Here is a 56,568-nt window from a genome sequence, read left to right as displayed (position 1 = left end):
AATGTAAGTAATATGGATATAATAAAATCAACACGATAAACCAACAAGGGAGGCTGAGATTCATGGCTCAATGTGCATGCGGAAACACTCAAAACAGCGAAGGCAACTGCGACGGTTCACACGCAAAAAAAGATAAGTAAGTTTTCATACATATACGATAAGATCAAGAAGGACTCTGCGAATGCTTCATTCGTTAAGAGTCCTTTTTTTGCATCTAAGAATTGGGGGCGGGGCGAGCGAATCTTGTTCCTGATTCATGCGTCACGGGTGGTTTCAAGGTAGCACGGGCAGGAAGGGGAACTACAGGGAGCTATTTTACCCGAAATAGCCATTTGAGCAAGGGAGAGGGACCTATGGTCCGCTATTTCGCTTTTCTGGATGCATAGAGGGAGGATGGAGGTGAAATAAGACCCTGTAGTTACCCTTAACTCTCAGTATTTCGCTTTTTTCCATAAATAAGGGAATGAAGTTCCCCTAATTTGGAATGGGGCTTCAATAAATACGATCGGAGAAAAGTATACACGGTGAAAACGGTAATGGTACGGCTGAAATCAGCGCTTTCAGCAGATTAATGGGCAGATAAACCTGCATGTTTGCTGTTCCGGCATCAGTCATGTCACAATAGACTTAGAGTAGGAAGAAATCAATCGAAGAATGAATGGATGGAGTGGTAAAAAAGATGGATGTAAAAGAAGCGATTCGTAGTCGGCGCAGCATTGGAAAGGTCAAGCAGGAGCCTGTTGATCGAGCGCTGATTGAAGAGATTTTGGAAGCGGGTACGTGGGCGCCAAACCATTGTCATACCGAACCGTGGCGGTTTTGGGTTATGACGGGCGAGGGCCGCGCGCTGCTGGGGAAAGGCTACGCCGAAGTGGCGGCGGCGGGCGCCGATCCGCTGCTGTCCGAGGAAGAGCTGGCTAAGCTGAAAAGCGCCCAGGAGAAAAAAGCGTTCCGCGCGCCGGTGGTCATCGCCGTGGCGGTCACTCCGTCGGCACAGGAAGTCGTGCCGGAGGTAGAGGAGTACGCGGCTGCGCACACCGCGGTACAGAATATGATGCTGACCGCGCACGCGCTCGGTCTGGCTACGATCTGGCGGACGGGTGCGCCGACCTATCATCCGAAGATGCGCGAAGCTTTCAGCCTCGGCGCGAAGGAGGAGCTGGTCGGCTTCGTCTACATCGGCTACGCGGACATGGCTCCTCCGAAAGCGGAGCGCACCCCGTTCGCGCAGAAAACACTATGGGTCAGCGAGTAAGTCGCTGCACGATTAGCCCCAAAAAAGAAACCCTCCACGTCCACAGTGTTTGTGGACATGGAGGGTTGTTTTGGTTATCGTCCGCTTTGTATAGGCGGCCAGACGTTTAGTTCTTAAGAGCTACCGCAATTTTTGCAGCGGTTTCCGCATTGTGGTACACCAGCGCGATGTTAGTCTCCAAGCTGCGGCCTTCGGTTAGCTGTTTGATGCGCGCTAGCAGGAAAGGCGTGACCTTTTTGCCGGTCACGTTCTGATCTTTGGCTTCAGCAAGCGCCTGCTGAATGAAGCCTTCGATCTCCGCACGTTCCATGGCGGATTCCGCAGGGACCGGGTTGGCGATGACGGCACCGCCGTTAAGGCCCAACTCCCACTTCGTGCGGAGCATAGCCGCAACTTCAGCAGCCTCATCGAGGCGGAAGTCTACGCCGTAGCCGCTCTCGCGGGCATAGAAAGACGGGAACTCGCTCGTTTTGTACCCGACCACAGGTACACCGTGCGTCTCTAAATATTCGAGCGTACGGCCGATATCGAGAATCGATTTCACGCCTGCGCAGATAACGGCAACGTTCGTTTGCGCCAGCTCGGTCAAATCAGCGGAGACGTCCATGGACACTTCGCCTTCGCGGTGAACGCCGCCGATGCCGCCGGTAGCGAAAACTTCGATACCCGCCAGTGCTGCGCCGATCATTGTGGCAGCGACCGTCGTCGCGCCGATTTGGCCGGACGAGAGGATGTAAGGGAAGTCGCGGCGGCTAACTTTTTCCACATTGGGATTCGTCGCGAATGCTTCAAGCTCTTGTTCGTTCAAACCGATCTTGATTTTGCCGTCCATGATGCCGATCGTAGCTGGAACCGCACCGTTGTCGCGGATGATTTGTTCGACTTTTCTAGCCATTTCTATGTTTTGCGGGTAAGGCATCCCGTGAGAGATGATCGTCGTTTCCAGAGCAACGACAGGTTTATTGTTCGCCAAAGCCTCTTTAACTTCATCGGTAAACGTTAGGTAAGTTGTATTCATGATAGGGTTTCGTCTCCTTTTTTTAAGTGAAGTAGGGTTTGTTCCAGTCGTTCTTCCGTCAGCTCGCTAGCGACAGATTGAGCGGTTTGCAGTGTAATATGGGAAGCCGCGAGTCCGTATACGCAGGATTCCATATAGGAATATTCCTTCATAACGCCATAAGTAATACCGGCGACAAATGCATCGCCTGCTCCCGTGACGTCCACGACTTTGGTAGGAATCGGCGGGAAATGATGCTCGCCTTCTTCACCGGCATACATCACGCCTTGACTGCCAAGCGTAATGAAGACGTGGCGAACGCCTCGTGCGCGTATCGCTCCCGCAATCAGGCTGTAATCGCTGCTGCTGCCGGGGGTAATTCCAGCAAGCTGGCAAGCTTCCTCGAGATTGGGGAAAATTGCGGTTACGCCGCGAAGGTCTTGCGGAAGTTTTTTGGCTTTTTCCGATGAGACGGGATCGATAAATAATGGGAGATTTTCTTCCCTGCACCGATCAATTAATTCGCCAAGCGTCTCCGCGGGTAAGTTCGTATCGGCAATGGCGATTTTGGCAGAGGCGACATGCGGCCACTTGTCCCGAAGCAGGGCAGGTGTGCATTTATCGTAAATGTCCATATTCGCAAAAGCGAGGAACATCTCGCCCGTCGCATCGAGCAGAGCCGTGTACGTCCCCGTATTCTCGCCCTGGAGAACGATAGCTTGACTGACGTCAACTCCGCGTTTCCGTGTCTCCTCCAGCACCCACTGTCCGGCCTTATCGTCGCCCACAACGGTGAGCAATGCGGTCTGGCAAGCCAGTCCCGCCAGTGTCTCTGCGATATTGCGGGCAACGCCGCCACAGGATTCCGTCACGGTGACCGGATTCGAGGAGGCCAGTCGAATGGCCTGCTTACTGGTCGCTTTGCTGTCCAGGTTTGCACCGCCGATGCACATGACCGTATTCTCATCTGAGGTCACGTAAGCGCGTCCGCGGATCGTCCCTTTTTTGGTCAGCGCAGCGATGTAACCGGCGACAGCGGATCGGGAAATGCCGATGATGCTGGCTATTTCATGCTGAGAAATGAATGGATTTTGACGAATGAGCGCTAAAATTTGCTGTTCACGATCCATGAAGTGGCTCCTTTCGATCGTTGACTATCTCTAGTGTAACGCAATCTTAAACAAATGTCCATACTTTAAACTTTTGTCCAAGAAGTGGCATGAATGAAAAAGAGCCTGCTCCCCGAAACAGGGGAACATGCTCCTGGTAGCAGCTTATTCCGAGTAAGAAGACTCCGAACGGCCTCTGATTCCAAACAGCCCCAGCAGTCCCAGCAGCCCGATGTAACTCCAGCCGGTCCAGCCCTTGTCTGCTTTTTCCTGCGTATGAACCGTTAAAGATTTCATTGATGTTGGCGGTGTAAGTCCGTATGCCGCGGCATGTTGATTCATATCCGTCATCTTTTGCAGCCTTGCGTCTGCACCCGGCATGCCGAAAGGATTCGTGTGAAAAAACGTTGGGGAGCCTTGCTTGGCCGCTTCCCGGCTTTCAGCTGTCGAGATCGTCTGCTGGTTATGCGGGTGCATACGATAATGGTGAGCCCCGAGCAGGGCGGTAATGCACAAGAAAGAAATCAAAGCCAGCTTCATAAATCGGGGGAACATATTCCATACCTCCAAGCACTTATTCAAAAACAGCCTGTAAATGCAGGTATGGTTATATTCCCCTATGAACGAAAACTTATGTATGCGGAGGAGAAGGACCACCACAGACCGAGACGACGTCGACACAATAAAAAAAGGGCTATTCCTCAAGTAAATGATCCTTCTTGAGGAATAGCCCTTTGTATTATTTGGTCACCGTTACTTGCACGGTTGTTCTCATGTTGGAATACGTAACCGTTATTCTCGCAGTTCCTTTGCCAGTTGCTTTGATGACGCCGTCCTTCACATCCGCGATCATAATATTAGATGATGTCCACAAGGCTGGCTTGGTGACATCTTCTTCCGATCCGTCCGTATAAGTGGCGAGAGCTGCAACTTTGGCCGTGCTGCCTTCTTTAAGCTCGATTTTGACGACATCAGTCTTCAAATATTTCAGTGAATCGATTTCCACAGGAATGGCAACCATTTTGCCGCCGAAAGATCCTGTAATCGTTGTTTTCCCTGAGCCTGTAGCTGTGAAAAGTCCATTTGTAACGGTACCCAGCTTATAGGCGCTTACTTTCCATGTGGCATCACCAGTGACATCTTTAGTTGTTCCGTTAGATAGTGTCGCGGTTAATTTCACTTGGACTTGGTCGCCGCTTTTTGTCACGATGAATGATTTATCCGCCACGAGTCCGGCTACGACGCCGATTTCAACCGGGATAGATACACTTTTGCCGCCATAGGTAGCTGTGATGGTAGCTTTCCCTCGGGCAACTGGGGTAGCGACCCCTTTTGACACTAACACAATGGCGCTGTTGCTCGTTTTCCACTCCGCCTCGCCTGTAACATTGCGCGTTGCGCCTGAGGAATCGGTAGCGGTAAGAACGATAGAGCGTGTTTCATTCAGATCAAAAACCAGATTAGCTACACTCGCTGAAAGATCGCTTGCCATATCGACCTGGACAGGAACGGTTACTGTTTTGTTATCCAGCTGAGCGGTCAGCGTCGTTTCTCCGGAGGCGAGCGCCTTCACTTTTCCGCTGTCAACCGTGGCCGTTTTTGCATTGCTACTGGTCCAAATCACGTCGGAGGTAACATCTTTCTTCGTATCATCCGTATAAAGAGCTTCCGCTTTCAACGTAACCGTGTCGCCTTTTTTCATGATCAGTTTCTCTTCGCTGACTGTCAAGCTCTTTAGAACGCCTACTGATACTTGAACGACCGCGGAGCGCGTACCATACTTGGCTGTAATAGTCGCTGCGCCGGTCGCAAGACCCGAGATGTCACCGCCGCGTGCCTCGGCAATATCTTTGGAGCTGGTTGTCCACTCTGCTTTGTTCGTGACATCAACCTCTCTTCCGTCCTTGAAAGAGGCTGTTAACGTAATTTTTTCGGACCCGCCGATTTGTAAATTTACGATTTTCTTGCTTGGTTTGATAATGGAAGGGATATCGACTTCGACGATAGTTGTCGTCGTTTTGCCGCCGTATTTCGCCGTTACTGTGGCGATCCCTGCTTTGTATGTCGTGATTTTCCCTTTAGTGACAAAAGCAACATTCTCATCGTCTACGCTCCAATCGGCGCTATCCGTAACGACTGCGCTTGTGCCGTCGGCATAAGTAGCGCGGAGGACCAGAAGTTGATCCTGACCTGTTTGCAAGGAAACCAGATCGGTATCTACAACCAAGCGGCGGGGAACTTCCACGTCCACGTTGGCCATCACTGCTTTTTCACCGTACTTCGCGTAAATCTTTGCCTCGCCAATAGCTAAAGCAGAGAGCTTTCCTTTTGAAACTTGGACGATATTCTCGTCACTGGATGCCCACTCTGCGCGATCTGTGATATCTTCTGTCTTTCCATCGGCATATGTCGCGGTTAATTTCAGTTCGCCGGTAGCATTTTTCTTCATAAGCAGGTTCTGCTTATCTAATTCAAGTTTAAGGGCGCTGTCTACATCGACAGTAATCGTTGTGGATTTCGTGCCGTAGGTAGCTGTCAAGCTTGCCGTACCTACTCCGTAACCCGTAATCGTTCCCTTGATGGCGTCGGCTACTTTCGCTTTGTCTGTCGTCCAGACGGCCTTGTCCGAAACGTCGGCTACGGCGCCGTCCGGGTAAGTCGCCATAATTTTAATTTTCTCAGTTCCGTTCAAAAGCAGCGATACATTCGATTTCTCGGCATCAATGCGTCTGACAACCTCAACATCGACGTCAAGAGTAAGGGATTGATTCATATATTTGATCGTGATCGTTGCGCTGCCGGGATTTTGTCCCTTCACGAGTCCGTTGGTTACAGTCACGATGGAGCTTGTATCCACGCTGTAATCCGCTTTGTTCGTGACATCCTCAGAGGTGCCGTCATCATAGTAGGCGGTGACCGCAACCTGCTCGGTGGCATTAAGGCGCAGATCGAGGGAACGTTTATCTTTGGTTAAGGATTTAACCTTTTTGCTTACATTGACATTTACAATTTCGGTCTTGCCCATATAAGTAGCGGTAATGACGGCTTTCCCTTCTTTTTTGGCCGTGACTACACCTGCATAGACGGAAGCTACATCTGTCGTACCGGAATTCCAATCCGTCTTGACCGTTGCATTCTCGGTAGATCCGCTTACGAAAATGGCGGTTGCCGTCAGATTCGCGGTATCCCCAACTTGCAGAGCAAGCTCATTTTTGTTCAGGACGAGTTTGGAAATCTCCTCGGCGGCAAAGGCGCTTCCAGCGACTAAAGATTGACTGGCTAAAATGAATACGATTACCAAGGATAACCATTTGCTGTGTCTTAACTTCACGATCTAATCCCTCCGATATCGTTCCGTAATAAGTTATGAATGAAAAAACAGGGAACTTAGTTAATATCGGCATGGAGAGAGGTGAAATGAATAGCTGTCACAATATGTACCCATAATTTAACCTCCGGATGATAAATGACAGTGTATTTTGTAAAATGCAACTAAAAACAATTAATAAAAATAAAACATATGAAATTATTTTGTATTCATTGTTAACTTTCTCGCTGACCTGTATATTTAAAGCAGATTACTTATGGGGAGATGAGAAAAGTGGAGAGGTTTAAGATGAATCACATCGTTGGAAATTTGAAAATTAGCATGAAAATATTGGCGTTGAATGTGTTGGCTGTTCTTTTCCTCATCATCCTGACGGTGACGAGCTTCTTTTTTCTCAGAGATATCAACAAAAAAGCGGAAATTATGTACGAAACCGATTATTTGCCTACAACTTGGATCAACTAAGTAGAGAGCAACGTTCATATCATGAACGATCGGCTCCTGGAACATATTTTAACACCGGACAACCACTATAAAGACGTTCTGGATAATGAGATGAACAAAACCCGCGTTAGAACCGATCAATTACTGAAAGATTACGAGGTATCCCTCGCGGGTGAACCCGTTGGGGAATTATGGATGTCCAAGCTAAGAGAGGCGCTGATGGCTTATGAGGAAGATCAACAAAAAGTAAAAGCTTGGTCTTCGTCCGGCCAGACGAAAGAGGCTTATCTGTACTATAAAACACACGTGAAAAGCCTGATGGAAGACATTAGCGGTTATGTAGACAGCTTGCAGCAAGACCGGTTGGAAACCTCAGAGGCGTTAAACAAAGAACGCATTCAGCAGTATCGGCATTTGATCTGGTTATTGATTACATCTTCGCTTGTTGCTATCGGCATTTTTTATGTGATCGGCAGATGGATCTCATCGCTCATTGTCAGACCGCTCAAAACGATGCAACGGCTTATGGCTGAAGCGGAAGCCGGGAATCTTTCCGTGGAGGTGGACGGTGCTGCCTGGAAGGATGAAGTCGGCATGCTGCAGCGTTCGTTCCAATCCATGCTGGTTAGCTTGCGGGCATTCATCGGGGATGTCCAGCAGGGAGCGCATGTCCTCACCCGGCAGGCTGAGCATTTTGCAAGCCATGCCGAGCAAAGCAAAATGGCCGCTGAAACGATTGCCGTTTCGACAGACGCTTTGTCGCAAGGCGTCCAAGAGCAAGTAGCGATTGTCACGGAGACTTTAGGCACCATACAGGTTGTGAAAGATGAGATGGCTGCTATTCGCGGAGATAGCCGGGCGATGGCGCAGCTGGCAGAGTCTGCGGCAGACGCTTCCTTAGCGGGAATGGACGCCGTTGCGACGATGAGGGAGCGAATTGGACTCGTTTCCGATAAAGTGTTGGCGGCACGGACGATTGCGGATGAGCTGGGGCACAGCTGTGGTCAAATCAGCTCCATCATTCACGTTATCACCGAGATTGCGAAACAAACGAATCTGCTGGCGCTGAATGCTGCCATTGAAGCTGCCAGAGCAGGTGAGGCCGGCAAAGGATTCAGCATTGTGGCGGGTGAGGTTCAGAAACTGTCCGGGCAAACGAATGAGGCAGCGAAACAAATCGCACGGCTGCTGCATGAGATTGAGCACAAAGCAGGAAATGTGGATATGGCAATGAAGCAGAGCATGAAATTGACGGAAGACAGCGTAACCGCTTCGCAGCAAGTGAACGTTTCGCTCCTGTCGATGAAAGAGGCATTCGGCGGAGTTTTAATGAAAGTGGAGGATGTGAGCGAAGCGATCGCTCAAGTAACGGTGCGCAGCGATGAAGTCGTTTCGCATATGGAGCGCGTGACGGAGTCGGCGAACATTGGTGCGTCAGCGAGCCAGGAATCAGCAGCTGCCAATGAAGAGCAGCTGGCCATGATGGAGGAGATTTCAATCTCCTCCAGAACGCTGTCCGATATGGCAGGGCAGCTTCAACAGGCAGCTAACCGTTTCCGGGTGTAGCGAACTTCATCTCACGAACGTTTGACGACTTTGAAATTTTCTTCAAGCAGCAGCCAGTTTTGCGGGAATTTAAGTCCCAGCTTCCAGTAGCTAATGCCCCGTAAGCCAAGTTCCTTCAACAAACGAAACTTCGCTTGAATGGAGCGGGCATCCTCGAACCAAACGGTATGCTCTTTGCCGGCATCGTCCCAATAATTGAAGTGCGGAGCTTGAGCCGTGTAATCGTACAGGATTTGTGCGTTGTACTTGCGCGCCAAATCAATCGCAGCTTGCGGAGAGATGGCTTTGGCGAAGGGGCCGCCTTTGACGTATGGAAGCGTCCAATCGTAGCCGTACAGATTTTGACCCATCATCACTTTGGAGGCTGGCATTTCGGTAATGGCATACTCCAGCACTTTGCGTACCGGACCGATGGGAGATACCGCCATAGGGGGACCGCCGCTGTAGCCCCACTCGTACGTCATAATGATGACGAAGTCAGCGATTTGGCCATGCGCTTTGTAATCGTGCGCGGAGTACCACTCACCGGCTTGGGCTGCGCTTGTTTTGGGCGCGAGCGCCGTGGACATCAGGTAGCCTTGCTGATGGATTTGGTCCGCTGCTTTCCGCAGAAAGCGATTGTACGCATCGCGGTCATCCGGGAAAAGATGCTCGATGTCGAAATGGATATCCTTGAAGCCAAGCTCCTTAGCCGTCGCTAGAATCGTCTGCAGCAGGCGGTTTTGGACCGTTTCATCCGTGAGGATAATATGGCCGAGCTCAGCGCTGAACTGATCGCGCTCGAGATTGGTGACAACCATCATCAAGGTGGTCCCTTGCTGCGAGGCAATGCTTCGGAGACTGTCGAGCGGCGGGTGCTGTAAGGTGCCGTCCCGCTTAATGCGGAAGGAGAATGGCGCTAAGTAGGTGAGATGCGGCGCCGCTTCCCTAGAAGCTTGAATCAAGGCTGGCGACACATCGTTCCCCCGTGGTTCCACGTAGGCATTTACTTCTGCCTGCTTACGGGGAGTAGGCGGGATGTATAGGCGAAAACCGGCGGTCAGCGGTTGATACTGGGTCAGTCCGTTAATCGATGCAAGCTCGTGGAGGTCAAGACCGAGCTTATGGGCAATCGAATAGAGATTCTCGCCAGGCTGTACCCAATAGTACGAGCCTGCGATTGGAATGACCAATGCCTGTCCGATAACCAGTGATTGGCTGGGCGTCATCTCATTGGCTGCTGCAATCGTATCCACGGATACACCATAAGTTTGCGAAATTCGATATAACGTCTGTCCTTTCTGGACAACGTGAATCTGCATGGGGAGATTCCTCACTTTCATTCGTAAGCAAGGTATCGGATCCGAGCCTACTTTTTTCTTTACCATATTCCAAATAAGCCAGATGGGTGTATGTCTATGCGCAAACAATTGTCTCAAAGAAATGCATATCTTACACACCAGCGAAGATAATAGAATAACTGGAAACTTATTCTTCATAAGGATGCTGCACATGCCACAGAAACCCCGCCGTCAAATTGCCTTCGTCAGCTTAATGGGCATTACCCAGCTGCATTTGCGGAATCCCTATATCATAGCTTGGTGGTCTGCAGCTTTCCCCGGTTTTGGCCATTTGCTGCTATCCAAATACTTTCGCGGCTTTATGCTCATTGGTTGGGAGATGCTGATTAACAGTCAGATGCATTTGAATGAAGCTATCGTGTATACCTTTACCGGGCAGTTCGACAAAGCCAATGATGTGCTGAATATCCGCTGGATGTCTCTCTATGCTCCTGTTTATTTATTTTCCATCTACGATAGCTATCGCACCTGTGTGGATTTGAACCATCAATTTGTACTTGCGAGGCGGGAAAACGCACCGATCGATTCGTTCAAAATGTCCGGTATGGAAATTAACTACCTGGATAAACGCTCCCCTTGGCTGGCGGTTGTCTGGTCCCTGCTGATGCCGGGGATGGGGCAGTTGTATACGCATCGTATCATCAACGCCTTTTTCGTCTTGGTGAACTGGATTGTTGTTTCTTATTGGTCTCATTTACTCGAAGGAATCCATTATCTCCTGTATTGGGACTTATCCAAAGCTAACAGCGTGCTGGACATGCATTGGGTCCTTTTTCTGCCTTCCATTTATGGATTTGCCGTTTACGATGCTTATGCCAATACGGTCGAGTATAACAAGTTATTTGATCATGAACAGGCTGCGATGTTGAAAAATAGTTATCAGCCCTCACAATTTCCGTTTCCTAAATCATTGCTTCGAAAATGAGGAGGCTACCATGCATGTCATAGCGTCATTTGAACACTCCATCTATTTGGAGCTGGCGATTACCGCTATTGAAGAAGCGGGTGTACACAAGGAAAATATATATGCGGTTCCGTTGCTAGAGCGGCCAGGAAAACCTAGAATGTTCGACAGTATCCACGGCTCGGATGGCATTAGTTTGTTTGATGCCGGCACCGCCTTGGCCACAGCGTTCACGGTCATTGGCTCGACATACGGCTTTGTGTTAAAAGGCGGGGCCATCCTTTGGGGGCTGATTGGCGCAGCTGTGGGGTTCTCGCTCGGGGTCCTTATTGATATCTGGCATAAAAAGAAAAAAGGCGAGAAACCGGCAGCCCCAGGCAAAAAAACGGAAGTGGTCGTGCTCGTCAATTGCACCAAGGAGGAGGCTAAGCACATTCAGACGACCTTTTGGGAACATATGGCGTTAGGTGTGGCTGTTTGCGATTGAGTCATAGGCAGATCGAAGGGTACTATTGGTAAATAGTACTATTTGGAATGATTCCATTCTCCTATAATAAGTATCAAGAGCTAGATACTACACGGTTGCAGCAGCAGCCAAGGGGGATTTCAAAGATGATACTCAATAATCGGAGACGGAATACAGCGGCTTTTACTTTTATGGCATGGGCATCCTTTATCGGCGCTTTCCTAGCCATGTTCATAGGCATTTACACATTAGAAGAATCGCTGAGCGTAAAAGGTTATTTCGCCGTATGCGCCTTATTCCTGACAATGTCGGCGTTTGTGCTGCAAAAAGTCATTCGCGATAATTTAGAGGACGGCTACGATTCCCGCAAACGAAACACATCGGCCTTTACTTTTCTGGCATGGAGTTCTTTCGCGCTTGCGCTGCTGGGCATGTTCATCGGCATTATTAATCTCGAACAGCTGCTTTCCGTAAAAGGGTATTACGCCGTTACAGCTTTATTTCTCACCATGTCCTCCTTCGTGCTTCAAAAAACCGTGCGTGACAACAACGATGATGCACCGCTGCAACCTGCAGAAAAAAATGTCGAAGAGCTGTAAGTCGGAGCTCAGAAAGGCTGATAACCATGACAGTGGAACGAGTGATTTTGATCATGATCTGGGTGCTTTGTATCATTCTCATTCCGGTCATGATACCGAAGCATCGGGCTCGGGAAGCTGTGCTGTTATTCCTATCGACTCAGATGATAACCTGGAGCATGAGCTTGCTGTTAGTCGAGTGGCAGGCTATTGAGAATCCAATCCGTGAATTTCCTGCGGCCTCCGGAAGCAACTTCACTAATAATTATATTTTTTTTCCACTGGTCTCGACGCTGTTTGCGCTGCACTATCCAAGCCAGAAATCGGTTGCGGGAAAGTTTTTTTATCACGTTCGCACCGTCTTGTTGATAGGCATCTACTTGAAGCTGATTTCCAGCTACACGGAACTTTTGGATTATATTCATTTTGATATATACCTTCACATGCTGCTCTTATGGATTGTCTTAAATGCGGTAAGGAAATATGCGGCATGGTTTTTTCAACGGGAGATACGGAAGGAAGATATAGAAGGAAGGGCAGAACGACGGTTATGAATGTTAAGGCAGACCATATGATTATTTTAGCCGTGTGGGCAATTTCCGTCATCGGAATGCTCCTCGTGCCAAAACGAGACCGTCGTAAAGCGCAGGTTGCTTTTTTGTTTCAACAGTTTTTGAGCTGGATCCTGGGGCTTATCGTTGTGCAGAACGACTGGCTGGATTATCCGGTAAGAGAGCTGCAGCGCAACTACTCCAGCTTGACGTTTGAATTTATGGGGTACCCGATCATTGCCGTTTATTTGAATATTTATTATCCGAAGGTAAAAAAGGGCTGGACACGCTTCCTCTTCGTACTGGCATTTCCCGCAGCCATCACGCTGATTGAAGTTTTGCTCGAGAGGCATACCGAACTGATTGAATACCGCGCTTGGAGCTGGTATTGGACGTTTGTCAGCACATGGGCGACTTTACAGCTTTCTCTTGTGTTTAATCGGTGGTTTTTTCGGAGTGATGGTGGGGTCTCTCAGCCGGAAGACGAAAAAGACTGTCCATCAGGTCATTTCTGACCTTTTGAGACAGTCTCATGTTGCGTCCCGCTAGCGGGAGTATGAAGGCAATTAAGAGTTAATCAGGTACTGATTCACTGTAGCCTTAATCAATTCCAAACGGCCGGATTGGTTCACGATGTTGTGGCTGTTTTCCAGCGCGTAAGCTTCAAGTGTTCTGAAGTTTGCTTTGCCGGACACGATATCCGCGCCGATGCCGGATTTGAAGGAAGCGTAGCGCGTATCGAGAATGTTGTCGAATACGCGGTCTTCGATCATTTTGGCAGCGACTTGCAAGCCGCGCGCAAAGGAGTCCATCCCAGCGATGTGGGCGTACACCACGTCAATCGGCTCGAAGGACGTACGGCGAACTTTGGCGTCGAAGTTCACGCCGCCGCTGCCGATTCCGCCTTCATTAAGCAGAATTTCGTACATCGCAAGTGTCGTCGCGTACAGGTCCGTAGGGAACTCGTCGGTATCCCAACCGAGCAGCAGATCACCTTGGTTCGCATCGATGGAACCAAGAACGCCGTTGATGCGGGCAACGCGAAGCTCGTGCTCGAACGTGTGGCCAGCAAGCGTAGCATGGTTAGCTTCCAGGTTTAATTTGAAATACGGAAGCAGATCATATTTTTGCAAGAAAGAAAGCGTCGTTGCCGCATCGAAATCGTATTGGTGTTTGGATGGCTCTTTCGGCTTAGGCTCGATCAGGAATTGACCGGTGTAGCCGATTTCTTTGGCATAATCAACCGCCATGTGCAGGAAGCGGGCAAGGTTGTCGAGCTCCAGGCCAAGGTCGGTGTTCAACAGCGTCTCATAGCCCTCGCGGCCGCCCCAGAAAACGTAGTTTTCAGAGCCGAGTTCTTTCGCATGATCCAACGCTTTTTTCACTTGCGCAGCTGCATAAGCAAAAACGTCGGCGTTATTCGTCGTAGCAGCACCGTGCACGAAACGCGGGTTCGTGAACATGTTTGCCGTGTTCCACAGCAATTTTTTGCCGGTAGCTTGCATTTTTTCTTTGATCAGGGCAACGATCTCGTCCAGGTATTGGTTCGTTTCCTGCAATGTGCTGCCTTCCGGCGCAATGTCGCGGTCATGGAAGGCAAAGTAGTCGACATCGAGAATGTGCAGAAGCTCGAAGCAAGCGTCAACGCGCGCTTTAGCCAGTTCAAGGCCGGAATATTGATCCCAAGCGCGAATGGCCGTGCCGCTGCCGAACGGATCGGAGCCGTTAGCGGAGAAAGAGTGCCAGTAAGCGATTGCAAAACGCATATGCTCGCGCATTGTTTTGCCTAGAATCACTTGGTCAGGGTTATAAAATTTAAAAGACAGCGGGTTCGTCGATGTGCGGCCTTCGTACTTGATTTGTTGAATGTTCTCAAAGTAGCTCATGAATTCAACCTCCAAAAATGGAATAATAAATGCTTATGAAGTCATCATAACATCATTCATAAAGTTTGTAAATTCATTAAACAAACTTAGTTGGTGCGTGACGGAGCCTTTCGTGTTAAAATCAGTTCAATCACTTACAAAGATAGTAGAAAAGACAAGCTGTAGGAGCGGTGTGGGGGCTAGTTATGAAGCAAACAGGCGATTTGAATTTAGTGAAAAAAATAAATAAATCCATCGTGCTCCACCATATTCGCACAGACTCGCCCATATCCCGCGCGCGGATCGCGGAGATTACAGGGCTTACGAAAGCGACGGTATCCAGCCTTGTGAACGAGCTGATCGAAAGCAGCCTGGTCGATGAAATCGGCGCGGGCGAGTCCAGCGGCGGACGGAAGCCGATGATGCTCATCTTCAATGGAACGGCGGGATACGCCATCGGTGTGGATCTGGGCGTTCATGATATACTCGCTGTTTTGACAGACCTGACCGGTAAGGTTATCAGCGAAAAAAGAGTTCTGCATGACAACGCATCCGTTGAAACGGTCATTCAGCTCTTGAAAAAGACGATCCGCGAGCTGATCGGCAGCGCGCCGGAAAGCGCCTATGGGGTTATCGGCATTGGCATTGGTGTGCCTGGCATATGCGATGAGGACGGGAATCTGCTGTTTGCCCCGAATTTAGGTTGGGAGAATGTGCCGCTGCAGAAGCACATCGAAGATACGTTTAATATTCCTGTCGTCATCGATAATGAAGCTAACGCAGGAGCCGTTGGGGAGAAGCAGTTCGGCGCTGGGAAAGACACGGCTAACCTGGTCTATGTTTCTATCGGGATCGGGATCGGCGCGGGCATCATTATCAAAGGCGAGCTTTACCGTGGTGCGACCGGTTTCTCCGGCGAGATCGGGCATATTTCCATCCAGCATGACGGACCGAAATGCCGCTGCGGCAGCTTAGGCTGCTGGGAGCTGTATGCCTCCGAGCATGCACTGCTGGAGCAAGCCCGTCAGCAACTGGGTGAACCGGCACAGCTTGAAACGCTGCTGAGCAAGGCGGAAGCCGGAGACAAGACGGTGATCGCCCTTTTCGAGCGGCTGGGGTATTACCTGGGCGTGGGTGTCATCAACATCATCAACGGCTATAATCCCGAATTCATCATTCTTGGAGGCCGGCTGGCCGGCGCCGAGAAATGGCTGATGAAGCCGCTGCTGAACTTGTTGGAGAAGCGTTCTCTGCCGCATCCGCGAAAGCTGCTGAACGTTGAGTTCTCCCGGCTCAGCGACCGTTCGACCGTGCTCGGCGCGGCATCTTTTGCGGTGGCGAAGTTTTTTGCCTCGACGACCGTATCTGTGGACCGGAATTAACCGAAATGAACAGACGGAAATTGGAATTGACCATCCTCTTGGATCTTAGGTAAAATAAGAAAAGCTTAGCAGCAGGCTCAGGCTTGCTGCTTCTTGTTACTTACAATAAAGGACGGAAACTTGCGATGCTTCTGCGTTCAATCATCATTTGCTGCTACTTAATGGGAGCTTACTGGGCTTCCTATCATTTTCCATCGCTAAAGATGGTTTTTTATCCGACACTTGGTGCATTCAGCTTCCTGTTCATGCATCGCGTGGACCAAATTAAAGATGTCGGCCGAATTACATTAGGCGCGATCGTTGCTGTAACGATCGGGAGTGTGATGTACAGCGTGAGTCACGGAGCCGTCTCTTTTTTCCTTACGGCCATTGTCACGATCTCTCTTATACAACTTCTCAAATGGAATGCAGCGCCGATTTTGGCGGTGTCGTTCGTTCCTTTTTTTGCGCATCCGACTTCGATTTGGGCTCTGCCATCAGCCGTTCTGGTTTCCCTGCTTGGTCTAATGGTATCCGTGTGGCTCATTGGGAAGGTGGAGCAAATGCCGGTCGTCTCCAAATGGTCGGAGGCCCTCGCGCTGTTCCGCAGCAAAGTGACGCCAACGCCTGTCAAAAAAGAACTGTAAATAAAAGCGATCAGCATAGGAAACTGCTGTCGCTTTTTCTTATAAAGGAGAATGAATATGAGACTGCACAAAGGAGAGACGCTGTTTCGCCAAGGGGAATCAGGAGGCCTGTTTCGACTCCAAAGCGGACTGCTCAAAATTGTCCGTGTCCACGAGGACGGCCATGCCACGCTCGTTAACATCATTGTGCCGGAAGAGACGATCCCGCATCATTCTTTGATCAGTCCCAAGCCCTACTACGGGACCGCAATTGCGCTTGTGGCTTGCGAAGTTGAGATCATCCAGGCCGAAGAGTGGTACCGCCAACTGGAGAGCAACCCCGAACAATTCCGCATGATCGCCCAGCAGCTGCAGGATAAGCTTAGGATGATGCAGCAGCGGATCGATCAATTGACGGAAGTGACGCCTGCGATGAAGCTTAGGAAGCTGGAGCGTTGGGTGCACAGCTATTTGGGCACCACCGTTTTGACCGATGTGTTAACGCAGGAAGAGATCGGTCAATTGATCGGGCTGCGCCGGGAGACCGTGAACCGTCTCTTGCGAGAGCAAGCCGCGAAATCCCAAAATCATAAACTTCCGGCAGGACCGAAAAACTCATAATGCCGATCCTCTTCAGGAACCTCCCATTCGCGCAGCGCACTGTTTACAGCCTTCATGAAAGGAACGGGACCGCAGAAATAGAAGCTAGCCGATGGCGTAGGCACCACGCTTTGGAGCCAATCCAGACTAATATAGCCTTCTCGATGAAAAGCATTCTCTGCCCGGTCCGAAGCTGTCGGTTTATCGTAGCACCAATAAAAGCTCACTGCCGGATACTGTAAGGCCAGCTCCTCGATGTGCCGCTTGAAGGCATGATGCAGGCTGTTTTGAGCGGCATGGATGAATGTCACTTGGCGTTTCGGATTGGTGGCTGCCAACGTATACAGCATGCTAACCATCGGGGTCAGTCCGACACCGCCGCTAATGAGAACCACAGGCCGGGTATCCTGCTGGTCCAGCGTAAAATCTCCGGCTGGCGCGGATAGCAGCAGCACGTCGCCCTCCGTTGTCATCTCATGCAGGAACACCGAAACCTTGCCGGCGGGGCGGGCCGCCACCAGATCCTCCCGTTTCACGGAAAGCCGGTAATGAGGCTTTCCTGGTCGATCTGAGAGGCTGTACTGCCGAATATGCGTATGCTCGTCACCTGGGATCTCGACTTTGACACTGACATACTGCCCTGGTTCAAATGCAGCGAGTGGAGCGCCGTCCTCAGGCATAAGATAGAACGAGGTTATCACATCGCTTTCTTTCACCTTCCGCACGATTCGAAAACGTTTGAAATCCGCCCAACCGCCCTTCTGAGCTTCCGCCTGATGATACATATCCGCTTCAACTCCGATAAAAGCATCGGCAATGATGCCATAGGCTTCGGCCCATGCTTGCAAAATATCCGGTGTAGCCGCGTCGCCTAGCACATCTTGTATGGCGGCGAGCAAATGCTGTCCGACAATTGGGTAATGCTCCGGTTTCACACCCAGGCTGCGATGCTTGTGCGCAATCTGCTTCACAACCGGCAAAATCGCTTCGAGCCTGTCGATATGCAGCGCAGCCGCATAAACGGCGTTGGCCAAAGCCGTCTGCTGCTTGCCTTGTTTTTGATTCGCATGGTTGAATATGTTCAGCAGTTCCGGGTGCGAGGTGAACAGCATGTCATAGAAGCGTTTCGTAATTGTTGTACCATGTATCTCTAACACGGGAACAGTGGATTTAATGATGTCGATCGAACGTTGACTTAGCATGGGGACTCGCCTCATTTCAGAAAGTTTTGATGGGTATGAGGTAAGTATAGTAAAAGGCAGGCGGGTGGGGTGTGATTGTAATCACACGAAAAGACAACAATCTGTGTCTGTATTCACGTTCAGCCTTTCGCGATATACTAGAATGAAGAAATTTCCATATTCTTATAAGAGAATGGAGCGCTTCGATGCCTGACTGGTCTTATCATTCGATATTCAAACCAATATTGTTTCGTCTGCCGGCCAAGCTGGCAAGGAATCTCACGCTGCAGGCGATGGGCGGCTTAAGCCGTATGCCAGGCGGAACCTTCGTGATCAAAACGATGGGGCATTTCGAGCAGTCGCCTGTGCTCCAAGACGAAATCGCCGGCGTGCCGATCCCGTGTCCCGTTGGCTTGAGCGGCGGGCTCGATCCTCAAGGCACAGCGCACAAAGCGCTCGCGCAGCTCGGGATCGGCTTCATCGAGCTCGGCCCCGTCACAGTGCGCGAGGTGCGCTGCGACGAGGCCATCGTGCGCGTCCCCGAGCAGGAAGCCATCGTGTACGCCGATGGCTATGCGAACGACGGCGCGGACGCAATTGCCGCGCGCCTGCGCAAGGGCACAGGGCATCGCCTGCCGCACTTCGTGCGGCTGCGGCCGATGCCGGGCAGCTCGCCGCGCGAGGCGCTGCTTCAGCAGCAGGAGCTGCTGGAGAAGCTGGCGCCGTACGCGGCTGGCTTCTACATCGATGGCCTCGCCGAAGGCTGGCCACCGGACGAGACCTTGGCGTACCTCCGCGAGGTACGCCAGCTGGCAGCAGCAGCGGGCAAGCCGGCGCTGCTGTATGTGCCGCCGCAGCTGCCCGAAGGCACGCTGCGGGAACTCGCCGCCCAGCTGCCGGGCTGGAGCGGGGTCGCCGTCGGCGAAGCGCTGCGCGAGGAGGACAGCCGCCGCATCCGCGTTGGCGGGAGCGGTGTCCTCAGCGCGCAGCTGAGCCTGGTTCGCCGGCTCCGCTCGGCAGGGGCGGGCACGATCGTTGCGGCTGGCGCTGTCAGCCAGCCGCAGGATGCTCTGGAGCTATTGGCGGCAGGCGCGAATAGCGTGCAGCTGCACAGCGGGCTGGTATATGCCGGCCCCGGGCTGCCTAAACGAATCAACGAAGCGATCCTGTATGAACGCATTCGTGAGACAGAAGAGCCCCAGCCGCCGTCTTTTTGGGCGAATTGGGGCTGGATGTATCTGCTTGGCCTCAGCATGATGATTGGCGGTGTGCTGGCATGGCTGATTGCCTCAACCAGCGTGCTTTTACCTTACGATGAAACCTTTCTTGGCGTGAGCCGAAGTGTCATAAATCGATTTAACGGGCATATTATACATTTCATGTCCCATGACCGTATCACCTTAGCGGGGACGATGATTTCAATCGGCATCTTTTATAGTCAGCTTGCCAGGCACGGCCTGCGTTTTGGCTTGCACTGGGCGCGCACTGCGCTGATGGCTTCGTGTACGGTCGGCTTCAGCAGCTTTTTTCTGTATCTCGGCTACGGCTATTTCGACCCGCTGCATGCTGCTGCGGCCGCAGTGCTCCTTCCGATGCTGCTGCTCACGCTGCGCGGTTTGAAGGACGCCCCCTCGCGCAAGCCGCCAGGCGTGCGAAATGACAGGGTCTGGCGCCGGGCTCAATGGGGGCAATGCTGCTTCGTTGTGCTTGGATTCGGCTTGGCGGTAGGAGGGCTAACGATCGCTTTCGTCGGAATTACGAGCGTGTTCGTACCGACCGACTTAGCCTATCTGGGGGTGAGCGCCCAGCAGCTTGCCGAGTGGAACGAGCGCCTGATTCCGCTAATCGCGCACGACAGGGCGGGCTTTGGCGGGGCCTTGTTTTCGCTGGCGGTCGCTATCGCAGGTTCGGCGCTTTGGGGAGTGAACCAAGGCGAAAGTTGGCTGTGGTGGACGTTTCTGTGGGGCGGGATACCGGGCTTTGCTGCCGGATTGCTGGTTCATTTTCATATCGGTTATACGGATTTTATTCATTTGCTTCCTGTTTATATAGCTGTGCTGCTGTACGCTTCTGGCCTGTACCTGATGCATCCTTTTCTGGTTCGGAGAGCAGGCAAGGGGACGGAAACTGATGCAACGACAACGACAGCGGAAACGGCAACGACAACGGCGGAACCAATTTAACCTAAAGGCGGGTGCGGCTAGATGGAGAAAATAGCCCTTATTTCAGATATCCATGGCAATATGCCTGCATACGAAGCGGTGATGAACGATATTCAGGAGCGGAAAGTAACGCAAATCATTTGTCTCGGAGACCTCGTAGGCAAGGGACCCCACTCTGAGCAGATCGTGGACCGCGTGCGGGAAACCTGCGATACGGTTATTCAAGGAAATTGGGACGATTTCATCGGGAACAAAACGACAGACCCGGTTTTGCTTTGGCAGCAGGAACGGTTGGGGAAAGAGCGGATGGCGTATTTGAAAGGGCTGCCGTTTTGCTGCGAATTTTGGATGAGCGGTAAGTTCGTGAGGTTGTTCCACGCTTCGCCGCGGAGCGTGTACGAGCGTATCCAGCCGTGGGATTCCATGGAGAGCCGGCTCTCGATGTTCGACTCCTCTGAAGCTTGCGGGGCACAGCGGGAAGCGGATGTGGCGGGCTATGCCGATGTCCACAATGCTTTCCTGCAAATTCTCAAGGGACGGATGCTGTTCAACACGGGGAGCGTTGGCAATCCGCTGGATATGACCCAAGCTTCCTATGTGCTGTTGGAAGGGCATTATACCAGCGAGCAGCCGGGTACGTTCAATCTCCAGCATGTGAGAGTTCCCTACGACATCGAGCTTGCTGTCCAGCATGCCAAAGACGAGCGGATGCCTGACGCGGAGGCTTATATTTTGGAGCTGCGGTCGGGGCAGTATCGGGGGCGGAAGAAAACGAGCGGAGGTTAGGCCGCTCAGCCAGATGACTGCATAAAAAAGGAGCCCCTTTAGGGCTCCTTTTTTGAATGGGTTTAGAAGCTTTTTGCCAGTGCTTGCGCCCGGGAGATCGCTTCTTCTTTTATTTGCTGCGCCTTGTCGGGGAACTGGTTATGTCCTTCCACGAAAATCCCCTGGAAATCGGTAATTCCGAAGAATCCCATAATAATGCTTAAATAACGATGGCCCATTTCCATGGCTGCTGCGGGGCCTTCCGAATAGATGCCGCCCCGGGCTTGGATATGCAGCGCTTTTTTGCCGGGGAGTAAGCCGACAGGGCCGTTTTCCGTGTATTTGAACGTTTTCCCGGCTGTACACAGCGAGTCGATGTAAGCTTTCATAATAGGAGGAAAGGAGAAGTTCCACATCGGTGTGACAAAAACATACTTATCCGCCGCGACAAACTGATCCGTTAATTCCCCGAGCCGGGCTACTTTGGACTGTTCGTCTTTACTGAGCGAGGAAAATTCCTGACCACCCCGTAATTTCCCCCATCCGCTAAAGACATCGGCATCGATGTGCGGGACCGAAATGCTATACAAGTCGACGGGGATTACTTCATCGTTAGGATTGGCTTCCCGATAAGCATCGATAAAAGCTTTTCCTACAGCCATACTGTAGGATGTTTGATGATCATGAGGGTGTGCGGTAATGTGTAAAATAGTTGCCAAGTTCGTCCATCCTCCCTATTGTGTGCTGCGCTTTTCAAGCCTTTTTAATGTTCATTTAACGGGAGCAAACTATACGAAGCGAATTATGGATGGACTTTTGCCGGACATTGGAAGGGCCTTGCCAGAATATCGTTGCTAAAATTGTAAAGCTCTGTGCATTGAGCGCAGGCTTCTTTTGTTATATGATGAAAGACGGTGTATTTTGCCCTCGAAATCGTATATTCAGGATCTTCCTAATAAATTTATATAAAGTGAGATGGATGAAAAGATGAAACCTAAGGATTTACTCTATAAAATGCCGGCAGAATGGACGACACATGAACGTACTTTCATTTCCTGGCCTGTACAAGCCTCGATGGTGTACCCGGAAGACCACGCCGTTGTAACAAAAGGCTATGCGGATTTGGCTAAGGCCATCGCTGAGTTCGAGCCTGTGACTGTGATCGTCAATCCTACGGATGCAGAGCAAGTAAAAGCGATGTTTACAGAGTCTAACGTAGACTTCTTGACAATTGAGCATAACGACGCTTGGTTCCGCGATAACGGCCCAACCTTTTTGCTGAACGAGCAGCAGGAGCTTGCCGCGGTGAATTGGAAATTCAATGCATGGGGCGGCAAATATGCGCCTTGGGATTTGGATGACAATGTAGCTCCGCAAATTTTGGAGCATCACGGGGTGAAACGTTTTGACGCTCCGCTTGTCATGGAAGGCGGCTCCATCCACGTTGATGGGGAAGGTACGCTTTTGACAACAGAGGAATGCTTGCTTAATACGAACCGGAATCCGGAGTTAAGCCGCTCGGAAATCGAAGAGCTCGTTAAGAACTTCGTGAATGTTGAGAAAATCATCTGGCTGAACAAAGGGCTTGACGGTGACGAAACGGACGGCCATGTCGATAACATCGCATGCTTCGCTGCTCCAGGCAAAATTATTCTGCAAGTATGCAACGATCCGTCAGATGCGAACTATGCTATTACACAGGAAAATCTGGAGATTTTGCACAATGCGACAGATGCAAAAGGGCGTTCCTTCGAGATTATCCAAATCGAACAGCCTCCAATCACCTTCTTTGAGGAGCAGCGTTTGACTTTGAGTTATTTGAATTTTTATTTCGTTAACGGCGGCATTATTTTGCCGGTGTTCGGCGGGACTGCGGAAGAAACGGATCGCAAAGCGGAAGAGGTGCTGAGCGCGGCGTTCCCGGATCGCAGAATCCGCAAAATCAACGGGATGTCCATTATTAAAGAGGGCGGCAACGTCCACTGCACAACGCAGCAAATGCCTGCCGGCAAGAAAGGGTGATTGATCGTGAGAAACGTAAAAGTAGCAGCAACGCAAATGAGCTGTTCCGATAACATTGAAGAAAACATTCGCAAAGCCGAGGTCTTGGTTCGTCAGGCGGCAGCGAAGGGTGCGCAAATTATTTTGATTCAAGAACTTTTTGAGACGCCTTACTTCTGTCAAAAAGAAAAGTCCGACTACTACCGCTACGCCACGGAGCTGGAGCACAACAAAGCGGTCAATCATTTCCGCGAAATTGCCAAAGAGCTTCAAGTTGTACTGCCGATTTCTTTTTATGAGAAAAAGAATTATGCACGCTACAACTCGCTGGCTGTGATTGATGCCGATGGTCAAGTGCTCGGTACTTACCGCAAAAGCCACATCCCGGACGGTCCGGGGTATGAGGAGAAGTTTTATTTTAACCCTGGTGATACCGGCTTCAAAGTGTGGAAAACTCGCTACGCCAAAATCGGCGTCGGCGTTTGTTGGGATCAGTGGTACCCGGAAGCTGCGCGCGTTATGGCTCTGATGGGCGCTGAGCTGCTGTTCTATCCGACCGCAATCGGCTCCGAGCCGCAGGACGGTTCTATCGATTCGAAGGATCACTGGCAAATGTGCATGCGCGGACACGCCGCGTCGAACCTGATGCCGGTTATTGCATCGAATCGCATCGGCAAAGAAGTAGACGAGGATTCCAGCATCGACTTCTACGGTTCTTCCTTCATTGCAGGCCCGCAGGGCAATATGATCGAAGAAGCAGGCCGCACAGAAGAAACCGTGCTTGTCGCCGAGTTCGACCTGGACCAGCTGGAAGTTCAGCGAATCGAGTGGGGAATTTTCCGCGACCGCCGTCCGGATTTGTACAAAAAAATTGCTACCTATGATGGAGATCAGTTGCTGTAATTCATGCTTTGGCTCTCGATCCCATATCAGGTGTAATTTTAACCATATTTGTGGTCAACGTAGGGCTGCTCCTTGGGGCAGCCTGTTTGGTGTTGTTTTTGAGGCCGCAACTACGACAACTACCCAGATTACCCCGAATTACCCTAACTCCCCCAACTCTCCTCAGCTCTCCCCAACTAGCGCAACTAGCCTATTTCACCGCACTCCCCTAACTCCCCTAACTCCCCCAAACTAGCTAAGTACTTAGCAACACACTATCGCACTAGCGCAGGCGAATCTTAGTTGCTGGTTGATATGCAGTCTGAGGGCGGTGAAACTCACCAAAAAGTGCTTAAAGAAATCTGCTAGAGGGAACTAGGATCCGCTATTTGAGCGAAAATGCGGCTTTGTTCAGTCTGAGAGGAACTACAGGGCGCTATTTCGCCAGTTTGGCTGCATTTCAGCCAAAATAGTCGAAATAGAGGACCATAGTTCCCTCGGATGTACCGTTTGGCAGCTGTCGGGATAAATAGGGGACCATAGTTCCCTTTCAGTAAAGTGAATTTAGCCCATTGCATTTTATAGTGGTATAATTGGGATAAAATAGTAGGTGGACCCGCATACGTCTAAAAAAGAACGGAGTGATCGCGAGATGGACGCTTCCAAATACCAAAAATACTTCACAGCCGACGGCTTCTGGTCCAAATTGAAAAAGGGGGCCAAAAAGGCCGGCAGCAAAGTCATTTATAGCGGTTTGCTGCTCTTTTACGCATTGGAAAGCCCCAAAACGCCGCGTAGAGTAAAGGTCCAAATATACGGAACACTGGGGTATCTTATCCTGCCGCTGGATCTTGTGCCCGATTTTCTGCCGATTATCGGTTATGTTGATGATTTAAGCGCGCTTGCGCTGGCACTTGCCGCCGTCGCCAAAAGTATCGACAAGGACGTGAAGCAGAAAGCGAAGAACAAGCTGCGCGACCTTCTTGGGGACGATGTGTTGAAATCCAAGGCTATTATCGACATCGACGGGAAGCTCGTGGTGGATCAAGAGAAGTCCGAGCAGGACTGATAAACATCGCAGGAAGCCCCGCCTCAGCAGCAAACACAAAAAACCAATCACCCCACAAAGTGGAATGAAAGGTTTTTTCAACGTTTCCGTATGATTAACAAGTAACCATCCAATCGTGCTTATCCGCAATCCGCCCGTACTGAATGCCGGTGATCGTGTCGTAAAGCTTATGAACGAGCTCGCCGATCTGCCCCTCGTTAATGATCATCGGCGTTCCCTGCCACAGCAGGCTGCCGATTGGCGAAACGACAGCAGCCGTACCGGTGCCGAATGCCTCTTCGAGTGTACCGTTTTCGTATGCCTGAACGATTTCGTCGATGGAGATTCTCCGCTCCGTGACGGGGATGCCCCAATCGTTCAGCAAATGAATGATGCTTTTGCGAGTGATGCCCTCCAAGATGGAGCCGCTAAGGCTTGGCGTGACAACGTCACCGCCGATTTTGAAAAAGACGTTCATGCTGCCGACCTCTTCGAGGCTTTTTTTGTCGATGGCGTCCAGCCACAGCACTTGCGCGCAGTCATGCTCCTTCGCCAGCACTTGCGCCTTCAGGCTTGCCGCGTAATTCCCCGCTGCTTTGGCGCCGCCGGTACCGCCTTGAACCGCTCTGGCGTAGTGGCTCTCCACAAGAATTTTGACCGGCTGCAGCCCTTCCTCGTAGTAAGCGCCAACTGGCGACATGATGACAACGAAGGAGTAGCTGGATGAAGGACGCACGCCTAAACCAGCCTCGGTAGCAATGACGAAAGGGCGAATATATAAGGACGCACCTTGCTTGTGCGGTACCCAGTCGGCATCTACGCGAACGAGCTCCCGAATGGCGTTCACAATGAACTCTTCATCGATAGCCGGCATATTGAGCCGCTCGCTGGAACGGTTCAGCCTGATGGCATTTTGGTCGGGGCGGAAAATTTGGATTTCACCGCTCTCGGTCCGGAAAGCTTTGAGCCCCTCAAAAACAGCTTGCCCATAATGAAAAACCATCGCGGCAGGGTCATAAGACAGCGGCCCGTAAGGGATAATACGCGGGTCATGCCAGCCTTTTCCTTCTTCATAGTCCAACAGGAACATATGGTCTGTAAAATGACGCCCAAACCCTAAACCATCCTCGATGCCAGGTTTTGTTTTACCGTGCGGATTGCGTTCAAATCGAATCTGTCCATACATTGCGTGCAACCACCTTTCGTTTACGATCCTCATCGTTATTCTATACTATAGAAAAATAACAATCATTGATCAATTATGAAATTTCAATTACGATCATAGGTAATCGCTATGAACGGGGGCATACCAGGATGGATTATCGGTTATTAGCCTATTTTTTGGCTGTTTGTGAAGAGCTTCATTTCACGAAAGCCGCCGAAAAGCTGGGAATCAGCCAGCCGACGTTAAGCCAGCAAATTCGCGTGTTGGAGCAGCGGATCGGATCGCCTCTTTTTCAGCGAATCGGTAAAAAGGTTTACTTAACGGAAGCAGGGGAAATTTTGCATAAGCACAGCCGGAATATTTTCCATGAGCTGGAGCAGGCGCAGGCTGCTTTCAACGAGATTCAAGGCATGCAGCGGGGAAGGCTGCGTATCGGGTGCTCCGGCAATCATTTGCTCACGGGGACGATGGTGGCTTTTCATGCTCATTTTCCGAAAATAGAGCTGTCGGTAGCCGAACTGGCGACCGAAGAGACGATAGAGGGGCTGCTGAACAATCAGCTGGACTTAGGCGTTGTCTTTTTGCCGGAGGCGGATGACCAGCTTGTTCGGATTCCTTTGTATAAAGAAAAATTGCTTTTCGTCGTCTCGCCCAATCATCCGCTCGCTGGCAGCGAGTCGATTCGTCTGGCGGATCTCGCTGAACTTCCGGTGGCGATGCTGCCCAAAAAGTTTTACGTCAGGCACATGATAGAGGCGTGCTGCGAGCAAGCAGATTTGGTATGTAAGCCAATGTTGGAGCTTTCCACTTTGGAATCTTTGCTGCAAATGGCCAAACATAATGTGTGCGGAGCGGTTTTGCCCGGCTCGTATGTGGAAAGCATTCAGGGTAGCGACATTCGGTGTATTCCGATCGTAGATCCTGTGCCTCAGAAGGACGTCGGCATTGTATACCGTAAGGACATGTTCCTGTGCCAAACGACCAAAACGTTCATGAAACAGGTCATGCAGCAATTCCTTAGCGAAAGCAAAGACGTTCCGGTATAAAACAGATTCAAATGAGGGATATGACAAACATGGAACATGTATATATTTATGCCTGCCACGAAGATGAGCAGGAGCTGTGCCAGTTAGAGCTGCGCACTTTACTGGGCGCAGAAGCGGTGCTCGGCGCGGGTTACGCCGTCAGCGCGCGCCGAGTAGAGCCAAGCCGCAGCCCGTTTCTGAAGCTGCGGCTGGATGTTCAGTTCGAGGCCGGCAGCCTGCCGGAGCTGGCCTCGCAGGTTCAGACGTTGACCGTACGCGGGTCAACCTTCAAGGTCGCGTTCTCGGAGACGGACACCCCGGTCAGCTATGACCGGCAGCGGGACGTCGAACGCGAAATAGGCCGGCATCTCCGCGGTAAAGCCGAGATGCGGAAGCCGGAGCAGTGGTTCGCCGTGACGGAGCTGGGAGGCCGCTGGCTGTTCGGCGACGGCGTTTACGGCGAAGCCGTATGGCTTCAGCATCAGCAGAAGCCGCAGAACTACTCCACCGCCCTGAGTACGCGCGTAGCGCGGGCGGTGGTGAATATCGCCGTGCCCGTCACGGAGGGCGCGCGGGTCATTGACCCGTGCTGCGGCATCGGCACGGTGCTGGTGGAGGCGATGTCGATGGGCATCGACATCGTCGGCAGCGACATGAACCCGCTGGCGGTGCGCGGCGCGCGGGTGAATTTGGCCCACTTCGGCATGCCGAATGTGGTCACGTTGGCGGACATGCGGACGCTGGGCTTGCCCGAGCCAGCCGCAGCACCAGCACCGGCCTCAGCCAGCCGCTCGCAGATCCGTTACGACGCGCTCATCCTCGACATGCCGTACAACCTCTGCTCCAAGCTGCCGGAGGACGAGCAGCTGCAAATGCTGCAGTCTGCCCGCCGTTTAACGCAGCGTGCGGTTCTTATTACGACGGAGCAGATCGATCCGCTTATTGAGCAGGCGGGCTTTCGCATCGCCGAGCGCTGCGCCGTCCGCAAAGGGAAGTTCAGCCGGCAAATTATCGTCTGCGTTTAACTGAACATTTTCCCCAGGGGGCCGTCCTCGGCAATGATGTCTTGGATGGCATACACAGAAATAGGGAAGTAAAGAAAGCCGTACACATATGCGGCCAGCTCGTAGACCTGGAAATAAATCACCAATGATTTATCGGCGATATAAAAATCCTGATCCGGCCGAATGCTCTTAAAATCAACCAGCAGCGGAATATTGCGCAATTTAATTTCGGCTTTAATCATTTCGCTCAGCTTCCTGACATAATCGCTGCCTGGCATAAATAAATCTTTTAGCTCATAAGTCTTGCCGGTTTCTGTCTGAAACGTTAAGGCGTTCTGGATCGTGAGGCCATGTGCGCCGCCCGAGAACGCATAATTCCATAAGGTCAAGCTGAGTACGCCCCGCTGATTGTTTTTTAGTTCATAATAGGCGGTAACGTCCGTCAAAGGATTTTGCGGGTAGCCTTGATCGCGAAGCTGCTTATTAATGGCATTAACAATCGCCACGTTCATGGCACGCTGCGCTGCATCGGGCGTATGGTGAATAACGGCGGGATACAGCAGTGTTAATTTATCGCGAAGCACCTGGTAGGTTTGTATACTGACGGGGTGATCCAATTCGTGCATGCTTTTCAACCATCCCTAACCTTTTTGCTACAATTTATTCCGCGGTTGGGCGTTTGGTTCAAACGATTAAAAAAGAGCTCTCCCCGGGTCAAGACTGACCTGACGGGAAAGCTCTTTTGTGTCTGCGCATAGAGGCAAACGGTACGATGTAAAAATAGCGTTGTGACTACTCTTCAGAGGACGTATCCTCGTTGGCATTAGCAGTTGAGCTTTGAAGCATTGAGCTTAGCTCCTCCACCTGCTGCTGCGCTTGGCTGTCTTCCGCATTGGCCTGGGCGGCATTGATGCCATGACTTACCGCATCATTATTCTGATTGTTATTCTGATTGTTCGCTGACATGAACGTTCACCTCCTCATTTTTCAACTAACTAAGTATGCCTCCGTCTGTTCCGAATTATGCATAAGATTTCCATGTTGTTGATAGGCAATAACTATAAAGGGTGACGAATAGATGTATTTCACAAATGGAGCAGGGAGGAGCATAATAGAAGAAAATGGAAAGGCGGCGAATTTGGATGGGAAAATCATTCGAGGCTATTCTGCCGGAGCATGAGGCGTTTATTGCGAAGCAGCACATCTTTTTTGTGGGGTCGGCCCCGCTGTCGGGGGACGGGCACGTGAACCTGTCGCCGAAGGGCCATGATGTGCTGCGCATTTTGAACGAAAATGAAGTGGCCTATTTGGACTTAACCGGGAGCGGCAACGAAACGAGTGCGCATCTCGAAGAGAACGGACGAATTACCATCCTGTTCTCCGCATTCGAGGGACCTCCGATGATTCTGCGTCTGTATGGGCAAGGGCGCGTCATCCTGCCGGAAACCCCGGAGTGGGAGGCATTGGCTCCCCGGTTTACAATGCTGCCCGGGGCTCGGCAAATCATTGCCGTCAAAGTACATGAGGTCAAGACCTCCTGCGGCTTTAGCGTTCCTTTCTACAACTATGAGGGCGAGCGGAATACGCTGCAGAAATGGGCTGTGAATAAAGGCGACGAGGGTCTGCTGGCGTATTGGCAGGAAAAAAACATGACCAGCATGGACGGCATGCCGACGACGCTCGGGCAAAAGTTATCCACAAACAACCTTTAAACCGTTTCTTTTTTTAGCTAAAATGCTTCCGCAACGCTTCCGGCGCTGCTACGCTTTTGCGTGTCGAGCTGTCCATTGTGACGCTGGTTACCAGCGCATCTGCGCATAGCTCATTTTGCTTGTTATAAATCTCTTGTTTCAGCACGTAGCTGGAGCGTCCCATTTTGTCGGGGCGGCAAGTAATGGTGAGCTGCTCTCCTTGTTTGCACTCTTTTTTGTAATTAATGTTGATGTTTACAGTAACGGTCTGTATGCCCATGGAGCCGAAAGTCTCGTAAGACAGCCCGGAGAGCTCGTACCATTCCTCGCGTCCCCATTCGAGATATTCCAAGTATTTGGCGTTGTTGACGTGGCCGTTCACATCGATTTCCGTCGAGCGGACGATGATTTCAAGTCTGGATTCCATGCGGGAGAACTCCTTTGTTTGCACCTGCCAAGGGCACGTGTTTTTTTGTTATTATAGCTCGTCTGTGCTGGATAAAACCAGTTGATGGCTCATAGCGCTCCAGTATTTGGGTAAACTATGCTTCATGTGTTTGACGTGGGGCAAAGGTAGGTTAACATATCGTATCGGCGGGCAGCGCCTGCAAAGGAGGATATACAGATGGAGCAGCAATACCGGATTGAACGAGATACGATGGGGGAAATCAGAGTACCTGTGGATAAGTTGTGGGGCGCGCAGACGCAGCGCAGCTTTGAGAATTTCAAAATTGGCACCGAGCAGATGCCGGAGCGGTTGATTGGGGCTTTTGCTTTGTTGAAAAAGGCCGCTGCACAAGTCAACCGTGAGCTTGGCGGGCTAACGCCGGAGAAGGCGGAGGCCATTTCGCAAGCGGCGGACGAAATCGTGCAGGGCCGCTGGAGCGGAGAGTTCCCGCTCGTCGTCTGGCAAACCGGCAGCGGGACGCAGTCGAACATGAACGTCAACGAGGTGATTGCGCATCGCGGCAGCGAACTGCTCGGGGATGGCGCGCGCATCCATCCCAACGATGACGTGAATCGCTCGCAAAGCTCGAACGATACGTTCCCTACCGCGATGCACGTGGCCGGGGTCCTCGCGGTGGAGCAAGAGCTGCTGCCTGCGCTGGAGCTTTTGCAGGCGACGCTGCAGAGCAAGATGGAGGCCTATGCCTCCATCGTTAAGATCGGCCGCACCCACCTGCAGGATGCAACCCCGCTCACGCTGGGGCAGGAGATTAGCGGCTGGTGGGCGATGCTGGAGCAGACCGCGCGCATGGTGCGCAGCAGCGTGGATACGATGCGCGAGCTGGCCATTGGCGGCACCGCGGTCGGCACCGGGCTGAACGCGCATCCGGAGTTCGGCGCGCGCGTTGCCGAAGCGCTGTCCCGTGAGACGGGCACACGCTTCGTCTCGGCCGCGAATAAGTTTCATGCGCTGACCAGCCATGATCAGATCGTTTACGCTCACGGCGCGCTGAAGGCGCTCGCGGCGAACTTGATGAAGATAGCCAACGATGTGCGGTGGCTATCGAGCGGCCCTCGCTGCGGGATCGGTGAAATCACGATCCCGGAGAACGAGCCCGGATCTTCGATTATGCCGGGCAAGGTTAACCCGACCCAGAGCGAAGCGATGACGATGGTCGTGTGCCAGGTTATGGGCAACGATGCGGCCATCGGCTTCGCCGCCAGTCAGGGCAACTTCGAGCTGAACGTGTTCAAGCCCGTGATCATCCATAACTTCCTGCAGTCCGTGCGGCTGCTGGCGGATAGCATGCGCTCGTTCAACGACAACTGTCTCGTGGGGATGGAGCCGAATCGCGAGGTGATTCAGCGCAATCTCGAGCAGTCGCTCATGCTGGTTACCGCGCTCAACCCGTATATCGGGTATGAGAAGGCGGCCAGCATTGCGAAGCAAGCCCACAAGGAAGGGCTGACGCTGAAGGAGTCAGCCGTGCGCAGCGGCCACTTGACGGCGGAGCAGTTTGACAGCTACGTGCGGCCGGAGGAAATGGTGCAGCCGAAGGCTTGATGCGGCGGCACGATCCTGCATAAAGTGCAGCAAATTCAGGCGTAACCCTCGATTTCGCATCTAATCCTGCATAAAGTACATCAAATTTACCCATTTGGCCCCCTTGGGCTGAAACTTGGCGGATTTGATGTACAAAATGCAGGATTTCTCTTTGAAATCGAGGGAAGCACGTTATTTGCTGCGATTTATGCATTATTCGGTCGCCAGAGGGAACTACAGTCCGCTATTTGCTCCAATAGCAGTTCTTCCAGCTCTGAAGAGGAACTGTGGTCCGCTATTTGCCCATTTCAAGCGGAAATGGCGGCTGCAGGGGCAAATAAGGCCCTGTAGTTCCCACTAAAAGTGGAATCAGGCCGATTTTGCCTAAATAGGGGACTACAGTTCCCTTCGGGAGGGAATCACTCCCCGAAAGTAAGCGTGTTTATAGAGCCAACGCGTGCTCTTTAATCCCAAATGCCAAAAAAAGGTTGAACAGGGTACTATCCTGTCCAACCTTTTTCGTTTATTGAATGGGATCGGGGATCAGATTCTTCTCCAACAGCTCGCTGTTCGTCTTCATGTGTTTCATTTCATTGCCGAGCTTCTTCATTTCATCCAAATCCTGGGCCATGGAGCCATTGTTGGCTTCTTCCAAGGATTTGCCGGAGGAACCGTTGCACAGCCGTTCTAATTCGATCAGCTTGTCCAGTGCAGCGCGACGGACTTCCAGCGGAACGAAAGTATTCTCCGGAAAGTCGGCCTCATGGAAGTGTACGGTCGTATTTCCGTGCTCTGAGGTTAGGGTCGTTAACGTAAGCGGATAGGAGGCCGCCGTAGCCTCGCTATAAATATTGAATTGATAGACGGCTTTCTCCGTGTATTCGACACGTTCCAATCCCAAATCGGTCAGCTGTCGATGCAGCGTGCTTTTATCCATTCCAAACATCTCCTTTCAAAATGAAAGCTGGAAGCATTGGTGTCTATTGCCTCTTATCGCCTGCCATCCCGGCCATCGCCCGCACTCTGTCACTAGCCTGCTCGCCAATTTCTAGCGCCTTATCGGCAGCATGCTCGCCAAACTCTCGCACTTTCTCACCGGCCAACTCCGTCATCTCCTGTGTTTTCTCGCCAAGTTTAACGGCTGCCGTTTCGGCTTTGTCACCTGCGTCGGCAGCCATTTCCTGTGCTTTTGAACCTAAGGCTGTCGCAAACCGGCTCGTTTTATCATAAAGGGTGCGATATGTTTTCGATAAATCCCTGCGCAGTTCCGCCCCCTGTTTAGGGGCTAACAACAATGAGGCTGCAGCGCCTACAGCACCGCCGATTAGTAAGCCTAACCAGAGTCCGTCTTTGTTTGCTTCGACTGTTTCGCTCATGAGTCATCTCTCCTTCAAATAGGGTGTAGGTGGTCATGCATCCTACTTGCTTGTAACCGAATTCCGGGCTTTTGAAACAGCCAGGGCTGTTTTTGTCGAAAATGTCTGTTTTTGATGATTAAAATTTTCGTCTTGCGGGTAGTAGTTAGTGAACATCTTTATTTTTGTACTATGGTAAAATAGGTGAGGGGTTCCTGCTAACTTTTACCCGAGAGGGGTTATGACGACGATGGGTATTGTCATTGTGGACGACAACGCGACCAATTTGCTGATTATCGAAAAAATTTTGCTCAAAGCCGGGTACACGGATCTCTTGATGGCGTCTTCGGCGAAAGAGCTGTATGACTTATTAGATATGAATTCGCCCCATCCGGCAGAGGTGCCGGTGGATTTGATTTTGATGGATATGATGATGCCTGAAATCGATGGGGTGGAAGCCTGCCGCACGATTCAAGCGGACGAAAGGCTGCGGGATATCCCGATTATTTTCGTAACGGCGATGGGAGATTCCAATAAGCTTGCGGAAGCGTTAGATGCGGGGGCGCTCGATTATGTCATGAAGCCGATTAATAGGGTGGAACTGCTTGCCCGAATCCGTTCGACGCTCCGTTTGAAATATGAGAAGGATTGGCACAAAGAGCGGGATAAGCGGATAAAATATGAGCTGGATTTGGCAAAACAGGTTCAGCGCAGCGTGCTCAGCCATCCGATCGAGAAGGAGGATATCCATATCTCTGCGGTGTATAAGCCCTCGTCCGAACTGGCAGGGGACTTCTACGCATGGTATCCGATTGGGCCGAACCGGTATGGCATTATTTTGCTGGACATGATGGGACACGGGATTTCGTCTTCGCTTGTGTGCATGTACATTTACTCGGCTTTGAAGGATACGATTACGCAGATTTGCGATCCGGAAGGTGTTATCCGCGAGCTGAACGGGCGAATGCATCAACTGCATCAATCGGATAGTTTGATCAATTATTATTTTACGGCGATCTACATGGTTCTGGATACGGAACAGCGCACGATAGAGTATGTGAATGCGGGGCACCCGCCAGGCCTTGCGATGTTGGACGGCGAGATCAAACTGTTGACGGAGGGCTGCTGTGCTATTGGCTTTTTTGAAGGAATTGATGTGACAAAAGGCGTGATTCGTTACGACCGAGAAGCTCGCATTGTTTTATTTACAGACGGTTTGTCGGAATGGCTCGATGATGAGGAGCAGGATGGCACCGCGAAAATCAAGCAAGGCTTGCAGTCCGCAGAAGCCCACGATCCTGATGATTTAGTGGAACGCATCTATCCGAATGATAAAAACGGATCGCCGCAAGACGACATATGTTTGGTCATGGTCAGTATTCCGTAACCGCTGCACCTGTGGACAAAAAGAATACATGCACAAGTTTACCCCAAAAAATGGGGAAGCTTGTGCATTTTTTGTTTCAATAGGCGCATATGGGTGTAATAACGTTTATGAATGCAATCAGCAGGGCGGCTGTCATTTTCAAATAAATCCAAACGGAAGGATGAGATGAAGATGAAGAAACAAGAATGTGTAGCCATGCTGCTAGCTGGCGGCGAGGGCAGCAGGCTTCGTCCGTTAACGCAGCAAATGGCGAAGCCGGCAGTACATTATGGTGGGAAATACCGGATGATTGATTTCGCTTTAAGCAACTGCCGCCATTCAGGAATCGGTACCGTCGGCGTGATGACGCAGTATAAGCCTGCCGTGCTGCATGCCCATATCGGAAGCGGGGACGTTTGGGCAGTGGAGGGCTGCGGTGGTGGCATATCCATTTTGGAGCGGGAGGCCGGTGCGCCCAATGCCTATTCGGGGACCGCAGATGCCATTTATCAGAACTTAGCCTTTTTGAGGGAACATAAACCGAGCTATGTGCTAATTTTGTCTGGCGATCATATCTATAACATGGATTACCGGACTTTGCTGGCGCATCATCAGGCAACCGGCGCGGATGCTACGCTTTCGGTTATGCCTGTGAAATGGGAGGAGGCGAGCCGCTTTGGCATTGTTAGCGCAGATGAGCAGCACCGGATTACCGCCTTTGCGGAGAAGCCGCTCAAACCGGCCAGCAATTTAGCATCCATGGGCATTTATATATTTAACTGGGAGGTGCTGCAGTCCTGTTTGGAGCAGGATGAGGCAGATCAGGCGTCGAGCCATGATTTTGGCCGTGATATTATTCCCGGACTGCTGGCTTCGGGTGCGCATGTGTCCGCTTATCCTTTTGAAGGCTATTGGAAGGATGTGGGCACGATCGAAAGCCTCTGGGAATCTCATATGGATTTGCTTGATTATCATCCGAGACTGCAATTGAATCATGAGGCATGGCCTGTGCTGACGACAAAACGCAACCTTTCCCAGAATTATGTAGCTCTGGATGCGCGGGTTCATCATGCGGAGCTTGGAGACGGCGTCTCCATCTACGGCAATGTCAGTCATTCCGTTCTGTTCGATGGGGTGACGGTCGGCGAGCACAGCCGGGTGCTTAACAGCGTCATTATGCCGGGCGTTCAAATCGGGAGGCATGCGCTTATTCTTAATGCGATTATCGGCGAAGGCTCGATTATTAAAGATGGCGCGATCGTAGGCATGCCGGGGGATCCGGGTATCACTGTAGTGGGTGAAAACACCGTCATCGGACGGCATTATTCGGCCTCCATACCTGTAAAGCTGACCGGTACGAGGCTGAATTTCATTTAAGCTTATATCCAGGTGAAAATGTCCGGGAGACCCGGCCTTTAGATGTGAAGCTTGTGTAAAGCTGAGGTGCTTGTTACACTTAAAAGAGCAAATCACTTAAAAGGAGTGTGGCTCATGCCAGCAGAAAAGTTCCAAATTGACCAAGAAGAATTAGAGAAATCTATACAGCTTCATATCCGTGGGGAACTTGACTTGGCTGCGGCATTGAAGTTCCGCCATGCGCTTGAAGCGGTGGTTCATCGGACTGATAAAGCGTTGATTCTAGACGTAGGTAAGTTAACATATATCGACAGCACGGGGATCGGTATCATGGTCTCCGCTTTGAAAATTCGCGATGAGCTGAAGGTGCCGTTCGCTGTGCGGCATATTCCGTCCGGTATTAAACGGCTCTTTGACCTTACGGGCATCTCCGGATTTCTGAACGAAGGGATCGAAGGAAGCGCATGAATGTCGTACGTCTGCACATACCCGCAGCAGCGGAGTATTTGGATATCGTCAGACTCAGTCTCTATGGAATTGCCTCTAAGCTGGGCTTCTCCTATGAGGACATTGAGGATATGAAAGTAGCGGTTTCGGAAGCCTGCAACAATGCCGTGCTTCATGGAGAGACGTCAGCCAGTCTGGGGCAGATCCAGATTAGTTATGAGCTGGGAGACGGCAAGCTGACCGTGAAAGTGAAGGATGACGGTCCTGGTTTTGATTACGAAGCGAAGAACGGGCGTGCGGAACCCCCGGTGGGCCAATCGCTTAGTGAACTGCAGTCCGGAGGCCTCGGCATGTACTTAATGCAAGCGCTGATGGATGAGGTGACTGTGAATACGGATCAAGGCACTGAAGTCACACTCGTTAAATATGTACAAAAGTAAAGGGGAGGTCTCATGAGGTCAGGTATGACCGAGTGGCTCAGCGAGGCTGTCCCGAAGGTATGCGGGTAGAAAAAAGTGACTAGTTGAATGTTAAAGGAGCTAAGCAACTATATGTGCTTAGCTCCTTTACTTTTGGCGCTGATTGCTTCTTTCTTGGGTATGCTGCCAACTTGGTCCTGCGGTTTTGAGGAAATGGCCTCCTCTAGGCATGGACAGGCAAAGTTGTGGGAACTATAGGGCGCTATCTTTGCTAACTGGGCTGTTTCTTGGCTGCAGACGGAACTCCAGGGTCTTATTCTCCAAGAAAAGCTCCCATTCTGGCAGAATGCTTAAAATAGAGGATCGTAGTTCCCTATAACCTGAAAAATGTCGACTTTTCGAGAAATAGGGGATCATTGTTCCCACTCGCGCCATATATCCAAAACCAAAAGGGCTATCCCCAAGGTCATTCCTGACCTTTAGAGACAGCCCCATTTGTACTTCCTTTAGCGCCCGAGGAAAGCCTCCAGCATCCAGCCCGTCTTCTCCAGCGAGGCCCGAATCCCAATCAGCATATCAGCCGTCGGCTGGTCCTTGCTTTCTTCGGCAAGCGCGATGCCCTCTGTAAGCTCAGAGCAGATCAGGGAGAAGTCGCTTGCCAGCTGCTTCACCATATCTCCTGCAGAAGCTCCTTGGCCGGCCTCTTTGACGGAGGCCAGCTCCAGATGCTCCTGCAAGGTAGCTGTCGGTACGGCGCGCAGTGAAAGCATCCGCTCCGCGATGACGTCCAGATGCTGTGCAGCTTCCTGGTACAACTCTTCGAATTTTACATGCAGCGTGAAGAAATTGTCGCCTTTTACATACCAGTGATAGTTATGCAGTTTCATATAAAGAATTGAGAAGTTAGCGACCTGCTTGTCTAATAGCTCTGTAATGGCAGTAACTTTCATTGCGGTTTTCACCATGGGAAATTCCTCCATTTCAATTGTGATGGCTTGATATCCTATAATTACCCGGACTTGCCTCTTCTGAAACGGAATAGGAGAACTTTTGAACTTTTAAACTAAGGCTGTTTCGTTTGCGGAACAAGAGGGTAACTATAAGTAATCAAGCAAACAGGGGTGATTGAAATGTTAGTCCAATTGAGCGCAGTCCTTGCTGCCACAGCCTTCGTATTCCTTGTCTTCTATTTGATTCAAACGTTGAAAGCACTGAAGCTTTCTTTGGATCAGATCACGCTGACGATGGGGCAAATGAAGGATGAGGTCACACAAATTTCTTCGGAAGTGCAGGATGTTATTCTCAATACCAATGAGATGGCCATAGATGTTCGTGCCAAGCTGGCTAAGCTTAATCATCTGTTTAGCTCTGTGAATGATGTCGGTCAGGTTATCCACGAACTCACGTCTTCCGTGAAACAATCCGCCACAGGCTTCATCGATGCGGTGAAACAAACGCGGATGACGGAAGAATCGCCGACGCTCAGCCAGCGATGGCAGACCATTTTGCATGGCGCGGCCATTTCGATGGAAATGTGGAAGAAATTAAAAACGAAAAAATCGCCGATAAGCAGCATGGAATAGAGAGGAGCCGTCTTTGTGCATATACGTAAATTTACCGTCTACAAACAATCGAATGGGAAAGAAAATATCATATACTTAAGTGGGGAGCTTGATTTGTCTGCAGCACCCGAACTGGCGGCCGTTCTGGACTCCGTCGTCACGCAAGGCGATCAGCACCTTACTTTAGATTTAAAGGAGCTGCGCTACATTGACAGCACCGGCATCGGCATTCTCGTCTGTGTGCTCAAAGTAAGAGCCGCGATAGGCGCTGCTTTCAGCATTCAGCATATCCCGTCCAGAATTCAGCGTTTGTTCGAAATCACCGGCGTTGCCCGTTATTTCGTGAACGGTGAGCTGCAAACGGATAATCAAGGAAAAGCAGAAAGGAAAGAAGAAATAATATGAGACCCTACATCGGCCTTACGATCCCTGCACAGGCGGAATATTTGGATATTGTTCGACTTGCTTTATACGGTGTGGCCTCTAAAGCGGGATTTTCGTTCGAGGATATTGAAGATATGAAAGTAGCTGTAGCAGAAGCTTGCAACAATGCGATCCTCCATGCATATGCGCACGATCAGTCAGGAACGGTAGATATTCAGTTCGAGCAGCAGGATGGCTTTTTGCAAATCACCGTTAAGGATGAAGGCAGCAGCTTTCATTATGTACAGACTGATTCCGAGGAGGTTGCTTTGCATCATAAATCCATTCGTGAGGCATCGGTGGGGGGCTTAGGCCTGTTCCTGATGCAAGCATTGATGGACGATGTCCAGGTGCTTACGCACAGCGGCAAAGGCACGGAGGTTGTTTTGAAAAAGCAGTTGGCAGGGCAGCTGGACAGAAAAGAGGAAATGGTATGAATGTGAATGCATCATCTTCCAAGCCTCTATATGACATGTATGTGAAAATGAAAATTTATAAAGAGACAGGTTGTGAAGAGACGGCTACGGCATTGCTGCTGCACTATGAACCTATTGTTCGTATGGCAGTCGGCAAAATGTCACGGAGCCGTCCTGATTTATATGAAGACCTGTTTCAAGTCGGGCAGATGTCGTTGTTACGGCTGTTCACCCAGTATGACAGCACGCTCGATACCCCTTTTGAGGCTTATGCGATGAAAAGCTTGATCGGTCACCTGAAAAATTATTTACGTGACAAATCATGGTACATACAAGTTCCAAGACGTATTAAGGAGAAGGGCGCTCTTGTTCAGCGTGCTCTGGATGAACTCACGGTCAAGCTCGAACGTTCGCCGAATATGGACGAAATGGCGGCTTATTTGGAGCTGAGCACGGAAGAGACGATTGAGATTCTGGCTGGCCGCGATTATTATCATTACACTTCGCTGGATACTCCGCTAAGCAATGAGGGGGACAGCGCGACGCTCGGCGATATGATTGCCGGCTCAACCGATGACTATCATTCGCTGGAAAGGCGCATGGATCTGGAAGAGGCGATGACCTGCCTGAAAGAGGAAGAACGGAAAGTCATTCATCTCATCTATCAGGAGGGACAATCGCAGCGTCACATTGCCGATCAACTGGGGATATCCCAGATGAGCGTCTCGCGTATTCAGAAGCGGGCTATCGTGAAATTAAAGACGGTTCTAACCCCAAGTACGTAGAAGGAGAGATACTTAAAACCGGTCATGAAAAACTACAAGAACAGCTCTGTTCGTTCTCTCCAACCTCCGCAATTATGGTATAGTGAGAGTAGTAGAATATTAATATAATGTTCACTATGAACTGTACGAGGGGGCAGCTATGGGTAAATTTTTTCGTATGAATATACGTTCAAAAATCATAATGGGATATGTATTTATTATCATATGCTTAGGGATTGCTCTCCTGATCGTGAGCGGTCGCGTCAACGCGCTGCAGAAAGAAGTAGAATTCGTCTCCACTCATGATTTGGAGGTCCATGATCTTCTCTATGCGCTCCAAAGGAATATGGTGGATATGGAAACCGGCATGAGGGGATATGTGATCACGGGCGACCCCCAGTACTTAGAACCGTATGATACAGCCAATAAAACATGGCTTGATAACTATAATAGGCTTCTGCAAATGATCAGCTCCAACCCTTCCCAAAAGGAAAGCTTGGAGCAGATCAAGCCCACGATCCAAAGTTGGATTCGTACGGCCGGCGATCATGTGATCCAATTAAAGAATGAAAACAATCAAACGGCAATCAATGAATATTTCCAGCGAAACTCAGGGAAAAGGCTGATGGACCAGCTGCGAACGCAGTTCGATTCCTTTCTTGCGACTGAGAAGCAGCTAACCAATGCCAGAGCTGAAGATCTTGCTCAAAGCAATTATAATCTTAGAGTTGTTCTTTTCATCCTTCTAGGCACCATTTCCATTTTTGCAATTATAGTCGCTTTGATATTATCCAATTCTATTACGAACACAATCAAGCAAGTTACGAAAATGATCCGTTATATTTCGTCTTCCGAAGGGAATTTGACGTCAAGGATCGCGCTGACCAGCCATGATGAAATCAGGGAGCTGGCAGAAGCGACCAATGATATGCTGGAGGATCTGGAGAAGCAAAACTGGATTCAAACGAGTCTCACCGAAGTCGCCACTTTGTATCAGGGAATCAACGATACAGGCAGTTTGAGCAACACGTTTATTAGCAAGCTCGCGACGATGCTTGGGAGTGTATATGGCGTTGTATACCTTCGTGAGAAAGTCGGGGATGAAGCTCGTTATGTGAAAATAGCGGGCTATGCGGCGAACGGGCAGGATCCTTCCGCGGCAAGTTTTCGATTAGGCGAAGGTCTGGTTGGCCAGTGTGCGCTGGATCAGCGCATTTTCCTGATCGATAACTTGCCGGAAAACCACGTCAAACTAACGTCCGGCTTAGGCGCCTCCGCACCGCGCAGCCTGCTGGTGGCTCCTATTCTGGTGGATGGCCAAACAGAGGCCGTGATCGAATTAGCCTCTCTGCATCCTTTCCAGGCGCAGCATTTGACGTTAGTCGATTCGCTGCAGGAGAAATTTGGTTCGGCCATTACGAATGTACGCGGTCGCATGGAAGTAGAACGTTTGTTATCCGAGTCGCAGATGCTGGCCGAAGAATTGCAAGCGCAATCCGAGGAGCTGCAGACGCAGTCGGAAGAGCTCCAAATGCAGCAGGAACAACTGCGGATGACCAATGAGTTTTTAGAAGAGCAGAATCACTTCTCTGAGCAAAAAGCGCTGGAATTAAAGAAAGCGAAAGACGAATTGGAGGAATATTCGCATAAGCTGGAGACGAGCTCACAGTATAAATCCGATTTCCTCGCGAATATGTCGCATGAGCTTCGTACGCCGCTGAACAGCATCATGATTTTATCGCAGATGCTCGCGGAAAACAGCGGCGATTTGCAGATGTCGGAGATTGTGGAGTACTCGCGTGTGGTCAATGCCGCTGGCAAGGACCTCTTGGCGCTGATCGACGACATTTTGGATTTATCCAAAGTGGAGGCCGGTAAGATTGAAATTATGACGGATGATTTCAACGTGACCGAAATGCCGCAGTTAATGAAGCTCATGTTTGCCCCCGTTGCGGAGAAAAAGGGACTAGATTTCGAAGTCATTATGGAGCCGAATGTGCCGAATGTCATTTTGACGGATGGTCAGCGCCTTCAGCAAATATTGAAAAATCTGCTCTCCAATGCGTTTAAATTTACTGAAAAGGGCTCTGTTACGATGAAAGTGGCGCTTGCTGACCCGGCTCGTGTCAAAGAACTTCTGCACCGCGATCCGGAAGAAAAAGTGCTTGCAATCTCTATTACGGACACCGGTATAGGGATTCCGATCGACAAGCAGCAGGTTATTTTTGAAGCGTTCCGTCAGGTCGATGGCACAACCAACCGCCAGTACGGCGGTACAGGGCTTGGCTTATCCATATGCCGCGAGTTTACGCGTCTGCTCGGAGGCTCCATCGTTGTGAAAAGCGAGCTGCACAAAGGCAGCACGTTCACGCTATACGTGCCTAACGCGAGTGAAGAGGAGCCGGGGATGACGGGGAATGGCCGCCATCAGGGGGAAATTGCCGCATCTGTCGAGGAGCGTTCCATTATATCCACGCAATCCGCCGTGCAGACGATTGAAGCAGCCCCGGTGGAGTCGATTAAGCCGGAAGTCGAAGCCGTCGAAATCGTCCATTCGGATGCCCAATTGTTTAACGGCAAAAGAGTGCTGCTCGTAGACGATGATGCACGCAACGTCTTTGCGCTCGTTACAGCGCTAGAGACGAAAGGGGTCACCGTAGACGTGGCGGATCACGGGAAGGATGCTTTGGAAATGTTGAGCGCGCAAGCCGGCTACGATCTCATCTTGATGGACATCATGATGCCGGTCATGGATGGCTATGAGGCCATGCAGGCGATTCGCGGCGAACTGCACATGCATGATTTGCCGATTATTGCTCTCACCGCCAAAGCCATGAAGAGTGAGAAAGAAAAATGTCTGGAAGCCGGCGCGTCCGATTATATTACGAAGCCGTTAAATATGGATCAGCTATTCTCGCTTATGCGTGTATGGCTAACAAAGCAGGTGAAGAAACATTGAGTCGTACGCCCATGGAGGAGCCCATCGATTTCACTCAATCTCCTTACGAGGACGAACTGCAAGATATTGAGATTAATCTCCTTTTGGAAGGCTTGTACCAAATGTATGGGTTTGATTTCCGCCATTACGTGCGGTCATCCTTACGCCGGCGTGTTCTTAATCGGATGAAAGCAGAGAAGCTGCCGAATGTAACTGCGCTGCTGGAGAAAGTTCTGCACGAACCCGGCTTCGTGGACCGCTTGCTCAATGACATGTCGATCCGCGTCACCGAGATGTTCCGGGACCCTAGCTTTTTCCACGCTTTTCGCAATTTGGTCGTGCCCCAGCTAAGGCAGTATCCCGAGATTCGCATCTGGCACGCCGGCTGTGCAACGGGGGAGGAAGTCTACTCCATGGCAATCCTGATGCAGGAAGAGGGGCTGGCGGAGAGAACGAAGATTTATGCGACGGATATGAACGAGAAGGCGATTGAAGCAGCGCAAAAGGGGGCTTTCCCGCTCAAGCAGATGCAATGCTTTACGAAGAATTATTTGGACTCCGGCGGAACGAAGGCCTTCTCTGAGTACTATACGACGGACCATCAGTACGCCTATTTCCAGCCGCTCATGAAAGACAATCTGATGTTTGCGCAGCACAACCTTGCAACGGACGGCTCTTTTAACGAGTTCCATGTGATTTTATGCCGCAATGTCATGATCTACTTCGATAACAAGCTGCAGACGCAGGTACACAGCCTGTTTCATGGCAGCTTAGTATCTGGCGGGTATTTGGGGCTGGGCAAGAAAGAATCCATCTTATTCGTGCCTGAAGGTGTGCACTACCAAGAGTTTGTGCCATTGGAACGCATATACCGTAAGAAATAAAACCGTTTTGGACGATGCTGTTACCGTCCGAAGCGGTTTTTTTGCTTGCGGACAGGACTTTATGATTCAATATGGGGCCAAGTGGTTAATAGATATCATAGCCAAGCATTACAAATAACATGAAGAGAGGGTGTTTTCCTATGTTAGGCTGGGCTGTTATGTTTCTAATTATTGCGCTGGTTGCCGGTATATTCGGATTTTTTGGCATTGTTTCAGCGGCTGTAGGCATTGCCAAAGTATTGTTCTTCGTATTCCTGATCATGTTTGTCATATCGCTGATTTTCGGCAGACGCCGAGGCTTCTAGGTAATATCTCATACCAATAGAAAAGCCCTTTTGTCTCCTACACGGAGACGAAAGGGCTTCGGGTACTGCCGTAGGCTGCTATTACTTATTATCGCCTGCTGCTTGTGTTCGATAAGGTTGGGAGCATCTTTGAATCCTTGACCATGGCAGAATGACAAATCGGACACTCCGGACTTTCGGCGAATGAAAAGTTATCTCTCATCCAGCATGAGCACTGTTCGGTGCTGCAAGTCCAAATGTTGGTTTGCTCTTCGGGCACAGGTTCCATCGACTTCTTTGAAAAGTACATATGAACTCCTCCTTGTCATAGTAGACTAGACTCAGACTCGCAAGCAGTGTATAGCAATATGTGGTAAGGACTACAGCTTGACTACATTTTCAGCTTGCGGTCCGCGGTTACCTTGAACAACTTCAAATTGTACGCGTTGGCCTTCATCCAAGCTTTTGAAACCTTCCCCTGTGATAGCGCTGAAGTGAACAAACACATCATTGCCGCCTTCCATTTCGATGAAACCAAAACCTTTTTCCGCATTAAACCATTTTACCGTACCTGTTTCCATGTAGACATAAACCTCCAATAATTTGTTCCTGCGTGTTGCTCTTGGATCATGCAGAACCTGACAGCTTGTTAACGCAGCTTTGATAATATATCCAATTCGAAGGGAGCTTATTCCATTTTCATGAAAATTTCATTTCAAGTCCGCAATAAAAAAAGCCCGCGCTCCAAGGTCGCTATCGACCGGATAAGGGCGAGCTATCTTTTTAGGCCAGCAGTAAAATGACGAGCAATTCAAACAGAACTAACGTCAAAATTTGATTGTATTGCGCTGGTGTATAGATGGGTCTGTACGGCCCTTGGGGATGGCTGTGAGGGGCGATGTGCATATAAGCATGGTGCCCGTCTACATGAGCCAACACACCTTCATGCGTGTGCCCATCGATGGTTGTAACGCGAATCGTACGCCCGATATGCGGGTGAAGCGCACCCGTGATCATATCCCTCTTGTGCCTCATTTGGTGCTGCCAATTAGGCTCGGCTTGATAAATCATATGGGGCCCTTGAGGCCCAGGGTGTTGCGACGGATTCATATACACAGCATTCGCTCCTTTTTCGTTCGGCTGCGCGCAGCGGTAGGCTTATTGCCTAGGTTCACTACTAGACTATTCAGCCGCCTGAAAAAGGTGCAATCGCCTATGCACTTACAATGCCATGCTATTCGCGTTTAATCGTCACCGTGCGAGTCTCATCGTTGAACGATACTTTGCCGCCAAGCGATTCTGCGATGAAACGAATCGGAACGAACGTAGATCCGTTATGGAGCGTTGCCGCACTTTCGAGCTCGATTGCAGCGCCGTCAACAGTGGCAAGCTTGCTGTCCAGCTTCAGAATGATCGTTGTTCCGGACAGTAGATCTTTAATCGTAACTTCCTGCAGATCGCCATTCCAGCCGACCTCTGCGCCAAGCTTTTCGGAAATAAAGCGTACCGGCACCATCGTTTTGTTGTCTTCGTTAATAAACGGCTGCGGTGTATCGCTTGGCGAAGCCGCGCCATCCGTCAGCTTCAGGCTTACTTCCTTCTTCGTCACTTTCATATCTTCACGCAGCATTTTGTAGAAAAGGGACTGTTTATCCAGGTTATTCAGCATGTGGTAGATAGAGGAAGCCTCCGTCCCCATTTGTACCGCACCGCCAGAGATATCGATCGTTGCTGCCGTTACCGGCTTATTCGCATTCCAAGTTTCACTCACGAAGGAGAGTTTAAGCCCTGCAACGCCAGTGCCCTTATCTGGAAGCGGCATGCTAAGCGCTAGTGCTTGCTTGTGGACCAGTTTGTCGGCATCGGTATAAATATCAGCCTGCAGCGTGGATTTACCGTCAAATAAGCCATGAAGGGGCGACGGGCCCTGTTCGGTATCTCCGGCGATGGCCTTCTCTAAAGAGTCGGCTGTTGTCTCCAGGAAGTCATGGATAGGCTGATACACCAGTCCGAGCGCAAATTCTTTATTGCCCAGAACCTTGAGGGTAAAATCGCTCGAACCAGCACTGATCTGCTCTTCAATAACAGGTGACAGGGCATCATACAATTGGTTGAGCAGTTCTTTCAATCCGGCTTCATCTGCGAGAATGTTGCTGAACAGCTTGCGAAGCAGTGAGGCGAGTTCAGTGCCGTTCAGTTCGATGTGCGCTTTTTGGAGAGAAAGGTCTGCACCGTTCACTTTGTCTGTGACGGCAGAGACCGTAATATTCGAAGGATTTGCCGTATTCGCTAAAATAAATCCGATAATCGCGGGCTTAACCTCCGCTATTTTGTTCCCGAACTGTTCTTGAATCACTGCGGGCAGCATGTTCATGAACGATACATTTGAACCGGCCAGGAGATCGTAAACAATCGGCTTTTTCGCGCCTTCAATGCTGATAAGGAGCTTTGTGCCTTCCGTTGCCAGTTTGAATGGGATAGTGCCTTTTCCGTATGTAATGGAACCATCTGCCGAAAGCTGCTGCGCATTCTGAGACTTAACGTTCGTAAGCTCGATTTTCACGTTTTGCAGAGCGCTGAGCGACTTTTGCTCGTCCGCAGTTAGCTTGGAGGTGTCGCCGGGAACCAACTCGATTTGCAGTGAGCCTTTGGATTCGAAGGACTTCACAGCTGCGCTGTTCTTAATCGCCGCAGCGATGTCTAAGCCTTGTACAGCTTGGCAGCCTGTCAGCATAAGCAGCAGGAACACCAGTGCGGCGGATAACCGCCAAGTCAGTTTCTTTTTGTACATGTGCTAATCTACTCCTTAGGTTTAATAAAAATAATAAAAAAGACGTCCAATGATTATACGCGAAGCGAAGAAGAACGATTCGCAGGCAAACTGATATTTTTTTGTGCGAAACCTTTTATTGCCAATCCCGTCTATAATGTATAGATGTAAAATGCTTCCTTATAAGGGGGCTCCAAGGAGGTGACGTCTATGATGACTTTGTTTGCCGTATGTTTTTTTGTAGGCCTTGTTCTTACGGTTCTTGTTACATTTTTTGGTGGCGATTTCTTTGAGTTTCATGGGGATACCGGGGGAGCCCACAGCCATGGGGGACCGTCTTTCTTTAATTTATCTTCCCTTTTGGCCAGCCTGACGGTATTCGGCGGAATAGGGTATATGCTCAATGAGGTAGGGATGACCAGCTCTTTGCTTATTTTGCTCATTGCCGCAGGTGCCGGTCTTTTCGTGGGTTGGCTGTTCTTCCTCTTCTATGCCAAAGTCATCTATAAGCATGATGACAGCATGAGGGAAGACGATTTTGACCTGACTGGACAGCTTGGGAAGCTGATTGCGCCGATTAACGGGAATGGATTCGGTGAAATGGTGATTGTCATGCAGGGGACCAAACGGTCCATCAGCGCGCGATCCGAGTTGGGGGAATCGATCACCAAAGGCGCAAGGGTGGTTATCCTGCACATGGAGAAAGGCGTTGCTACAGTTAGTAAATTCAGTGAGTAAGCTTGCAGGTACGACTAACTTCCGGGAGGTAATACAATTATGTTGACGATTTTGTATACGGTTGCTGCTATTGTCATTGTTGTTTTTATTTTACTTGCTACCATTGTAAGGGCTTATAAAAAGGTGCCGCCTAACGAGGCCATGATTGTTTTCGGTTTGGGCGGTAAACGCGTTGTACAGGGCGGGGGAACCTTCGTTATTCCGGGCTTTCAGAGCTTCAAAACGATTTCGATGATGCTCATGAGCTTTGATGTAAAGCCGGATCAGCCCATGTTTTCCCTGCAGGGGATCCGGCTAAAGATCGAGGCGGTTGCTCAAATCAAAATTCAAAGCGACCCTGTTGCCATTGCCACAGCCTCTGAGCAGTTCTTGGATCATACGCTGCTGGAGCGGGAAATGATGATTCTGCATTCCGTAGAAGGACATCTTCGCGGTCTGGTGGGACAATTGACAGTGGAGTCTATTCTCAAGAATCCGGATGAGCTGAACAGCAAGATGAGGGAGACGTGTTCGGAGGATTTGGATAAAATGGGGCTGAGCTTGATTTCGTTCGTACTCAAGCGTGTCGCAGACGATCAAGGCTACATAGAGAACCTTGGCGTGCCTGAGGTTGAACGTGTCCGCAAAAGCGCCAGCATTGCCAGAGCCGAGGTCGAGCGGGACATTCAGATCCGGCAAGCCGATACGGAAAAGGAATCCGCCATTCGCATTGCAGAGGCGCATCAGCTCAAGATCGAAGCGGAAACGCTGGCATCGGCGAAAGAAGCTCAGTACCGCAAGGAGCTCAGCATGAGAGAGGCGGAGTTCAAGCAGGAAACGACGAGCCGGCAGGCCGAAGCGGACTTGGCCTATGAACTGAAGCAGAAGCAAATTCAGCAATCGCTCGTAACCGAACAGGTGCGTATTAAGCAGATGGAAGCTGAGGCGAACAAGAACGTTCGGCAGATCGAAGTTGAGCTGAAGCAAAAGGAACTCGAGGCATCCGTCATTAAGCCGGCCGAAGCGGAGAAGCTGGCAGCTCTGATGCGCGCCGATGTGAACAAGCAGCGGCAAATTCTCGAAGCCGAGGCTGACGCCGAGTCGACGAGAAAGCGCGGTGAAGCGACGGCCGAGGCGGAGCTCGCCAAAGGGAAAGCGAATGCGGAAGTCGTTCGCTTGGCGGGGCTTGCGGAAGCTGAGGCGCTTGAGAAGAAGGCGGAGGCTTACAAGCAGTATACGCAAGCGGCGGTTACGGTAGAGATTCTTCGCATTCTGCCGGAGCTGGCGGAGAAGATTGCGGCACCGCTGAACAACGTGGATAAAATCACGGTAATCTCCCAAGACGGCGCGACGTCCGGCGTAAACCGGATAACAGGCGATATTGCCAAAATGATCGCCCAAGTGCCTGAGATCACGCAAACCCTAACAGGCCAAAGCGTTACGGAGCTTGCGCGCGCCTTCCTCGGGAAGGAAAGTATGCCTGTTGCAAATAAAGAAACAGAATGATTCAGCAGCACATGCCCCTCGGCCACTAGGCCGGGGCATTTTTGATGTGTGAAGGTGTGCCAAGCTTCCCCTTATTCCATGCGGCGACAGTCGGTTGCAAGGCAGCGCGCAGCGCGGGCAGGTAGGGGAACTGCAGGACGCTTTTTTGCCCAAAACAGCCTTTGAGCGAGGAGTGGGAACTACAGGAAGCTATTTTGCCCGAAGTAGCCTTTGAGCGAGGAAGGGGAACTACAGGGCGCTATTTCGCCTATAGCAGCCCTTTGAGCGAGGAAACGGGAACTACGTTCCGCTATTTCTCCATTCTAGAGGGATATTTGGGCAATTTGATGAAATAAGACCCTGTAGTTCCCCTCGGGCGCTCGAAATTCCGCTTTTCGCCGAAATAGGGGAACGGAGTTCCCTTCGATCAAGGAAATCTCAAGATGAGCCGGTTCCAACCTAGGCTAGCTGCAAGTAAAGGGCAAGCAGAGCTTCCCTTTTTTATAAGCGCAACAGGTTGAATTGCTATACAATAGGACTAAGCTTAGATTGAAATGAGGCATCCATCATGGTCATTTACCAAAAATTTCTGCGAGATTTGGTCCGCAATTATATCTTAGGCTCAGGCATTGCGGTTGTTGTGGTGGGCGGAGTCATTATTTCTACGACCTTATCCATTTCGTATGCGGAAATGGAGCGCATCTTCTTCATTATGACGAGCTCGCTATGCGTGATGCTACTCGCGGAGCTGCTGGTGTTTCGCCGACACATGCGCCCCATTCGGATGATGCTGGAGCAGGAAGCTCCTGATTTGGCAGCCATTCGGGACGCCTATTTGCAAACTCACCGCTTTCCGGCGCTCTCTGTGAAACGGATACTCGGTCCCCATTTTCTAGGTTTGTCGATTCCGGCTATGACAATGGCTTCCATAGGGATTGCGACGGGCTGGCTGTCGCTGCCGGCTTATTATGTTGGGCTCGCGGGAATCGGCGCTGTGCTCGTGGCAAGCATGCATGCGCTGCTTGAGTTCTTCACGACAACCCAGGCGATCCGTCCGGTTCTTGTGCATATACGCGAAGTCGGACAGCGCCTTTACGGCGAGGATGTCTCTTTGGATGGGCGCGTGATTGTTTCCATTCAACGCAAGTTTCAGCTGAGCGCGTTCTTGATTGGAACGATGCCGCTGTTTCTCTTCAGCTTAGCGACGCAAATTCGGCTTATCTCACAGTCGTCCGATTTCATGGTGGATTAATGGAAATGGGCGGGCATTATTTTATTGCTCGGTGTGGGCTTCTCCTCCCTTGGGGCACGGATGTTGGCTAGAGATATTCAACAACCGATCGGGGACTTGCATAGAGCGATGAAGGAAGTGCAAGCCGGCGACTTGCAGGTGAGGGCTTCGGATTTATATTCGGATGAATTCTCGCGGCTGGTCGCCGGCTTTAACCATATGGTTAAAGGGCTTGAGGCGCGTGAAAGCATGAATAATCAGCTGCTGCAGAGCTATTATTCCACACTGGCTGCTGCACTGGATGCGAGAGATGCGTATACCGCAGGGCATTCCACTCGTGTCGCTCAATACTCTCTGATGATTGGGAGAGCGGTGCGTTTAAGTGAGCAGGAGCTTGATCTGCTGAACAAAACGGCGCTGCTTCACGACATCGGAAAAATTGGCGTGCGCGACGATGTGCTGCTGAAGGAAGGCCGTCTGACAGATGAGGAGTTTGAGAAAATCAAGCGGCACCCGGTGCTGGGCGAATCGATTTTGAAGCAAATTGAGCCGGCGGAAGCGATGGCGCCTTTGCTTCCCGGCGTGCGCTCGCATCATGAGCGCTATGACGGCAAGGGATATCCGGACGGCCTGAAAGGCCAGGAGATCCCTGAGTTCGGCCGCATTATTGCGGTAGCGGATGCGTTCGACGCCATGACCTCCGATCGTCCTTATCGGAAAGGGATGGCTGTCGAGAAGGCCATGGCCATTCTCGCGGAAGGCAAGGGGACGCAGTGGGATCCCCGGTATGCGCAGACGTTCATTGATGTTTTCATGCAAGAGAATCCGAATCATGCAAAAAGCACATCAAATGCCAGCTAAGTCGGCGAGCGGGCAAGCGCCGCTCCTCCATACAAAAGGGTCTGTTCCCCAGTTAGCTTCAAAGCTGGGGAACAGACCCTTTAACGTTTATTCACTTAACGGAACTCGAATATCCGTTTCTGGCGTTAAATAACGGTAGACCTTGTCAATCCATTCTTCGACGTAGTGATCCGTGGCCCACTGCGCCATGACGAGCTGCTCGCCGGGGAGAAGATCCAGAACAAGCTGCGGATCGTTGCCCGGCGCTTGGCCGTAGGGATAGAATTTAAGCTTGCCGCCCTCGAAGATGACAAGCATATCGTTCATTGGTGAAGTCAACGCGTCGGTCGCTTGCGGATAGGAGGACTGAATGCCGCTCCAGGTGCAGCACAGATCATCGTGGTTCACCACTTTGTCGGGTAGATCCCGAGGGAAGTCGTGCAGCACGTAGCTGTCTGGCGTTGCAGCACCAGCTACCGCACGCGGCGTTTCGGCGACCTTGCCGACCCAGTGGCCGGGCTCTCGCTGAATCGTCCAGCTTTGGCCCGAAACCTCTCCGCGCAAACTGCTTGCAACGCTTGCAAGCACACCACCGATGTTCGCATTAGTGCCATAAACATCGGAGATGGACACATGATTCTTGTCCACCGGCTTGTTATAGAACTGCACGGTGTGGCCTTCTTTTAATTGCGGCAGCGTGCGGACCCAGATGCGATCCGCCTGATAAGCTCCGCCGCCTCGCAAGGAGGATTCCGATTCGGCAATAGACACATATTGATTGCCCGCAAACAACAGGGTCTCTGTACGATTGAACTGTTCGCCTTCTTGATCAGGGAAGGTTTCCGGTTTCGCAGGCTGATCCGCCAAGTGAGCGGATAAGTAGCGGAATTCATCCGTTTTGGTCCGATGGACCAGGGAATCGATTTTCCAGAAATTTTGCTTATAAGGCATAAGAATGCCTGGGCCCTCGGACGTTTTCTGGAGCTTCCCGCGCACAGGCGCAATCAGCATCGTGCGATAGGTGCTGTAGCGCATGGGCTTCAGCGCGCGTCCAGCCTCGCTGCCGGATGGTTCATGCTCAGTTCTTAATCCGATAAGCAGTGCTGTAGTAATAGGCGCAGGAGAATAGCTTACGGACGCAGTTGTTGCCGTAACTGCAGCATCCATCGCGGGCGCTGCATCACTCTGGGTATGTAAATTACTCCAAGGGAAAAGCAGTATGGCGGCAGCGATCGCACTGACTCCGGCAAAGCAAATCACAGGTTTAACCCTTGGCTTCGCTCGTTCCTTATGCTCAACCGCTTCTTCAATTTCACGCTGAAGCTTGGAAGTAAAGCCGGGGCGCTCAAGCGGTCCTGATTCCAATTGCTTGCGTAAATCATCCGGATCAGGATTGTTCAAGAGCCTCACGCTCCTTCAATTTAACCACCTTAAGTCTGGCATGATGAAGCCGTGATTTAACGGTTCCTTCCGAGATATTAAGAATAGATGCCATTTCTTTGGTTGAAAGCTGGTAATGGGCATGCAAAATGAGAATTTCTCTATACTTCGGAGGAAGGGAAATCACTTTCTTCCAAATGTCGCTGGCATATAATTTCTCCATGGCTTCTGTTTCGGCAGAGTTGGATGTGCCTGTTGATTGAATGAAGCCAACAAGTGTCACTTTGCGCCAGAAAGCTTTGCGTAAATAGTCATAGGTCGTATTGCGTGTAATGGTAAGAAGCCAGGTCTTGACCGAGGCTTCACCGCGGAATGTAGTAAGATTGCGATATACTTTTAAGAAAGCATCCTGGGTAATATCATCGGCTAAATCCGAGTTGCGGCAAATGCTGAAAGCATAGTTCCATACGTCATTGCCATAGGTCTCCATTAAATTGCGAAGAATCACTTTTTGATCCGTTGTTTCAGATACATACTTTAAATACTCAAAAACATGGACGCCGGTCGTCTCCATTCTCTCACCTCTCTGAATTAGACGCTTGCAGGTTGAAAAAAGTTCGCAATTCGCCCAAAAATATTTTTCGGCAATTTATCCTTATAGTGTTCGTAAGGGCGCTGTAATTTGGGTCTTTTTGAATGGGAATTGTAAAAATGTGTTGATTTTAGTCGAAATAAGAAGGATTTTGTCGATGATTCATCGAATAGTTTCATTTAAAAGTTAAGTATGCAGCGCAGGGACGCTCGGTTTTCCTCACAGTAATTTGCCGTCTTGACAATAGAAGGCGTTAGCACGCAATATGAAGGAGGGTTGCTGGAAATAATCAGATCCCTCGGAGAGGAAGAACACGATGAATTTCGTTGAACATATCATGGACCACCTGCGATCCGGTGCCATTAACAATTACCCTCAGCCGGTTGCTTTGAATATGGGCTTAGCGTATACCGTTAAACTGGAAGACAAGAAGACGAATTTAATATGGCTTCCTTTTGAATATACAGGCCTTGCCTACGTCGATATGGGGCGCCAGGTGAATGTATATCCTTATTATAGAGGTGTTATTTTTGAAGAGGTTGAGCTCTCCAGAGGAACGGATCTTCATAAGCCGCAAACGGAAGAGGCCTTTGTCAAAGCATTATTTTTGAAAAGCTGGGAGATGCATGAACTGCTGCAGCAGGAGAAATATGCTTATCTGCAAGGGAGTGCGCCGGATTTCTTAGCGAAAATGTTGTACATAACCGATTGGCTGCGCTATTACAACTCAATGCAAACCGTAGGCGCTGGCAGAAAATTCAGCTAGCCGTTGAAATAGCAGGACCGTATTTGCTACTTGCGTAGACAAATAGGGTCCTTTTTTATGCGCAAAAAGGCGGAATCCGCTGCACTCGGGGAAGGATATCTGCGGCTATAGACCCAAGCCCGGCAGTGTTTAGAGTGCTATCCTTACTAGGCTTAAAGCCTGTTCTCAAAGGTGAATAGAAGGCTTATTCTATAGAATGGTACAACTTGGTATCGAAAAATGTAGAAACGGAGAATCCAATCATGCGGCAGTTGAATAAATGGATAACTATAGCAGCGGTGTGCTGTGTCATGAGCATGGCTATCAGCCAAGCAAGAACGGAAGCGGCAAGTATGACGGACGTACGAGGTCACTGGGCGGAACAGACCATTACTCAGATGGCGCAGCAGGGGCTGCTGGACGGCTTCCCGGACGGAACGTTTCGTCCTGACGATGCGGTGACGGCCGACCAATTCGTGAAAATCGTATTGCTGGCTTTTACAGATAAGTTTCCCAATGGCGAGCGCAATTGGAAAGCAAGCTTTCTGCAAGCGTTGAGCGCGAGCAATAAAAGCATTTTACAGCAGGATTATCGGGACTTCAATTTTAAGCCGAGCACTGTCGGTTATTGGGCGAAGCCCTATTTGGATTTGGCCAGCGATTTGCATTTCATCAGCAAGGGCCAGTTTACGGATTACAAAGCGAAGCTGAAACGCGAGGATGTAGCGGAAATCTTGTATTATTTGCTGAAGGAAACCGAGTATTTGGAGGATGAAGTGTACAGCCTTAAAGCAGCCTCGCAATTTGGCGATCTGCAAAGCGCGACAAGCAGGCAGCAGAAGTTTATCGGCGAAGCGATGACGAAGGGAATCATGGAAGGATACCCGAACGGGTATTTTGGCGTGGGTCGGGATGTTACCCGTGCGGAAGCGCTGCAAATCATTACGCGTCTGCAGACGAAGTCAAAGCGGATCAGCGTGAAAAACGAGGGAGAAGCTTTCATCAAAGTTGTTCCGACAAAAGATGGCAGCTATAAGAAGCTGATATTCCCGGACCAGCGCATGCTCGACGCTTACAGCGTTATGGAGGATGCAGGCAAGCTGCGGGGGACGAACTACGACCTGCAAGAAACAACGCTGCGCCTGTTCCGGGATGCAGATGCCAAAGCGCTTGCCGTGAACGGCGCGACGGCCAGTGTGCGTAACAGCAATGAGGCCTCGCTGTGGCTGGACCCTCAGTTTCTGACTTATGGCGTGACCGTTCGTCTTGAGAACGGAACACTGGCGCGCAATATGGAAAGCATTCGGAAATTCACGGATTTCCTCTTCGGCTATGATGCGGACATCTTCTATCGCCATTTTACCGATGCGTGTGAGCGTGCTGCGGCGAAAGGCGTTCTGGAGACGACGACCAAGCAAATCGGCAGTTTTTCCGTAGAGACGCGTTTGGAGCCGGATGGGAAAACGATTATTTTTTCAATTATACATAGCTAATAATTAACGGCATAAAAGTTTGAGGTGTACATACAAGTTGTACACCTCAAACTTTATTTCAAGACTATCTAGATAACATGTACGTACAAGTGTATAATAGAACATTATACGTACATTATCTCGGAAGGTGTTGAGATCGAGTGCTGGACAAATTGAAGCAAGCGGTGCTGGAAGCGAATTTGGATCTCCCCGAATATCGGCTCGTTACGTTTACTTGGGGCAATGTCAGCGGGATTGACCGGGAGCAGGGGCTTGTCGTGATTAAGCCCAGCGGTGTACCTTACGAGGATTTGAAGGCTGAGGACCTCGTCGTTGTCGATTTGGAAGGCAGGATTGTGGAAGGCAAGCTGAAGCCTTCCTCGGACACGCCGACCCATTTGGCCTTGTACCGGGCATTCCCGGCGATCGGCGGCATTGTGCATACCCATTCTCCATGGGCGACAAGCTGGGCGCAGGCCGGAAGAGGCATTCCAGCGCTGGGTACCACGCACGCGGACTACTTTTACGGGGAAGTCCCCTGCACGCGTCTTATGACGGAGGCTGAGATCAAAGGGGCCTATGAACTGGAAACAGGCAACGTCATCATTGAGACGTTCAAGGACTTGGACCCGGCGATGGTTCCGGGTGTGCTGGTGAACTGCCATGCGCCGTTCAGCTGGGGTAAGGACCCGCACAATGCGGTGCATAACGCAGTTGTGTTGGAAGAGGTAGCGAAGATTGCCTACCGCACCTTCCATTTGAACCAGGCGATTCAGCCCATGGAGCAGACGCTGCTGGACCGGCACTTCCTGAGAAAACACGGAGCTAATGCGTATTACGGACAAACATAACAAAAAGGCAGTCGGCATTTTCAATCATGCTGACTGTCTTTTTTTTTGCTCGGCGATTGTTGCTGGGGTGCCTATCGTGATACCGCTACGCAACATGCGCCAATGCGCCGAACATGCGCCAACGCGCCCAACACGCCCAACACGCGCCAATACGCGCCAACACGCGCCAACGCGCCCCAACACGAGCCAACAAGCCCAACAAGCCCAACAAGCCCAACACGCCCAACACGCCCAACGCGCCCCAACACTCCTCAACACGCACCAACATGCGCCAACACGCGCCAATACGCGCCAACACGCGCCAATACGCGCCAACACGCGCCAACACGCGCCAACGCGCCCAACAAGCCCAACAAGCGCCAACGCG

57 protein-coding genes and 3 pseudogenes are annotated in these 56,568 nt (G+C 50.7%); 38 read left to right on the top strand and 22 right to left on the bottom strand.

Features of this window, described 5'->3' with window-relative positions:
• The first annotated feature begins 658 nt into the window (after positions 1–658).
• Positions 659–1,255, top strand: coding sequence for a nitroreductase family protein (locus GC097_RS17830; RefSeq protein WP_246294316.1), 597 nt, complete (start codon positions 659–661; stop codon positions 1,253–1,255).
• Between the two features lie 106 nt (positions 1,256–1,361).
• Here GC097_RS17830 and GC097_RS17825 read toward each other — a convergent pair whose 3' ends face one another.
• The 4 genes from GC097_RS17825 to GC097_RS17810 all read right to left on the bottom strand — a co-directional run bounded on the left by GC097_RS17825 (position 1,362) and on the right by GC097_RS17810 (position 6,692).
• Positions 1,362–2,273 carry a pseudouridine-5'-phosphate glycosidase gene (locus GC097_RS17825; protein WP_171684652.1) on the bottom strand — a complete coding sequence of 304 codons (912 nt, stop codon included), beginning with the start codon at positions 2,271–2,273 and terminating at the stop codon, positions 1,362–1,364.
• Positions 2,270–3,382, bottom strand: coding sequence for a carbohydrate kinase (locus tag GC097_RS17820; RefSeq protein WP_171684651.1), 1,113 nt, complete (start codon positions 3,380–3,382; stop codon positions 2,270–2,272). Before GC097_RS17820 ends, GC097_RS17825 begins: the two co-directional genes overlap by 4 nt.
• Positions 3,383–3,526: 144 nt before the next feature.
• Positions 3,527–3,901 (bottom strand): hypothetical protein, encoded by a 375-nt coding sequence (locus tag GC097_RS17815; RefSeq protein ID WP_171684650.1) that lies wholly within the window; start codon positions 3,899–3,901, stop codon positions 3,527–3,529.
• Between the two features lie 199 nt (positions 3,902–4,100).
• On the bottom strand, positions 4,101–6,692 hold the full coding sequence (locus GC097_RS17810) for an Ig-like domain-containing protein (RefSeq protein ID WP_312875692.1): 2,592 nt from the start codon (positions 6,690–6,692) through the stop codon (positions 4,101–4,103).
• Between the two features lie 261 nt (positions 6,693–6,953).
• On the opposite strand from GC097_RS17810, the pseudogene GC097_RS34760 reads away from it, so the two are divergent.
• Together GC097_RS34760 and GC097_RS34755 are read left to right on the top strand one after the other, a co-directional pair.
• Positions 6,954–7,760: pseudogene (locus GC097_RS34760) on the top strand (MCP four helix bundle domain-containing protein); the annotation flags it as partial.
• The gene (locus tag GC097_RS34755; RefSeq protein WP_312875697.1) at positions 7,752–8,699 is read left to right on the top strand and encodes a methyl-accepting chemotaxis protein; all 948 of its coding nucleotides are present in this window, start codon (positions 7,752–7,754) and stop codon (positions 8,697–8,699) included. The pseudogene GC097_RS34760 and the gene GC097_RS34755, both read left to right, overlap by 9 nt.
• Positions 8,700–8,710: 11 nt before the next feature.
• Here the strand turns inward: GC097_RS34755 and GC097_RS17795 are convergent, their stop codons facing one another.
• A complete protein-coding gene (locus tag GC097_RS17795; protein WP_171684647.1) occupies positions 8,711–10,000 on the bottom strand; it encodes a glycoside hydrolase family 18 protein in 1,290 nt (429 codons plus the stop codon).
• Positions 10,001–10,190: 190 nt separating this feature from the next.
• On the opposite strand from GC097_RS17795, the gene GC097_RS33930 reads away from it, so the two are divergent.
• From GC097_RS33930 to GC097_RS17775, 6 genes and pseudogenes are all read left to right on the top strand, one after another.
• A complete protein-coding gene (locus GC097_RS33930; RefSeq protein ID WP_246294315.1) occupies positions 10,191–10,964 on the top strand; it encodes a hypothetical protein in 774 nt (257 codons plus the stop codon).
• A gap of 10 nt (positions 10,965–10,974) precedes the next feature.
• Entirely contained in the window at positions 10,975–11,430 is a 456-nt protein-coding gene (locus GC097_RS33925) for a hypothetical protein (protein ID WP_216625807.1), read from the top strand.
• Positions 11,431–11,555: 125 nt separating this feature from the next.
• A pseudogene (locus GC097_RS34750) lies at positions 11,556–11,860 on the top strand (YiaA/YiaB family inner membrane protein).
• Entirely contained in the window at positions 11,805–12,008 is a 204-nt protein-coding gene (locus GC097_RS17785) for a YiaA/YiaB family inner membrane protein (protein ID WP_281364309.1), read from the top strand. Before GC097_RS34750 ends, GC097_RS17785 begins: the two are co-directional and overlap by 56 nt.
• Before the next feature lie 26 nt (positions 12,009–12,034).
• A complete protein-coding gene (locus GC097_RS17780) occupies positions 12,035–12,541 on the top strand; it encodes a CBO0543 family protein (protein ID WP_171684646.1) in 507 nt (168 codons plus the stop codon).
• Positions 12,538–13,053: a CBO0543 family protein gene (locus GC097_RS17775; RefSeq protein WP_171684645.1), complete on the top strand. Its 516-nt coding sequence runs from the start codon at positions 12,538–12,540 to the stop codon at positions 13,051–13,053. Before GC097_RS17780 ends, GC097_RS17775 begins: the two co-directional genes overlap by 4 nt.
• A 51-nt stretch (positions 13,054–13,104) precedes the next feature.
• Here GC097_RS17775 and xylA read toward each other — a convergent pair whose 3' ends face one another.
• Entirely contained in the window at positions 13,105–14,424 is a 1,320-nt protein-coding gene (xylA, locus tag GC097_RS17770; protein ID WP_171684644.1) for a xylose isomerase, read from the bottom strand.
• Between the two features lie 185 nt (positions 14,425–14,609).
• On the opposite strand from xylA, the gene GC097_RS17765 reads away from it, so the two are divergent.
• From GC097_RS17765 to GC097_RS17755, 3 genes are all read left to right on the top strand, one after another.
• Entirely contained in the window at positions 14,610–15,785 is a 1,176-nt protein-coding gene (locus tag GC097_RS17765) for an ROK family transcriptional regulator (protein WP_171684643.1), read from the top strand.
• 125 nt (positions 15,786–15,910) lie between these two features.
• A complete protein-coding gene (locus tag GC097_RS17760; protein WP_171684642.1) occupies positions 15,911–16,411 on the top strand; it encodes a hypothetical protein in 501 nt (166 codons plus the stop codon).
• A gap of 57 nt (positions 16,412–16,468) precedes the next feature.
• Positions 16,469–17,011: a Crp/Fnr family transcriptional regulator gene (locus tag GC097_RS17755; RefSeq protein WP_171684641.1), complete on the top strand. Its 543-nt coding sequence runs from the start codon at positions 16,469–16,471 to the stop codon at positions 17,009–17,011.
• Here GC097_RS17755 and hmpA read toward each other — a convergent pair.
• Both hmpA and GC097_RS35290 read right to left on the bottom strand, forming a co-directional pair.
• A complete protein-coding gene (hmpA, locus tag GC097_RS17750) occupies positions 16,978–18,192 on the bottom strand; it encodes an NO-inducible flavohemoprotein (protein WP_171684640.1) in 1,215 nt (404 codons plus the stop codon). The genes GC097_RS17755 and hmpA overlap by 34 nt on opposite strands.
• A gap of 281 nt (positions 18,193–18,473) precedes the next feature.
• Complete coding sequence (locus tag GC097_RS35290) at positions 18,474–18,812, bottom strand: hypothetical protein (protein WP_376768401.1); 339 nt, start codon at positions 18,810–18,812, stop codon at positions 18,474–18,476.
• A 141-nt stretch (positions 18,813–18,953) separates the two neighbouring features.
• Between GC097_RS35290 and GC097_RS17745 the strand changes: the two genes are divergently transcribed.
• Positions 18,954–20,354 (top strand): dihydroorotate dehydrogenase, encoded by a 1,401-nt coding sequence (locus GC097_RS17745; protein ID WP_246294326.1) that lies wholly within the window; start codon positions 18,954–18,956, stop codon positions 20,352–20,354.
• Between the two features lie 21 nt (positions 20,355–20,375).
• Entirely contained in the window at positions 20,376–21,119 is a 744-nt protein-coding gene (locus tag GC097_RS17740; RefSeq protein ID WP_171684638.1) for a metallophosphoesterase family protein, read from the top strand.
• Between the two features lie 62 nt (positions 21,120–21,181).
• On the opposite strand, the gene GC097_RS17735 is transcribed toward GC097_RS17740, so the two are convergent.
• Complete coding sequence (locus GC097_RS17735; protein WP_171684637.1) at positions 21,182–21,817, bottom strand: FMN-dependent NADH-azoreductase; 636 nt, start codon at positions 21,815–21,817, stop codon at positions 21,182–21,184.
• 268 nt (positions 21,818–22,085) lie between these two features.
• Between GC097_RS17735 and GC097_RS17730 the strand changes: the two genes are divergently transcribed.
• The 3 genes from GC097_RS17730 (at position 22,086) to GC097_RS17720 (ending at position 25,050) form a co-directional block, all read left to right on the top strand.
• Positions 22,086–23,120, top strand: a complete 1,035-nt coding sequence (locus GC097_RS17730) for an agmatine deiminase family protein (protein WP_171684636.1) — start codon at positions 22,086–22,088, stop codon at positions 23,118–23,120.
• A 6-nt stretch (positions 23,121–23,126) separates the two neighbouring features.
• A complete protein-coding gene (aguB, locus tag GC097_RS17725; protein ID WP_171684635.1) occupies positions 23,127–24,002 on the top strand; it encodes an N-carbamoylputrescine amidase in 876 nt (291 codons plus the stop codon).
• A 631-nt stretch (positions 24,003–24,633) separates the two neighbouring features.
• Positions 24,634–25,050, top strand: coding sequence for a YkvA family protein (locus tag GC097_RS17720; RefSeq protein WP_171684634.1), 417 nt, complete (start codon positions 24,634–24,636; stop codon positions 25,048–25,050).
• Between the two features lie 94 nt (positions 25,051–25,144).
• On the opposite strand, the gene GC097_RS17715 is transcribed toward GC097_RS17720, so the two are convergent.
• Positions 25,145–26,215: a branched-chain amino acid aminotransferase gene (locus GC097_RS17715; RefSeq protein ID WP_171684633.1), complete on the bottom strand. Its 1,071-nt coding sequence runs from the start codon at positions 26,213–26,215 to the stop codon at positions 25,145–25,147.
• Positions 26,216–26,343: 128 nt separating this feature from the next.
• On the opposite strand from GC097_RS17715, the gene GC097_RS17710 reads away from it, so the two are divergent.
• Complete coding sequence (locus GC097_RS17710) at positions 26,344–27,240, top strand: LysR family transcriptional regulator (protein WP_171684632.1); 897 nt, start codon at positions 26,344–26,346, stop codon at positions 27,238–27,240.
• A gap of 29 nt (positions 27,241–27,269) precedes the next feature.
• The gene (locus GC097_RS17705; protein WP_171684631.1) at positions 27,270–28,244 is read left to right on the top strand and encodes a TRM11 family SAM-dependent methyltransferase; all 975 of its coding nucleotides are present in this window, start codon (positions 27,270–27,272) and stop codon (positions 28,242–28,244) included.
• Here the strand turns inward: GC097_RS17705 and GC097_RS17700 are convergent.
• Both GC097_RS17700 and GC097_RS17695 read right to left on the bottom strand, forming a co-directional pair.
• On the bottom strand, positions 28,241–28,849 hold the full coding sequence (locus GC097_RS17700; RefSeq protein WP_171684630.1) for a PdaC/RsiV family protein: 609 nt from the start codon (positions 28,847–28,849) through the stop codon (positions 28,241–28,243). The two genes, GC097_RS17705 and GC097_RS17700, sit on opposite strands and share 4 nt — an antisense overlap.
• Positions 28,850–29,015: 166 nt before the next feature.
• Entirely contained in the window at positions 29,016–29,189 is a 174-nt protein-coding gene (locus GC097_RS17695; RefSeq protein WP_171684629.1) for a hypothetical protein, read from the bottom strand.
• A 176-nt stretch (positions 29,190–29,365) separates the two neighbouring features.
• On the opposite strand from GC097_RS17695, the gene GC097_RS17690 reads away from it, so the two are divergent.
• The gene (locus tag GC097_RS17690) at positions 29,366–29,935 is read left to right on the top strand and encodes a pyridoxamine 5'-phosphate oxidase family protein (protein ID WP_171684628.1); all 570 of its coding nucleotides are present in this window, start codon (positions 29,366–29,368) and stop codon (positions 29,933–29,935) included.
• Between the two features lie 13 nt (positions 29,936–29,948).
• On the opposite strand, the gene GC097_RS17685 is transcribed toward GC097_RS17690, so the two are convergent.
• Entirely contained in the window at positions 29,949–30,341 is a 393-nt protein-coding gene (locus tag GC097_RS17685; protein ID WP_171684627.1) for an acyl-CoA thioesterase, read from the bottom strand.
• Positions 30,342–30,539: 198 nt separating this feature from the next.
• Here GC097_RS17685 and fumC point away from each other — a divergent pair, with 198 nt between their 5' ends.
• Complete coding sequence (gene fumC, locus GC097_RS17680) at positions 30,540–31,925, top strand: class II fumarate hydratase (protein ID WP_171684626.1); 1,386 nt, start codon at positions 30,540–30,542, stop codon at positions 31,923–31,925.
• Between the two features lie 502 nt (positions 31,926–32,427).
• Here fumC and GC097_RS17675 read toward each other — a convergent pair.
• Together GC097_RS17675 and GC097_RS17670 are read right to left on the bottom strand one after the other, a co-directional pair.
• The gene (locus GC097_RS17675; protein WP_171684606.1) at positions 32,428–32,841 is read right to left on the bottom strand and encodes a hypothetical protein; all 414 of its coding nucleotides are present in this window, start codon (positions 32,839–32,841) and stop codon (positions 32,428–32,430) included.
• Between the two features lie 43 nt (positions 32,842–32,884).
• Positions 32,885–33,280 (bottom strand): YtxH domain-containing protein, encoded by a 396-nt coding sequence (locus GC097_RS17670; RefSeq protein ID WP_171684625.1) that lies wholly within the window; start codon positions 33,278–33,280, stop codon positions 32,885–32,887.
• Positions 33,281–33,509: 229 nt separating this feature from the next.
• Here GC097_RS17670 and GC097_RS17665 point away from each other — a divergent pair, with 229 nt between their 5' ends.
• The 4 genes from GC097_RS17665 to rsbW (GC097_RS17650) all read left to right on the top strand — a co-directional run bounded on the left by GC097_RS17665 (position 33,510) and on the right by rsbW (GC097_RS17650) (position 36,868).
• Complete coding sequence (locus GC097_RS17665) at positions 33,510–34,646, top strand: PP2C family protein-serine/threonine phosphatase (protein ID WP_171684624.1); 1,137 nt, start codon at positions 33,510–33,512, stop codon at positions 34,644–34,646.
• A 171-nt stretch (positions 34,647–34,817) separates the two neighbouring features.
• Positions 34,818–36,002 carry a glucose-1-phosphate adenylyltransferase gene (locus tag GC097_RS17660; protein WP_171684623.1) on the top strand — a complete coding sequence of 395 codons (1,185 nt, stop codon included), beginning with the start codon at positions 34,818–34,820 and terminating at the stop codon, positions 36,000–36,002.
• 114 nt (positions 36,003–36,116) lie between these two features.
• Entirely contained in the window at positions 36,117–36,449 is a 333-nt protein-coding gene (locus tag GC097_RS17655; protein WP_171684622.1) for an STAS domain-containing protein, read from the top strand.
• Entirely contained in the window at positions 36,446–36,868 is a 423-nt protein-coding gene (rsbW, locus tag GC097_RS17650) for an anti-sigma B factor RsbW (RefSeq protein WP_171684621.1), read from the top strand. Before GC097_RS17655 ends, rsbW (GC097_RS17650) begins: the two co-directional genes overlap by 4 nt.
• 485 nt (positions 36,869–37,353) lie before the next feature.
• Here the strand turns inward: rsbW (GC097_RS17650) and GC097_RS17645 are convergent, their stop codons facing one another.
• Positions 37,354–37,812 carry a Dps family protein gene (locus GC097_RS17645; protein WP_171684620.1) on the bottom strand — a complete coding sequence of 153 codons (459 nt, stop codon included), beginning with the start codon at positions 37,810–37,812 and terminating at the stop codon, positions 37,354–37,356.
• A 165-nt stretch (positions 37,813–37,977) separates the two neighbouring features.
• On the opposite strand from GC097_RS17645, the gene GC097_RS17640 reads away from it, so the two are divergent.
• The 7 genes from GC097_RS17640 to GC097_RS17610 all read left to right on the top strand — a co-directional run bounded on the left by GC097_RS17640 (position 37,978) and on the right by GC097_RS17610 (position 44,139).
• On the top strand, positions 37,978–38,430 hold the full coding sequence (locus GC097_RS17640) for a DUF948 domain-containing protein (protein ID WP_171684619.1): 453 nt from the start codon (positions 37,978–37,980) through the stop codon (positions 38,428–38,430).
• A 15-nt stretch (positions 38,431–38,445) separates the two neighbouring features.
• Positions 38,446–38,814, top strand: coding sequence for an STAS domain-containing protein (locus GC097_RS17635; protein ID WP_171684618.1), 369 nt, complete (start codon positions 38,446–38,448; stop codon positions 38,812–38,814).
• Positions 38,811–39,269 carry an anti-sigma B factor RsbW gene (gene rsbW, locus GC097_RS17630; protein WP_171684617.1) on the top strand — a complete coding sequence of 153 codons (459 nt, stop codon included), beginning with the start codon at positions 38,811–38,813 and terminating at the stop codon, positions 39,267–39,269. Before GC097_RS17635 ends, rsbW (GC097_RS17630) begins: the two co-directional genes overlap by 4 nt.
• On the top strand, positions 39,266–40,033 hold the full coding sequence (locus GC097_RS17625) for a sigma-70 family RNA polymerase sigma factor (protein ID WP_171684616.1): 768 nt from the start codon (positions 39,266–39,268) through the stop codon (positions 40,031–40,033). The genes rsbW (GC097_RS17630) and GC097_RS17625 overlap by 4 nt, the downstream gene beginning before the upstream one ends.
• A 157-nt stretch (positions 40,034–40,190) precedes the next feature.
• Entirely contained in the window at positions 40,191–42,971 is a 2,781-nt protein-coding gene (locus GC097_RS17620) for a CHASE3 domain-containing protein (RefSeq protein WP_246294314.1), read from the top strand.
• Positions 42,972–42,982: 11 nt separating this feature from the next.
• A complete protein-coding gene (locus GC097_RS17615; protein ID WP_171684786.1) occupies positions 42,983–43,834 on the top strand; it encodes a CheR family methyltransferase in 852 nt (283 codons plus the stop codon).
• 140 nt (positions 43,835–43,974) lie between these two features.
• On the top strand, positions 43,975–44,139 hold the full coding sequence (locus tag GC097_RS17610) for a DUF1328 domain-containing protein (RefSeq protein ID WP_171684614.1): 165 nt from the start codon (positions 43,975–43,977) through the stop codon (positions 44,137–44,139).
• Between the two features lie 88 nt (positions 44,140–44,227).
• On the opposite strand, the gene GC097_RS17605 is transcribed toward GC097_RS17610, so the two are convergent.
• The 4 genes from GC097_RS17605 to GC097_RS17590 all read right to left on the bottom strand — a co-directional run bounded on the left by GC097_RS17605 (position 44,228) and on the right by GC097_RS17590 (position 46,909).
• Complete coding sequence (locus tag GC097_RS17605; protein ID WP_161406717.1) at positions 44,228–44,428, bottom strand: cold-shock protein; 201 nt, start codon at positions 44,426–44,428, stop codon at positions 44,228–44,230.
• Positions 44,429–44,498: 70 nt separating this feature from the next.
• The gene (locus GC097_RS17600; RefSeq protein WP_028555458.1) at positions 44,499–44,699 is read right to left on the bottom strand and encodes a cold-shock protein; all 201 of its coding nucleotides are present in this window, start codon (positions 44,697–44,699) and stop codon (positions 44,499–44,501) included.
• Positions 44,700–44,901: 202 nt separating this feature from the next.
• The gene (locus GC097_RS17595) at positions 44,902–45,189 is read right to left on the bottom strand and encodes a hypothetical protein (protein WP_171684613.1); all 288 of its coding nucleotides are present in this window, start codon (positions 45,187–45,189) and stop codon (positions 44,902–44,904) included.
• A gap of 163 nt (positions 45,190–45,352) precedes the next feature.
• A complete protein-coding gene (locus GC097_RS17590) occupies positions 45,353–46,909 on the bottom strand; it encodes a copper amine oxidase N-terminal domain-containing protein (protein WP_171684612.1) in 1,557 nt (518 codons plus the stop codon).
• Positions 46,910–47,098: 189 nt separating this feature from the next.
• Here GC097_RS17590 and GC097_RS17585 point away from each other — a divergent pair, with 189 nt between their 5' ends.
• From GC097_RS17585 to GC097_RS35285, 3 genes and pseudogenes are all read left to right on the top strand, one after another.
• On the top strand, positions 47,099–47,626 hold the full coding sequence (locus tag GC097_RS17585; RefSeq protein ID WP_171684611.1) for an NfeD family membrane protein: 528 nt from the start codon (positions 47,099–47,101) through the stop codon (positions 47,624–47,626).
• 39 nt (positions 47,627–47,665) lie between these two features.
• Positions 47,666–49,111, top strand: a complete 1,446-nt coding sequence (locus tag GC097_RS17580) for a flotillin family protein (protein WP_171684610.1) — start codon at positions 47,666–47,668, stop codon at positions 49,109–49,111.
• Positions 49,112–49,658: 547 nt separating this feature from the next.
• Positions 49,659–51,182, top strand: a pseudogene (locus GC097_RS35285) (HD domain-containing phosphohydrolase).
• Between the two features lie 87 nt (positions 51,183–51,269).
• Here GC097_RS35285 and GC097_RS17570 read toward each other — a convergent pair.
• Both GC097_RS17570 and GC097_RS17565 read right to left on the bottom strand, forming a co-directional pair.
• Positions 51,270–52,562, bottom strand: coding sequence for a hypothetical protein (locus GC097_RS17570; RefSeq protein WP_171684609.1), 1,293 nt, complete (start codon positions 52,560–52,562; stop codon positions 51,270–51,272).
• The gene (locus GC097_RS17565; protein WP_167052917.1) at positions 52,549–53,115 is read right to left on the bottom strand and encodes an RNA polymerase sigma factor; all 567 of its coding nucleotides are present in this window, start codon (positions 53,113–53,115) and stop codon (positions 52,549–52,551) included. The genes GC097_RS17570 and GC097_RS17565 overlap by 14 nt, the downstream gene beginning before the upstream one ends.
• 334 nt (positions 53,116–53,449) lie before the next feature.
• On the opposite strand from GC097_RS17565, the gene GC097_RS17560 reads away from it, so the two are divergent.
• The 3 genes from GC097_RS17560 to araD all read left to right on the top strand — a co-directional run bounded on the left by GC097_RS17560 (position 53,450) and on the right by araD (position 56,201).
• Positions 53,450–53,899, top strand: a complete 450-nt coding sequence (locus GC097_RS17560) for a hypothetical protein (RefSeq protein ID WP_246294313.1) — start codon at positions 53,450–53,452, stop codon at positions 53,897–53,899.
• Positions 53,900–54,105: 206 nt separating this feature from the next.
• The gene (locus tag GC097_RS17555) at positions 54,106–55,371 is read left to right on the top strand and encodes an S-layer homology domain-containing protein (protein ID WP_171684608.1); all 1,266 of its coding nucleotides are present in this window, start codon (positions 54,106–54,108) and stop codon (positions 55,369–55,371) included.
• 140 nt (positions 55,372–55,511) lie between these two features.
• Positions 55,512–56,201, top strand: coding sequence for an L-ribulose-5-phosphate 4-epimerase (gene araD, locus GC097_RS17550; RefSeq protein WP_312875689.1), 690 nt, complete (start codon positions 55,512–55,514; stop codon positions 56,199–56,201).
• The last annotated feature ends 367 nt before the right edge of the window (positions 56,202–56,568 follow it).

Source organism: Paenibacillus planticolens (assembly GCF_013141725.1).
In the GTDB taxonomy this organism is placed as follows: domain Bacteria; phylum Bacillota; class Bacilli; order Paenibacillales; family NBRC-103111; genus Paenibacillus_E; species Paenibacillus_E planticolens.
Note: the sequence above shows the minus strand (reverse complement) of the source record. Positions and strands in the feature narration are given on the sequence as shown.

Bases quoted from the DNA above. Each gene is read 5' to 3' on its own strand.
- GC097_RS17705 (WP_171684631.1), top strand. From the start codon at position 27,270: ATGGAACATGTATATATTTATGCCTGCCACGAAGATGAGCAGGAGCTG.
- GC097_RS17670 (WP_171684625.1), bottom strand. From the start codon at position 33,280: ATGAGCGAAACAGTCGAAGCAAACAAAGACGGACTCTGGTTAGGCTTA.
- GC097_RS17685 (WP_171684627.1), bottom strand. From the start codon at position 30,341: ATGGAATCCAGACTTGAAATCATCGTCCGCTCGACGGAAATCGATGTG.
- xylA (WP_171684644.1), bottom strand. From the start codon at position 14,424: ATGAGCTACTTTGAGAACATTCAACAAATCAAGTACGAAGGCCGCACA.
- GC097_RS17730 (WP_171684636.1), top strand. From the start codon at position 22,086: ATGAAACCTAAGGATTTACTCTATAAAATGCCGGCAGAATGGACGACA.
- GC097_RS17820 (WP_171684651.1), bottom strand. From the start codon at position 3,382: ATGGATCGTGAACAGCAAATTTTAGCGCTCATTCGTCAAAATCCATTC.
- GC097_RS17560 (WP_246294313.1), top strand. From the start codon at position 53,450: ATGAATTTCGTTGAACATATCATGGACCACCTGCGATCCGGTGCCATT.
- GC097_RS17665 (WP_171684624.1), top strand. From the start codon at position 33,510: ATGGGTATTGTCATTGTGGACGACAACGCGACCAATTTGCTGATTATC.
- GC097_RS17660 (WP_171684623.1), top strand. From the start codon at position 34,818: ATGAAGAAACAAGAATGTGTAGCCATGCTGCTAGCTGGCGGCGAGGGC.
- GC097_RS17755 (WP_171684641.1), top strand. From the start codon at position 16,469: ATGAGACTGCACAAAGGAGAGACGCTGTTTCGCCAAGGGGAATCAGGA.
- GC097_RS17710 (WP_171684632.1), top strand. From the start codon at position 26,344: ATGGATTATCGGTTATTAGCCTATTTTTTGGCTGTTTGTGAAGAGCTT.
- GC097_RS17830 (WP_246294316.1), top strand. From the start codon at position 659: ATGGATGGAGTGGTAAAAAAGATGGATGTAAAAGAAGCGATTCGTAGT.
- rsbW (WP_171684621.1), top strand. From the start codon at position 36,446: ATGAATGTCGTACGTCTGCACATACCCGCAGCAGCGGAGTATTTGGAT.
- GC097_RS17700 (WP_171684630.1), bottom strand. From the start codon at position 28,849: ATGCACGAATTGGATCACCCCGTCAGTATACAAACCTACCAGGTGCTT.
- hmpA (WP_171684640.1), bottom strand. From the start codon at position 18,192: ATGCTAAGTCAACGTTCGATCGACATCATTAAATCCACTGTTCCCGTG.
- GC097_RS17590 (WP_171684612.1), bottom strand. From the start codon at position 46,909: ATGTACAAAAAGAAACTGACTTGGCGGTTATCCGCCGCACTGGTGTTC.
- GC097_RS17645 (WP_171684620.1), bottom strand. From the start codon at position 37,812: ATGGTGAAAACCGCAATGAAAGTTACTGCCATTACAGAGCTATTAGAC.
- GC097_RS17580 (WP_171684610.1), top strand. From the start codon at position 47,666: ATGTTGACGATTTTGTATACGGTTGCTGCTATTGTCATTGTTGTTTTT.
- GC097_RS17815 (WP_171684650.1), bottom strand. From the start codon at position 3,901: ATGAAGCTGGCTTTGATTTCTTTCTTGTGCATTACCGCCCTGCTCGGG.
- GC097_RS17605 (WP_161406717.1), bottom strand. From the start codon at position 44,428: ATGTACTTTTCAAAGAAGTCGATGGAACCTGTGCCCGAAGAGCAAACC.
- GC097_RS17620 (WP_246294314.1), top strand. From the start codon at position 40,191: ATGAATATACGTTCAAAAATCATAATGGGATATGTATTTATTATCATA.
- GC097_RS34755 (WP_312875697.1), top strand. From the start codon at position 7,752: ATGCTGGTTAGCTTGCGGGCATTCATCGGGGATGTCCAGCAGGGAGCG.
- GC097_RS17610 (WP_171684614.1), top strand. From the start codon at position 43,975: ATGTTAGGCTGGGCTGTTATGTTTCTAATTATTGCGCTGGTTGCCGGT.
- GC097_RS17640 (WP_171684619.1), top strand. From the start codon at position 37,978: ATGTTAGTCCAATTGAGCGCAGTCCTTGCTGCCACAGCCTTCGTATTC.
- GC097_RS17675 (WP_171684606.1), bottom strand. From the start codon at position 32,841: ATGGATAAAAGCACGCTGCATCGACAGCTGACCGATTTGGGATTGGAA.
- GC097_RS17595 (WP_171684613.1), bottom strand. From the start codon at position 45,189: ATGATTTATCAAGCCGAGCCTAATTGGCAGCACCAAATGAGGCACAAG.
- GC097_RS17795 (WP_171684647.1), bottom strand. From the start codon at position 10,000: ATGCAGATTCACGTTGTCCAGAAAGGACAGACGTTATATCGAATTTCG.
- GC097_RS17600 (WP_028555458.1), bottom strand. From the start codon at position 44,699: ATGGAAACAGGTACGGTAAAATGGTTTAATGCGGAAAAAGGTTTTGGT.
- GC097_RS17780 (WP_171684646.1), top strand. From the start codon at position 12,035: ATGACAGTGGAACGAGTGATTTTGATCATGATCTGGGTGCTTTGTATC.
- GC097_RS17740 (WP_171684638.1), top strand. From the start codon at position 20,376: ATGGAGAAAATAGCCCTTATTTCAGATATCCATGGCAATATGCCTGCA.
- GC097_RS17695 (WP_171684629.1), bottom strand. From the start codon at position 29,189: ATGTCAGCGAACAATCAGAATAACAATCAGAATAATGATGCGGTAAGT.
- GC097_RS17825 (WP_171684652.1), bottom strand. From the start codon at position 2,273: ATGAATACAACTTACCTAACGTTTACCGATGAAGTTAAAGAGGCTTTG.
- GC097_RS17585 (WP_171684611.1), top strand. From the start codon at position 47,099: ATGATGACTTTGTTTGCCGTATGTTTTTTTGTAGGCCTTGTTCTTACG.
- GC097_RS17655 (WP_171684622.1), top strand. From the start codon at position 36,117: ATGCCAGCAGAAAAGTTCCAAATTGACCAAGAAGAATTAGAGAAATCT.
- GC097_RS33930 (WP_246294315.1), top strand. From the start codon at position 10,191: ATGCCACAGAAACCCCGCCGTCAAATTGCCTTCGTCAGCTTAATGGGC.
- GC097_RS17625 (WP_171684616.1), top strand. From the start codon at position 39,266: ATGAATGTGAATGCATCATCTTCCAAGCCTCTATATGACATGTATGTG.
- GC097_RS17720 (WP_171684634.1), top strand. From the start codon at position 24,634: ATGGACGCTTCCAAATACCAAAAATACTTCACAGCCGACGGCTTCTGG.
- GC097_RS17765 (WP_171684643.1), top strand. From the start codon at position 14,610: ATGAAGCAAACAGGCGATTTGAATTTAGTGAAAAAAATAAATAAATCC.
- GC097_RS17690 (WP_171684628.1), top strand. From the start codon at position 29,366: ATGGGAAAATCATTCGAGGCTATTCTGCCGGAGCATGAGGCGTTTATT.
- GC097_RS33925 (WP_216625807.1), top strand. From the start codon at position 10,975: ATGCATGTCATAGCGTCATTTGAACACTCCATCTATTTGGAGCTGGCG.
- GC097_RS17760 (WP_171684642.1), top strand. From the start codon at position 15,911: ATGCTTCTGCGTTCAATCATCATTTGCTGCTACTTAATGGGAGCTTAC.
- fumC (WP_171684626.1), top strand. From the start codon at position 30,540: ATGGAGCAGCAATACCGGATTGAACGAGATACGATGGGGGAAATCAGA.
- GC097_RS17615 (WP_171684786.1), top strand. From the start codon at position 42,983: ATGGAGGAGCCCATCGATTTCACTCAATCTCCTTACGAGGACGAACTG.
- GC097_RS17715 (WP_171684633.1), bottom strand. From the start codon at position 26,215: ATGTATGGACAGATTCGATTTGAACGCAATCCGCACGGTAAAACAAAA.
- GC097_RS17565 (WP_167052917.1), bottom strand. From the start codon at position 53,115: ATGGAGACGACCGGCGTCCATGTTTTTGAGTATTTAAAGTATGTATCT.
- rsbW (WP_171684617.1), top strand. From the start codon at position 38,811: ATGAGACCCTACATCGGCCTTACGATCCCTGCACAGGCGGAATATTTG.
- GC097_RS17775 (WP_171684645.1), top strand. From the start codon at position 12,538: ATGAATGTTAAGGCAGACCATATGATTATTTTAGCCGTGTGGGCAATT.